The organism is Halomonas sp. C10-5 (assembly GCF_057169305.1).
In genome coordinates this window covers 846,504-901,478 of record NZ_CP175665.1, presented here as the reverse complement: position 1 = coordinate 901,478, position 54,975 = coordinate 846,504, and the positions used below count along the sequence as shown (strand labels likewise).

At 67.0% G+C, this 54,975-nt stretch carries 55 protein-coding genes (2 of these 55 running past the window's edge); 13 read left to right on the top strand and 42 right to left on the bottom strand.

Features of this window, described 5'->3' with window-relative positions; all coding sequences use genetic code 11:
• The 7 genes from ACJ7IV_RS04225 to ACJ7IV_RS04195 form a co-directional block, all read right to left on the bottom strand.
• On the bottom strand, positions 1-1,020 hold the 5' portion of the coding sequence (locus ACJ7IV_RS04225; protein WP_483865916.1) for an HlyD family type I secretion periplasmic adaptor subunit. It extends 369 nt beyond the left edge of the window; the window shows 1,020 of its 1,389 coding nt (coding positions 1-1,020); the start codon lies at positions 1,018-1,020; its stop codon lies off the left edge, out of view.
• Positions 1,017-2,810, bottom strand: a complete 1,794-nt coding sequence (locus ACJ7IV_RS04220) for a type I secretion system permease/ATPase (protein WP_483865915.1) — start codon at positions 2,808-2,810, stop codon at positions 1,017-1,019. Before ACJ7IV_RS04220 ends, ACJ7IV_RS04225 begins: the two co-directional genes overlap by 4 nt.
• 269 nt (positions 2,811-3,079) lie before the next feature.
• A complete protein-coding gene (gene glyA / locus ACJ7IV_RS04215; RefSeq protein ID WP_161431048.1) occupies positions 3,080-4,345 on the bottom strand; it encodes a serine hydroxymethyltransferase in 1,266 nt (421 codons plus the stop codon).
• A gap of 129 nt (positions 4,346-4,474) precedes the next feature.
• Complete coding sequence (locus ACJ7IV_RS04210) at positions 4,475-5,635, bottom strand: hypothetical protein (RefSeq protein WP_483865914.1); 1,161 nt, start codon at positions 5,633-5,635, stop codon at positions 4,475-4,477.
• A 58-nt stretch (positions 5,636-5,693) separates the two neighbouring features.
• Positions 5,694-7,121, bottom strand: coding sequence for a polyphosphate kinase (locus ACJ7IV_RS04205; protein ID WP_483865913.1), 1,428 nt, complete (start codon positions 7,119-7,121; stop codon positions 5,694-5,696).
• Between the two features lie 24 nt (positions 7,122-7,145).
• Positions 7,146-9,728, bottom strand: a complete 2,583-nt coding sequence (locus ACJ7IV_RS04200; protein WP_483865912.1) for an ABC transporter permease — start codon at positions 9,726-9,728, stop codon at positions 7,146-7,148.
• Positions 9,725-10,441, bottom strand: a complete 717-nt coding sequence (locus ACJ7IV_RS04195) for an ABC transporter ATP-binding protein (protein WP_483865911.1) — start codon at positions 10,439-10,441, stop codon at positions 9,725-9,727. Before ACJ7IV_RS04195 ends, ACJ7IV_RS04200 begins: the two co-directional genes overlap by 4 nt.
• On the opposite strand from ACJ7IV_RS04195, the gene ACJ7IV_RS04190 reads away from it, so the two are divergent.
• Genes ACJ7IV_RS04190 through ACJ7IV_RS04180 form a run of 3 tightly spaced genes read left to right on the top strand, consistent with a single transcriptional unit; the run spans position 10,440 to position 11,768 of the window.
• On the top strand, positions 10,440-11,120 hold the full coding sequence (locus ACJ7IV_RS04190; protein WP_483865910.1) for an arylesterase: 681 nt from the start codon (positions 10,440-10,442) through the stop codon (positions 11,118-11,120). The two genes, ACJ7IV_RS04195 and ACJ7IV_RS04190, sit on opposite strands and share 2 nt — an antisense overlap.
• A 40-nt stretch (positions 11,121-11,160) precedes the next feature.
• Positions 11,161-11,424, top strand: a complete 264-nt coding sequence (locus ACJ7IV_RS04185; RefSeq protein ID WP_213311368.1) for a type II toxin-antitoxin system Phd/YefM family antitoxin — start codon at positions 11,161-11,163, stop codon at positions 11,422-11,424.
• The gene (locus tag ACJ7IV_RS04180; protein WP_483865909.1) at positions 11,421-11,768 is read left to right on the top strand and encodes a type II toxin-antitoxin system RelE/ParE family toxin; all 348 of its coding nucleotides are present in this window, start codon (positions 11,421-11,423) and stop codon (positions 11,766-11,768) included. Before ACJ7IV_RS04185 ends, ACJ7IV_RS04180 begins: the two co-directional genes overlap by 4 nt.
• Here the strand turns inward: ACJ7IV_RS04180 and ACJ7IV_RS04175 are convergent.
• Positions 11,753-12,643, bottom strand: coding sequence for a DMT family transporter (locus ACJ7IV_RS04175; RefSeq protein WP_483865908.1), 891 nt, complete (start codon positions 12,641-12,643; stop codon positions 11,753-11,755). The genes ACJ7IV_RS04180 and ACJ7IV_RS04175 overlap by 16 nt on opposite strands.
• Positions 12,644-12,747: 104 nt before the next feature.
• Here ACJ7IV_RS04175 and ACJ7IV_RS04170 point away from each other — a divergent pair, with 104 nt between their 5' ends.
• From ACJ7IV_RS04170 to ettA, 4 genes are all read left to right on the top strand, one after another.
• Positions 12,748-14,061 carry an MFS transporter gene (locus tag ACJ7IV_RS04170; protein ID WP_483865907.1) on the top strand — a complete coding sequence of 438 codons (1,314 nt, stop codon included), beginning with the start codon at positions 12,748-12,750 and terminating at the stop codon, positions 14,059-14,061.
• A gap of 158 nt (positions 14,062-14,219) precedes the next feature.
• Entirely contained in the window at positions 14,220-14,654 is a 435-nt protein-coding gene (locus tag ACJ7IV_RS04165) for a PAS domain-containing protein (protein ID WP_483865906.1), read from the top strand.
• Positions 14,655-14,852: 198 nt separating this feature from the next.
• Positions 14,853-15,056, top strand: a complete 204-nt coding sequence (locus ACJ7IV_RS04160) for a PA3496 family putative envelope integrity protein (protein ID WP_161431032.1) — start codon at positions 14,853-14,855, stop codon at positions 15,054-15,056.
• Between the two features lie 89 nt (positions 15,057-15,145).
• Positions 15,146-16,807 carry an energy-dependent translational throttle protein EttA gene (gene ettA / locus ACJ7IV_RS04155; protein ID WP_213311372.1) on the top strand — a complete coding sequence of 554 codons (1,662 nt, stop codon included), beginning with the start codon at positions 15,146-15,148 and terminating at the stop codon, positions 16,805-16,807.
• 122 nt (positions 16,808-16,929) lie between these two features.
• On the opposite strand, the gene lpxL is transcribed toward ettA, so the two are convergent.
• From lpxL to ACJ7IV_RS04055, 20 genes are all read right to left on the bottom strand, one after another.
• The gene (lpxL, locus tag ACJ7IV_RS04150) at positions 16,930-17,847 is read right to left on the bottom strand and encodes an LpxL/LpxP family Kdo(2)-lipid IV(A) lauroyl/palmitoleoyl acyltransferase (RefSeq protein ID WP_483865905.1); all 918 of its coding nucleotides are present in this window, start codon (positions 17,845-17,847) and stop codon (positions 16,930-16,932) included.
• Between the two features lie 20 nt (positions 17,848-17,867).
• On the bottom strand, positions 17,868-18,971 hold the full coding sequence (gene alr / locus ACJ7IV_RS04145; protein ID WP_483865904.1) for an alanine racemase: 1,104 nt from the start codon (positions 18,969-18,971) through the stop codon (positions 17,868-17,870).
• Positions 18,972-19,134: 163 nt separating this feature from the next.
• Positions 19,135-20,121, bottom strand: a complete 987-nt coding sequence (gene rpoS / locus ACJ7IV_RS04140; protein WP_483865903.1) for an RNA polymerase sigma factor RpoS — start codon at positions 20,119-20,121, stop codon at positions 19,135-19,137.
• Positions 20,122-20,229: 108 nt separating this feature from the next.
• Positions 20,230-21,396: a peptidoglycan DD-metalloendopeptidase family protein gene (locus ACJ7IV_RS04135; protein ID WP_483865902.1), complete on the bottom strand. Its 1,167-nt coding sequence runs from the start codon at positions 21,394-21,396 to the stop codon at positions 20,230-20,232.
• Complete coding sequence (locus ACJ7IV_RS04130; protein WP_483866543.1) at positions 21,389-22,375, bottom strand: DUF368 domain-containing protein; 987 nt, start codon at positions 22,373-22,375, stop codon at positions 21,389-21,391. Before ACJ7IV_RS04130 ends, ACJ7IV_RS04135 begins: the two co-directional genes overlap by 8 nt.
• Before the next feature lie 52 nt (positions 22,376-22,427).
• Positions 22,428-23,108, bottom strand: a complete 681-nt coding sequence (locus tag ACJ7IV_RS04125) for a protein-L-isoaspartate(D-aspartate) O-methyltransferase (protein ID WP_161430957.1) — start codon at positions 23,106-23,108, stop codon at positions 22,428-22,430.
• Entirely contained in the window at positions 23,095-23,841 is a 747-nt protein-coding gene (surE, locus tag ACJ7IV_RS04120) for a 5'/3'-nucleotidase SurE (protein ID WP_483865901.1), read from the bottom strand. Before surE ends, ACJ7IV_RS04125 begins: the two co-directional genes overlap by 14 nt.
• 26 nt (positions 23,842-23,867) lie before the next feature.
• Positions 23,868-24,944 (bottom strand): tRNA pseudouridine(13) synthase TruD, encoded by a 1,077-nt coding sequence (truD, locus tag ACJ7IV_RS04115; protein WP_483865900.1) that lies wholly within the window; start codon positions 24,942-24,944, stop codon positions 23,868-23,870.
• Positions 24,937-25,452 (bottom strand): 2-C-methyl-D-erythritol 2,4-cyclodiphosphate synthase, encoded by a 516-nt coding sequence (gene ispF, locus ACJ7IV_RS04110; protein WP_483865899.1) that lies wholly within the window; start codon positions 25,450-25,452, stop codon positions 24,937-24,939. Before ispF ends, truD begins: the two co-directional genes overlap by 8 nt.
• Positions 25,452-26,186, bottom strand: coding sequence for a 2-C-methyl-D-erythritol 4-phosphate cytidylyltransferase (ispD, locus tag ACJ7IV_RS04105; protein WP_483865898.1), 735 nt, complete (start codon positions 26,184-26,186; stop codon positions 25,452-25,454). The genes ispF and ispD overlap by 1 nt, the downstream gene beginning before the upstream one ends.
• Positions 26,183-26,518, bottom strand: coding sequence for a cell division protein FtsB (gene ftsB, locus ACJ7IV_RS04100; RefSeq protein WP_483865897.1), 336 nt, complete (start codon positions 26,516-26,518; stop codon positions 26,183-26,185). The genes ispD and ftsB overlap by 4 nt, the downstream gene beginning before the upstream one ends.
• 141 nt (positions 26,519-26,659) lie before the next feature.
• Complete coding sequence (locus ACJ7IV_RS04095) at positions 26,660-27,688, bottom strand: transporter (RefSeq protein WP_483865896.1); 1,029 nt, start codon at positions 27,686-27,688, stop codon at positions 26,660-26,662.
• Positions 27,689-27,859: 171 nt separating this feature from the next.
• Entirely contained in the window at positions 27,860-28,561 is a 702-nt protein-coding gene (locus ACJ7IV_RS04090; RefSeq protein WP_483865895.1) for a hypothetical protein, read from the bottom strand.
• Positions 28,562-28,711: 150 nt separating this feature from the next.
• Positions 28,712-29,392, bottom strand: coding sequence for a C39 family peptidase (locus ACJ7IV_RS04085; RefSeq protein ID WP_483865894.1), 681 nt, complete (start codon positions 29,390-29,392; stop codon positions 28,712-28,714).
• A gap of 131 nt (positions 29,393-29,523) precedes the next feature.
• Positions 29,524-30,651 carry a hypothetical protein gene (locus ACJ7IV_RS04080; protein WP_483865893.1) on the bottom strand — a complete coding sequence of 376 codons (1,128 nt, stop codon included), beginning with the start codon at positions 30,649-30,651 and terminating at the stop codon, positions 29,524-29,526.
• A 63-nt stretch (positions 30,652-30,714) separates the two neighbouring features.
• Entirely contained in the window at positions 30,715-31,308 is a 594-nt protein-coding gene (locus ACJ7IV_RS04075; protein WP_483865892.1) for a hypothetical protein, read from the bottom strand.
• Positions 31,309-31,367: 59 nt separating this feature from the next.
• Positions 31,368-31,748: a hypothetical protein gene (locus ACJ7IV_RS04070; RefSeq protein ID WP_483865891.1), complete on the bottom strand. Its 381-nt coding sequence runs from the start codon at positions 31,746-31,748 to the stop codon at positions 31,368-31,370.
• 188 nt (positions 31,749-31,936) lie between these two features.
• Positions 31,937-32,302 carry a hypothetical protein gene (locus ACJ7IV_RS04065; RefSeq protein WP_483865890.1) on the bottom strand — a complete coding sequence of 122 codons (366 nt, stop codon included), beginning with the start codon at positions 32,300-32,302 and terminating at the stop codon, positions 31,937-31,939.
• A gap of 366 nt (positions 32,303-32,668) precedes the next feature.
• Positions 32,669-34,036, bottom strand: a complete 1,368-nt coding sequence (locus ACJ7IV_RS04060) for a sigma-54 interaction domain-containing protein (protein WP_483865889.1) — start codon at positions 34,034-34,036, stop codon at positions 32,669-32,671.
• A gap of 191 nt (positions 34,037-34,227) precedes the next feature.
• Entirely contained in the window at positions 34,228-35,361 is a 1,134-nt protein-coding gene (locus tag ACJ7IV_RS04055) for a GNAT family N-acetyltransferase (RefSeq protein ID WP_483865888.1), read from the bottom strand.
• A 111-nt stretch (positions 35,362-35,472) separates the two neighbouring features.
• Between ACJ7IV_RS04055 and ACJ7IV_RS04050 the strand changes: the two genes are divergently transcribed.
• The 3 genes from ACJ7IV_RS04050 to ACJ7IV_RS04040 all read left to right on the top strand — a co-directional run bounded on the left by ACJ7IV_RS04050 (position 35,473) and on the right by ACJ7IV_RS04040 (position 39,762).
• Positions 35,473-36,870 carry a coniferyl aldehyde dehydrogenase gene (locus tag ACJ7IV_RS04050; RefSeq protein ID WP_483865887.1) on the top strand — a complete coding sequence of 466 codons (1,398 nt, stop codon included), beginning with the start codon at positions 35,473-35,475 and terminating at the stop codon, positions 36,868-36,870.
• A gap of 24 nt (positions 36,871-36,894) precedes the next feature.
• Positions 36,895-38,772, top strand: coding sequence for a phosphogluconate dehydratase (gene edd / locus ACJ7IV_RS04045; RefSeq protein ID WP_483865886.1), 1,878 nt, complete (start codon positions 36,895-36,897; stop codon positions 38,770-38,772).
• 78 nt (positions 38,773-38,850) lie between these two features.
• Positions 38,851-39,762, top strand: coding sequence for a D-hexose-6-phosphate mutarotase (locus ACJ7IV_RS04040; RefSeq protein WP_483865885.1), 912 nt, complete (start codon positions 38,851-38,853; stop codon positions 39,760-39,762).
• Between the two features lie 76 nt (positions 39,763-39,838).
• Here ACJ7IV_RS04040 and ACJ7IV_RS04035 read toward each other — a convergent pair whose 3' ends face one another.
• The 3 genes from ACJ7IV_RS04035 to zwf all read right to left on the bottom strand — a co-directional run bounded on the left by ACJ7IV_RS04035 (position 39,839) and on the right by zwf (position 42,801).
• The gene (locus tag ACJ7IV_RS04035) at positions 39,839-40,513 is read right to left on the bottom strand and encodes a bifunctional 4-hydroxy-2-oxoglutarate aldolase/2-dehydro-3-deoxy-phosphogluconate aldolase (protein ID WP_483865884.1); all 675 of its coding nucleotides are present in this window, start codon (positions 40,511-40,513) and stop codon (positions 39,839-39,841) included.
• A gap of 18 nt (positions 40,514-40,531) precedes the next feature.
• The gene (gene pgl / locus ACJ7IV_RS04030) at positions 40,532-41,200 is read right to left on the bottom strand and encodes a 6-phosphogluconolactonase (RefSeq protein ID WP_483865883.1); all 669 of its coding nucleotides are present in this window, start codon (positions 41,198-41,200) and stop codon (positions 40,532-40,534) included.
• 107 nt (positions 41,201-41,307) lie between these two features.
• The gene (gene zwf, locus ACJ7IV_RS04025) at positions 41,308-42,801 is read right to left on the bottom strand and encodes a glucose-6-phosphate dehydrogenase (protein WP_483865882.1); all 1,494 of its coding nucleotides are present in this window, start codon (positions 42,799-42,801) and stop codon (positions 41,308-41,310) included.
• A 204-nt stretch (positions 42,802-43,005) separates the two neighbouring features.
• On the opposite strand from zwf, the gene ACJ7IV_RS04020 reads away from it, so the two are divergent.
• Positions 43,006-43,866, top strand: coding sequence for a MurR/RpiR family transcriptional regulator (locus ACJ7IV_RS04020; RefSeq protein ID WP_483865881.1), 861 nt, complete (start codon positions 43,006-43,008; stop codon positions 43,864-43,866).
• Positions 43,867-43,869: 3 nt separating this feature from the next.
• On the opposite strand, the gene ACJ7IV_RS04015 is transcribed toward ACJ7IV_RS04020, so the two are convergent.
• From ACJ7IV_RS04015 to ACJ7IV_RS03985, 7 genes are all read right to left on the bottom strand, one after another.
• Entirely contained in the window at positions 43,870-44,244 is a 375-nt protein-coding gene (locus tag ACJ7IV_RS04015) for a RidA family protein (protein WP_483865880.1), read from the bottom strand.
• Between the two features lie 156 nt (positions 44,245-44,400).
• A complete protein-coding gene (locus ACJ7IV_RS04010; RefSeq protein WP_483865879.1) occupies positions 44,401-45,255 on the bottom strand; it encodes a universal stress protein in 855 nt (284 codons plus the stop codon).
• 63 nt (positions 45,256-45,318) lie between these two features.
• Positions 45,319-46,809, bottom strand: a complete 1,491-nt coding sequence (locus ACJ7IV_RS04005; protein WP_483865878.1) for a SulP family inorganic anion transporter — start codon at positions 46,807-46,809, stop codon at positions 45,319-45,321.
• A 320-nt stretch (positions 46,810-47,129) separates the two neighbouring features.
• Positions 47,130-48,008, bottom strand: a complete 879-nt coding sequence (locus tag ACJ7IV_RS04000) for a DMT family transporter (RefSeq protein ID WP_483866542.1) — start codon at positions 48,006-48,008, stop codon at positions 47,130-47,132.
• Positions 48,009-48,116: 108 nt separating this feature from the next.
• Positions 48,117-48,920: a slipin family protein gene (locus ACJ7IV_RS03995; RefSeq protein WP_483865877.1), complete on the bottom strand. Its 804-nt coding sequence runs from the start codon at positions 48,918-48,920 to the stop codon at positions 48,117-48,119.
• Positions 48,921-48,974: 54 nt separating this feature from the next.
• Positions 48,975-50,423, bottom strand: coding sequence for an NfeD family protein (locus ACJ7IV_RS03990; protein ID WP_483866541.1), 1,449 nt, complete (start codon positions 50,421-50,423; stop codon positions 48,975-48,977).
• A gap of 238 nt (positions 50,424-50,661) precedes the next feature.
• On the bottom strand, positions 50,662-51,324 hold the full coding sequence (locus ACJ7IV_RS03985; protein WP_483865876.1) for a hypothetical protein: 663 nt from the start codon (positions 51,322-51,324) through the stop codon (positions 50,662-50,664).
• 225 nt (positions 51,325-51,549) lie between these two features.
• Between ACJ7IV_RS03985 and ACJ7IV_RS03980 the strand changes: the two genes are divergently transcribed.
• A complete protein-coding gene (locus ACJ7IV_RS03980) occupies positions 51,550-52,164 on the top strand; it encodes a sigma-70 family RNA polymerase sigma factor (protein WP_483865875.1) in 615 nt (204 codons plus the stop codon).
• Positions 52,161-52,358: a zf-HC2 domain-containing protein gene (locus ACJ7IV_RS03975; protein WP_483865874.1), complete on the top strand. Its 198-nt coding sequence runs from the start codon at positions 52,161-52,163 to the stop codon at positions 52,356-52,358. The genes ACJ7IV_RS03980 and ACJ7IV_RS03975 overlap by 4 nt, the downstream gene beginning before the upstream one ends.
• Before the next feature lie 30 nt (positions 52,359-52,388).
• Here the strand turns inward: ACJ7IV_RS03975 and ACJ7IV_RS03970 are convergent, their stop codons facing one another.
• From ACJ7IV_RS03970 to ACJ7IV_RS03955, 4 genes are all read right to left on the bottom strand, one after another.
• Positions 52,389-52,880 (bottom strand): DUF302 domain-containing protein, encoded by a 492-nt coding sequence (locus tag ACJ7IV_RS03970; protein ID WP_483865873.1) that lies wholly within the window; start codon positions 52,878-52,880, stop codon positions 52,389-52,391.
• Positions 52,877-53,455, bottom strand: coding sequence for a DinB family protein (locus tag ACJ7IV_RS03965; RefSeq protein ID WP_483865872.1), 579 nt, complete (start codon positions 53,453-53,455; stop codon positions 52,877-52,879). The genes ACJ7IV_RS03970 and ACJ7IV_RS03965 overlap by 4 nt, the downstream gene beginning before the upstream one ends.
• 66 nt (positions 53,456-53,521) lie before the next feature.
• Positions 53,522-53,854 carry a hypothetical protein gene (locus ACJ7IV_RS03960; protein WP_483865871.1) on the bottom strand — a complete coding sequence of 111 codons (333 nt, stop codon included), beginning with the start codon at positions 53,852-53,854 and terminating at the stop codon, positions 53,522-53,524.
• Between the two features lie 99 nt (positions 53,855-53,953).
• Positions 53,954-54,975: the 3' portion of an ATP-grasp domain-containing protein gene (locus tag ACJ7IV_RS03955; RefSeq protein ID WP_483865870.1), read on the bottom strand. Its footprint extends 1,327 nt past the window's final position; the window shows 1,022 of its 2,349 coding nt (coding positions 1,328-2,349); its start codon lies off the right edge, out of view — the gene reads right to left on this strand; the stop codon is at positions 53,954-53,956.

The following is a 54,975-nucleotide window of genomic DNA, read 5'->3' as shown; positions in this document are numbered from 1 at the left end:
GAGCAGTGAATCACCGGGGCGTACCACGTCGCCCACCGAGTGGACACGACGCTCGACCACGATGCCGGCCACCGGCGCCTTCAGGGTGGTGCGTGCCACCTGGTCGGCCAGGGCGCTAATGCGCTCCTCGGCCTCGGTGACCCCGACCTGGGCCTGGCGCAGCTGCTCGCCGATGTCGCTGTGGAACTCCTGCAGGCGGATCTCGCGCTGCATGCGGCTCTCGCTGATCTGGGAGCCGAGGCGGGCGATATCGGAACGGTACCCGGCGACCTCGCGGGAGAGCTCGAGACGGTCGCGCTCCACCTCGCGCAGGCGCTGGTTGCTGACCATGCCCTTCTTGAACAGGCCACGCAGGTCGCGCGCCTCGACGCTTAGCGAGGCGAGCTCCTGCTCACCGAAGGCCACCATCTCGGCGAGCCCCTCGACCTGCTGCTCGAGCTGGATGGCCTGCTCGTCGAGAGCCTCAAGGGTACCGCGCAGGGACTCGCGGCGGGCCCGGAACAGCGCCTGCTGGACATCCAGCATCGCCTGCACTCGGGGCTGGTCGCTCTCGAGCAGCGCGTCGGGGAAGGCCAGCGCCTCGTCGCCGCGCTGCTCGGCGAGCAGGCGCAGCTCGGTGGCTTTGCCCACCAGGTACTGGGCGCGCACGATCTGCAGCTGGGCGCGGGCACGAGTGTCGTCCAGCACCACCAGCGGCTGGCCGGCCGCCACGTGGTCACCATCCTCGACCAGGATCTCGCTCACCACGCCACCTTCCAGGTGTTGCACCGAACGCCGGAACGACTCGACGGTGACATGCCCCGGGGCCACCACGGCCACCGCCAGGTTGGCGGTGAAGGCCCAGCCGCCGAAGCCACCCAGTGCCAGCAGCAGCACCAGCATGCCCAGCCGCTGGTGGCGACGGCTGTCGACCGGCACCTGCACCGCGTACTCGCCCTCCAGGGTGCTGGGGCCCGATGCTTCGCCGCGCTCGGCCTGCAGGCTCTTGGCACCGGGCTCGAATGACTGTTCGCGGCTCATGGCGCTTCTCCTCCCGCCGGAGCAGATGGCGGCGAGGGCGCCTGGCCCGCGGCCACCGCCGCCATGCGTCCCCGCGCCACCTTGGCGGCATTCGCGGCGGGCGTGGGGCTCGTCTTGCCGGCGAGGCTGGCGATCACCTCGGCGGTGGGTGCGAACATCTGGACCTGGCCGTCGCGCAGCATCAGCAGTTTGTCCATGCCCTTGAGCAGGTGGGTGCGATGGCTGATCACGAACAGCGTGACCCCCTCGCGCTTGAGGGTGGCAATAGCGGCGCGCAGGGCGTATTCACCGCGGTCGTCGAGGCTGGCGTTGGGCTCGTCGAGCACCACCAGCACCGGGTTGCCGTAGAGCGCACGGGCCAGGGCGATGCGCTGCCGCTGACCGCCGGAGAGGCCGGCGCCGCCGGGGCCGATCAGGGTGTCGTAGCCCTCGGGCAGGGCCAGCACCATCTCGTGCACCCCGGCCTTGCGCGCGGCGGTCACCACGGCCTCGGTATCCACCTCGCCGAAGCGGGCGATGTTCTCGGCCACACTGCCCTCGAACAGCTCGATGTCCTGGGGCAGATAGCCGACGTGGGGGCCGAGCTCATCGCGGTTCCACAGCGCGATGTCGGCGCCATCGAGACGGGCGGTGCCGACAAGCGGCGGCCAGATGCCCAGCAGCACCCGGGCAAGCGACGACTTGCCGGCGGCGCTGGGGCCGATGATGCCGATATGCTCGCCGGGCGCCACCGCCAGCTGTATGCCACGCAGGGTCGGTGTGCGACTGCCGGGGGGCGCCGCGGCAACGCCCTCCACCACCATCTCGCCCCGCGGCGCCGGCAGCGACATCCGCTCCTGGTCGTCGGGGATCTTCCTGAGCAGGTTGTCCAGGCGATCGTACGCACCACGCGCCGAGACGAAACTCTTCCAGGAGCCGATCATGCGGTCGATGGGGGCCAGCGCCCGCCCCATGATGATGGAACCTGCGATCATCATGCCTGGCGTCAGCTCACCACGCAGCACCAGCCAGGCGCCCAGGCCCAGGATGAGGGACTGGGCCAGCAGGCGCAGCACGCGGGAAAGATTGGTCAGGGTGCCCGAGCGGTCGCTGGCCCGGGACGTGCCCGCCAGGTGGCGCTGGTGGCGGGTTGACCAGCGTGCCATGAGGCCCGGCAGCATACCCATGGCATGCAGCACCTCGGCGTTGCGCAGGTTGGCCACCAGCTGCTCGCGAGCCTTGATCTTCTCGCCCTGCGCCTCGCTCAGCAGCGGCTGGGTGGCCTTCTCGTTGGCCAGCGCCAGTGCCAGCAGCAGCAGGCCGGAGGCGGTGGCGAAGGCCCCCAGCCAAGGGTGGAAGAGGAACAGCACCGCCAGGAAGACGGGCACCCAGGGCATGTCGAAGATAGCCAGCAGGCCGTTGCCGGAGAAGAACTGGCGCAGGTTGGCGAGGTCGTCGAGGGGCTGGGCCGACCCGCTGCCCTCGCTGGCCAGACTGCGGCGGAACATGGCGCGGTAGAGCCGGTCGCTGAGCAGGGTGTCGAGGCGATTACCGGCACGCACCAGGATGCGCGAGCGCACCAGCTCGAGCAGCCCCATGATGACGAAGAGGAAGACCACCACCCCGGTGAGTACCAGCAGAGTGTCGGGACTGCGGGTCGAGAGGACCCGGTCGTATACCTGCAGCATGTAGATGGCCGGCACCAGCATCAGCAGGTTGACGAATAGGCTGAAGAAGCCAACAGAAGCGAAGGCTTCCCGACATAACCGCAAGGCACGTTGCAGGTCCGTTCTTTCGCCCTTGTTGTTCATTAGCGTTCACCGGGGCGAGCCTGGGCTCGAGTGACATGAGAAGACGTGCAACTTGAACCAGACAACTTTTCTTAACAGGACAGCTGTAACTAAAGGTAGTCGCGCCCAGGAAGACCCGCAATCAAACAAATCACGATATGTCAACACCAAGATTTTCAACGGCTTGAGCTACTCGCATACGAGAAGGCCCAGCCGGGCGGAGTACCTGGCTGGGCCTTGCGGGAGATTACTCGAACGTCAGACGGGCCGCGGCCGGCCCGCCGCCGCGATCAGCGATAGACCGGGAACTTGGTGCAGACGGTGGCGACCTTCGCCTTGACCTCAGCCTCGATGGCGGCGGAGTCCTCGCCCTTGGCCATCACGTCGAGGATGTCGCAGATCCAACCGGCCAGGTCCTTGCACTCACCTTCGCCGAAGCCGCGGGTGGTCACCGCCGGGGTGCCGATGCGCAGGCCGGAGGTAACGAAGGGGCTCTGCGGGTCGCCGGGCACGGCGTTCTTGTTGACGGTGATATGGGCGCGGCCCAGGGCGGCGTCTGCATCCTTGCCGGTCAGTTCCTGCTTGATCAGCGAAAGCAGGAAGAGGTGGTCCTCGGTGCCGCCGGAGACCACATCATAGCCGCGCTCGAGGAACACGCCGGCCATGGCCTGGGCGTTCTTGACCACCTGCTGCTGGTAGGCCTTGAACTCGGGGGCCATGGCCTCCTTGAAGCAGATCGCCTTGGCGGCAATGACGTGCTCCAGCGGGCCACCCTGGCTGCCCGGGAAGACGGCGGACTGCAGCTTCTTCTCGATCTGCTCGTCACCCTCACTGGAGAGGATCAGGCCGCCACGCGGACCGCGCAGGGTCTTGTGGGTGGTGGTGGTCACCACGTGAGCGTGGGGCAGCGGCGTCGGGTAGACGCCGGCGGCCACCAGGCCGGCCACATGGGCCATGTCAACCAGCAGGTAGGCGCCCACCTCGTCGGCGATCTCGCGGAACTTGGCCCAGTCGATGATCTGGGAGTAGGCGGAGAAGCCGGCGATGATCATCTTCGGCTGGTGCTCGCGGGCGAGCTTGGCCACTTCCTCGTAGTCGATGCGCCCGCTCTCGTCGATCCCGTACTGCACGGCGTGGTAGTGCTTGCCGGAGAAGTTGGGCTTGGCGCCGTGGGTGAGGTGGCCGCCGGCGTCGAGGCTCATGCCGAGCACGGTGTCGCCCGGCTTGACCAGCGCCTGGAAGACGGCGCCGTTGGCCTGGGAGCCGGAGTGGGGCTGGACGTTGGCGTAGGTGGCGCCGAACAGCTCCTTGGCATAGTCGATGGCCAGCTGCTCGACGATGTCGACATATTCACAGCCGCCGTAGTAACGCTTGCCGGGGTAGCCTTCCGCGTACTTGTTGGTCAGCTGGCTGCCCTGGGCCTCCATGACACGGGGGCTGGCGTAGTTCTCGGAAGCGATCAGCTCGATATGGGCCTCCTGGCGCTGCACTTCCTTCTGCATGGCGTCAAAGAGGGCATCATCGAAACCGGCAATCGTCATGTCACGGCTGAACATCGGCGGAAAACCTCATATCACGAGAGTAAGGTGAATCACGGCATGATACCCCAGCCCCCCGCCCCTTTCACTTGAATCGACGTCATCCCGGCCCGCAACGCATTCATCTTGCCTTGCCGGCTGCCGGGCTCAGCGTGTCTCCACCTGCATGGCGAAGCGTTCGGGCAGCGCCAGGGGATCCTCGGCGAAGCTCTCGAGGCGCTCCTCGGCGGGCAGATCTAGGGTGACCACCAGCTCCTCGGCGCCGCCGGCCATGAGGTCGACCAGGCCGTTGAGCAGGTCGCGCACCTGGGGACCGAACATCATTCCGAAACCCTCGGCCTGGGTACGCGCCTGCTCGAGATACTGGGCCTTGCTGATCCCCTCCATGGTGGCGCCCAGGGTCGCCAACCGGGCGAAGAGCCCCCGCTCGGCGAGACGCAGCTCGAACCGGCCGCCACCCAGGGCCACCTCCTCCAGCAGCGTCCCGTCGGCCAGAAGCGTGGCGACCTCCGCTCCTTCGGGCAGGGCCAGCAGACTCTCCAGGTCGATCGCCATGACCAGGGCATCGCGCAGGGTCAGCTCGCCGTCACTGAACAGCCGTCCCGTCTGCTCGGCCTGGGGCTCCCAGCGGGCATCGAAACCGGCATCCAGATGCAGCTGGCCGCTGCCGTCGGTGAGCACATTGCTGGCCATGCGCAGGCGGGTACGCTCCTCCTCGGGGGAGAGCGTGATCAGGCGGTCCAGGTCGACCGCCAGGGCCTCGAGGGCAAGCCCGCCCTGGCCGTCCTCGAAGTCGCCATCCAGGTCAAGACTGGCCAGGGAGGCGAGCATCCCCTCGGGGTGCTCCAGGCTGAGCTCGGTGAGGGTCATCACATCGAGCCACTCCTCCGCCAGCGCCTCGTCGTCTCGGGGCGGCACGGCACTGCCGGGATCATCCAGCACGATGCGCGCGACGCCCAGTACCAGGGAGGCCTCCAGTTCCTGCGGGGCGTCCTCCAGGCGAATGCCCTCCACGCGGATGCCCTCCAGCGTGACGGAGTCCGGGCGATCGTAGTCACCCTTCACCACGTAGCGGTCTATCCACAGCGTCTCGCCGTCGGGGCCCTCGAAACGCAGCTCCTCGGCGCGGGTCTCGCCACCCAGCAGCGAGGTGGAAAGACCGCCGATGACAAGCTCGCCTTGCTCGGCGACCAAGGCCCGCAGGTCGCTCTCGAGACGCTCGGTATCGGCGAATGCCGGGGCACTGGCCAGCAGGGCAAATGCCAGCGGCAGCGCCAGGCGCGGCGGGACAGGATTCGGAAAGGGCATGGGATCACCTCCGTGTGTGATCGAGCTGAGTGATCGTGGGGTCTGGCAGCACTCAAGCCTAGCAGGGCGACTGCAGGCGTGCCTCCAGGTGGGCGTTGACCGTGTCGATGACCGCCAGTCGGGCACGCCGCTTGTCATCGCAGCCGACCAGCGTCCATTCGGCGCCGTGGCGGTGGGTGGCGGCGAACATCTCGTCGATGGCCAATCGATAGTCGTCCCAGCGCTCGCGGTTGCGCCAGTCCTCGTCGGTCAGCTTGTGACGCTTGTGGGGGGTGGCGGCGCGCGCCTCGAAGCGGCGCAGCTGCTCCTCCTTGCTGATGGCAAGGAACAGCTTGATCACCACCCCGCCGTGTTCGAGCTGCTGCTGCTCGAACTGACGGATCTCGGCGAAGGCGCGCTGCCACTCATCGGGCCTGGCGAGCGCCTCGACCCGCTCCACCAGCACCCGGCCGTACCAGCTGCGATCGAAGATGGCGATGCGCCCGTCGGCGGGCAGACGCCGCCAGAAGCGCCAGGCCCAGGGACGCAGGGCCTCCTCGTCGCTGGGCGCGGCGATGCGATGCACCCGGTACTGCCGGGCATCCAGCGCCGCGGTCAGGCGGTGAATGCTTCCGCCCTTGCCCGCCGCATCCTGCCCCTCGAAGACGATGACCACCGGCAGGCGGCGCCGGGCGGCCTCCCGCGCGTTGATCGCCAGGCGCGCCTGAGCGGCGGCCAGACGCTCCCGGTAGCGGGACTTGTCGAGGCGCTGGGCGACCTCGGGGTCGGTATGGCGCAGCGCGGGGGACTCGGGCAGGGCCGCCAGCGACGAAGCCACCACCGGTCGCGGCGATGCGGCCGGCGCCTCGAGGGCACCCAGCAGCGCCTCGCCCACCCGTGGCAGCTGCTCGTCCGGGGCGCGCAGCGGCAACCGCTGCCAGCTGGCGTAGGGAGCCTCGGTGGCGTCGCGCAGGCGTCGTCCCAGCGCCTGGATAGCGGCATGCTGGACGTGGCGCTGCCACTCCACCGGCCCCACCTGCCAGGCAAGCGCGGGATCGGCCTGCAACGCCTGCAGGCGCTCGCGCTGGGCATGGCGACCGATATCCATCCACAGCTTGACCAGCACCACCCCGGCGGCGGCGAGTTCGGCCTCGAACTCGCGGATCCTGGCCAGGCGATCCTCGAAGAAGCCGGCGGAGAGGCGGCGCTCGGCGCGGGCGAACAGCGCGTCGCCATGCCAACCGTGGATGAAGATGCCGACCCGCCCGCGCTCCGGCACCCGCCGCCAGTAGCGCCACCAGTAGGGCCTGGCCTGCTCCTCGCTGCTGGGCGCGAGGGCATGCACCTCGGTATGGCGGTTGTCGAGCCAGTGGTTGAGGCGGTTGACCAGCTGGCCCTTGTGGGTCACCGCATGCCCGGTCAGCAGCAGCACCACCGCGCGATCGCCACGTCGGGCCAGCTCGAGTTGGGATTCCAGCAGCCGGTAGCGCAGGGTGTCCTGTTTCATCTGCTGCTCCGCATGTCGTTCATCTCAGGTCTCGCCCAGCAGGCCCAGGCTCGTCGCCGGGGCCTGGCGGCGCAGGTCCCGGGAGAGCAGGTGGCCGATGGCGCCGATCAGCAGCGCCCCACCCAGCGGCAGCGCCAGCCACAGCCACAGGTGCAGGCGCGGCGTCAGATCGAGCCAGGCCAGGTAGAGCGCGGCGCTGGCCAGTTCGGCGAGCAGTGCGCCCATCAAGCCACTGGCCAGGCCGAGAATAGCAAACTCGGCCCCCTGCACCCGGGAGAGCAGGCGATTGCCGGCACCGAAGACCCGCAGCAGGCCACTCTCGTGGGCGCGCACCGGGCGGCTGGCGGTCAGCGCCGCATACAGCACGCTGACGCCGGCCAGCAGCACGAAGGCGAGCACCACCTCCACAGCACGCGTCACCCGGGTGAGCAGGTCACGCACCTGGGCGAGGATGGCGTCGACGTTGAGCAGGGTGACGCCGGGGAAATCACGCACCAGGTTGCGCTGCACGTCGCGCTCCGCCTCGTCGAGGTGGAAAGCGGTAATATAGCTGTGGCCGAAGCGCTCCAGCACACCGGGCGGGAAGATCACGAAGAAGTTGGGGCGGAAGCTGTCCCAGTCGAGATCGCGCAGGCTGGTCACCTCACCGACCACATCGGCGGCGCCGATGGTGAAGGTCAGGGTATCCCCCAGCGCCAGGTCGAAGCGTTCGGCCAGGCCATCCTCCATGGAGATCGGCACCCGCTCGACCCCGGGCTCGGCGGCGACCTCGTCGTACCAGCCAGCGGACTCGACCTGCTGCTCCGCACCGAACCACTCCCCCGCCACCAGGCGATTGCCCTCGGGAAGCGTCTCACGCCAGGTAAGGTTGAGCTCGCGACGCAGGGCGTTGTCGCCGCGCGCCTCGGGGGGCACCGCCTCGCGCGGCGCCATGCCGTTGATGGCGGTGATGCGCCCGCGCACCATGGGGTAGAGGGCGCTGCGGGCGTCGGCAGCACCGCTGAGCGAGGCCTCGAAGGCCTCGCGCTCGTGGGGCTGGATATTGATGGCAAAGTAGTTGGGGGTGTCCGCGGGGAGCTGCGCCTCCCAGGTGGAGAGCAGGTCACCGCGCACCAGGGCGATCATCGCCATGGCGAAGAAGGTCACGGCGAAGGCCAGCAGCTGGCCGAGGCTGGCGGTGCGCCTGCGCGCCAGCTGGGCACCACCCAGGCGCAGCGCCTGGGTGAGGCCTGCCTCGGCCCCGTCGCGCGGCAGACGGGCGGCCAGGCGCAACACGCCGCCGAGCAGCAGCGAGCCCAGTCCCCACAGCACCACCAGCATCACCAGGCCTCCCAGCAGCAGTCCCAGCGCCAGTGCCGGGTCGCCGGAGTAGAGCCACAGCAGCCCGCCGAAGACGCCGCTGGCCACAGCCACCACCAGCCACGCCGATGCCGGCAGCGGGTCGAGCTCGCGGCGCAGCACCTTGAGGGCGCTGACCTTCTTGAGGCGCAGCAGCGTCGGCCCGGCGAAGCCCACCAGCACCGCCAGGGCAGTGAACACCCCGAGCCACAGCGGCAGCATGCCCGGGGCCGGCAGCTCCATGGGCAGCAAAGCCGTGAGCAACGCCAGCAGCGCGGCCTGGCCGGCCAGCCCCAGCAGCGCTCCCAGCACCGAGGCCGCCAGCGCCAGCCACAGCAGCTGCATGCCGAACAGCCGGGTCAGCTCACCCTGGGTGGCGCCGAAGCAGCGCAGTAGTGCGGCGGTATCCAGATGGCGGTCGACATAGCGCCGGGTGGACATCGCCACCGCCACCCCGGCCAGCAGCACCGCGGCGAGCCCGGCCAGGCTCAGGTAGCGCTCGGCGCGCTCCAGGGCGCTGCCCAGTCCCGGGCGGTCGCGGCGCACATCGCGGACCTCCATGCCGTCGCGACGCAGTCGCTCCAGCAGTGGCGCCAGTTCGTCGAGGATATCCGGCGGCCCGGCGCCGAGCAGCTCGAACTCCACCCGTGAGCCATCCTGGACCAGCTCGGTGGCCTCCATGTCGTCGCGATGCATCATCAGCCGCGGGTTGAAGCTGCCGAAGCCCGCGGACTGGTCGGGTTCGCGCTCCACCAGCCCGGCCACGACCAGCTCGCTCTCGCCCAGGCGCACACGGTCGCCGATCTCGGCCTCGAGAAGCAGCGCCAGGCGCGGCGCCAGCCACACCTCACCCGGGGAGGGCCCGCGGGCCACCACCTCGACGCCCTCCCCCAGGTCGACGTGCACCCCGCCGTAGAGTGGATAGCGACCATCCACCACCTTGAGGCTGGCGGGCTGGAAGGCGTCCCCCAGGCTGACCATGGAGACCATGTCCACCTGGTCGCTGAGCACCATGCCCGCCTCCTCGAGGGTGCCGCGCAGCTCGCTGTCGAAGGGCCGCCCCTGCTCCAGCACCAGGTCGCCGCCCAGCAGCTGGCTGGCCTGGCGGGTCAGGCCGCGGTCCAGGCGGTCGAGGAAGAAGCCGATCATGGTGGAGGCGGCCACCGCCAGGGCGAGTGCCACGAACAGCGCTCGCACGTCGGGCGCGCGCAGGTCGCGGACGAGTCCCCGAGCCGAGAAGCGCGCCAGACGCAGGACGGAGAGGCTCATGCGCTCACCTCATCGAGACGCATCTCCGCCAGGCGGCCATGCTCCAGGCGCAGGCAGCGATCGCAGCGCCGTGCCAGGGCGTGGTCATGGGTGACCAGCACCAGGGTGGTGCCCGCCTCGCGGTTGAGCGAGAACAGGGCGTCGATGATCCGCTCCCCGGTGTCGGGGTCGAGGTTGCCGGTGGGCTCGTCGGCGAACACCAGCTCGGCGCCGGTGACGAAGGCCCGCGCCAGGGCCACGCGCTGCTGCTCGCCGCCGGAGAGCTGCTTGGGCAGGTGGTCGAGGCGCTCGCCCAGGCCCACCCGCGTGAGCCACTCGCGGGCACGCTGCTCGCTGTCGGAGCGCGGCGAGAGCTCCAGCGGCAGCAGCACGTTCTCCAGGGCGGTGAGGGTCGGCAATAGCTGGAAATTCTGGAACACGAAGCCCACGCGGCCGGCGCGCAGTCGCGCCCGGCCATCCTCGTCGAGATCGGCGAGCCGGTGGCCGAACATCTCGAGCTCGCCGCCGGTGGGCAGGTCGAGCCCGGCCAGCAGCCCCAGCAGGGTCGACTTGCCAGCACCGCTCTGGCCGAGTATCGCCACCGTCTCGCCGGGGAACACCGAGATCGCCAGGTCACTCAGAATGGTGAGCCGCCGTTCGCCGCTGATAACCTGCTTGCTCAGCCGCTCGGCGTGTAGAATCGGCGTCATATCCGTGTGAGAGGTAGCGTTCATGAAGAAGGGACTCCCTGATGTTCCATTGCGTTGGACCCTGGGCTGGCTGCTGTCCCTGACGCTTGCGCTGGGCGCAGGCGCGCTGGCAGCCGATGAGCGCCCCACCCTGCTGGTGATGGGCGACAGCCTGAGCGCCGCCTACGGCATCGAATCCGACAGGGGCTGGGTCAGTCTGCTGCAGGCGAGGCTGGACGGGAAGGCGCGCGTGATCAACGCCAGCATCAGTGGCGAGACCTCCAGCGGCGGGGCCAGTCGTTTTCCTGAGCTTCTCGGACACCATGACCCCGACATCGTTCTGCTCGAGCTGGGCGGCAACGACGGCCTGCGCGGCCTGCCGCCCGGCCAGTTCGAGGCCAACATGCGGCGCATGATCGAGGCCAGCCACGCAGCCGATGCCGAGGTGCTGCTGCTGGGAATCGACATCCCGCCCAACTACGGCCGCGCCTACCGCAAGGCCTTCACCGGGGTCTACCGCCGCCTGGCGGACGAGTTCGACCTGGCACTGGTGCCCTTCCTGCTCGAGGGCGTGGCGCTTGATGACAACCTGATGCAGGACGACGGCATCCATCCCACCGCCGCCGCCCAGCCGATGATTCTCGACACCGTGTGGCCCGAACTCGCTCCCCTCCTCGAGGAGAATGGCCTGACACTCGCCAGCGGCTCGCAGGAAGACCATTGATGGACTAAAATTGGTCCACCATCCTCTGCGGGGAACCGTCATGCGCACGGAAACCATCAGCTATCTCAAGCAGAATGCCGCCACCCTGGATGTCCAGGAGCCCCTGGTCATCACCCAGAAGGGCAAGCCTACCTACGTGGTTGAGTCCTACGCCGCCCATGAGCGCCGCGAGCAGGCCATCGCTCTGCTCAAGCTGCTGAGCCTGGGCGAGAAGAGCCGCGAGGAAGGCAAAACCATGCGCGCCGACGAATTCATGGCCAAGCTTAAGGAAGATGAAAGGGACGAGCTGGGCGAAACGCTGTGACCCCTCCCCTGCCTGTCACCCTCGAGGATACTGCCCTTCGGTCGCTGCGCAGTTGTCGTCACTTCCTGATCGATCATCAGCAGTGGGCACCAGCGGAGGCGCACGCCTACACACAGCGACTCGTCGCTGGTGCCTTGCAACGACTCTCCGAGCAGCCTGGCATCTACCCGACTTGCCGGCTGGCTCTGGAACTCGGCATCAGCCAGTACCACGAGCTGCTGATCGAGGGCTATCGCGTCATCTATCGATACTGGCTCGAGCAGGGCCAGGTCTCGATCTACCTCTTCTGTCACCAGCGCCAGGACTTCAAGCAGTTGCTCTTCGAGTATCAGCTGCTCTCCTGAGGCACCGGTGCCTTCTGCCACTGCTGCAACCCGAGCCCGGCGAGGATCAGCACCAGGCCGACCAGCGTCGAGGCCAGGATCGGTTCACCCACCACCAGGTAGAGCAGCAGCAGGGACACCGGCGGCGAGAGGAAGATCAGGTTGGAGACCCTGGACGTGCGCGACACCCCGTGCACGGCCAGCTGCCACAGCACGAAGGCGATGCCCATCTCGAACAGCCCCACGTAGACCCCGGCGCCCAGCGCCGGCCAGCCGTGCCACTCAAGGCCGGGGCCGTCCAGCAGCAGCAGCGTGAGCACCGGCACCCCGACGCTGAAGTTCTGCCACTGGGCCACCAGCGGCGGGCGGTGGTCGCGGGCGTTGAGCAGCCAGTACAGCGCCCAGATCAGCGTCGAGGCCAGCGCCATGCCCACGCCGAGCGGGTCGGCGAAGGCCACGTCGAACACCGCGCCGCGGGTGGCGATTACCCACACCCCTGCATAGGCGATCAGCCCGGCCCCGACGTCCATGCGGGTCAGCCGCTGGCCAAGGATCGGCACGGCCAGGAAGGCCATGGCCAGCGCCCAGGTATAGTTGAGCGCCATGGCCTCCTGGCCCGGCAGGCGGTCGTAGGCGCCGAACAGCACCAGGTAGTAGGCCACCGGGTTCATCAGCCCCGCCCAGGCGGCGGTACGCCAGCCCTGCCTGAGGGCCTGGCCGACGAGCCCCTGGCGAGCCACGAGCACGCCGATCAGCGCCCAGGAGACCAGCGAGGCGAGCCACATCAGCTCGAGGGGTGACATGTAGCCCAGCGCCACCTTGAAGGCGGTGGCCACGGTGGACCACAGCGCCACGGCGCCGAGGCCGTAAAGCATCGCCTGGCCATCGCGGGTCATTAGGCCGGCCTCGGGTGGCGGGTGCAGTCGAGAAGTCTTATAGGTGACACGGCAGCCTCCCTGTCGCGACAATAGGGGACCCATCCTACCAGCGAGGAGCCCCCATGGCCGCACCCGATATCAGCCAGCGACGCCTCTACGAGTGGCTGACCGGCGACGAGGACAGCCGGATGTGCAAGGACATTCCCGACGAGGCCTGTGACGAGCAGCCGCGCAGCTTCTTCCTGCACCTGGTCGCCTCGCTGGGCAACAAGCTGGCCGACGAGCTATCCAGCGCCCGCCTGGTGCTGCCCTGGCTGCTGGGGGTGATCGGTGCACCGCTGTGGATGGTGGGCCTGCTGGTGCCGATCCGCGAATCCGGCGCCCTGCTGCCGCAGCTGTTCGTGGCCGGCTTCATCCGCCTCAAGCCCCAGCGCAAGTGGGTGTGGGTGGCCGGCGGGCTGCTCCAGTCTGCCGCCGCCGCGGTACTCGCCCTGCTCGCACTGTTGGGCGCAGGCGGCGTCGGCGGGGGCCTGGTACTCGTCGCCCTGGTGGCACTCTCGCTGGCCCGGGGGCTCTCCTCCATCGCCACCAAGGACGTGCTGGGCAAGACCATCGCCAAGCAGCGCCGCGGCACCCTGATGGGCTGGAGCGGCAGCGTGGCGGGAGCCGTGACCCTGGCCGCCGGCGGCGTGCTGATGCTCTTCGAGGATCGCCCCGGCGAGATCGCCCTGGCCGTTCTGCTCGGCGTGGCGGCGTTGGGCTGGGCGCTGAATGCGCTGTGCGCGGCGCGGATCCGCGAGGCTCCCGGAGCGGTGGAAGGCGGCGAGAACGCCTGGGACAGCGTCAAGCTGGGCTTGCGCCTGCTGCGCGAGGATCGCGCCTTCCTGCACTTCAACGTCTCCCGCACCCTGCTGCTGGCCAGCGCCCTGGCACTGCCCTGGGTAGCACTGCTCGGCCAGCAGCAGAGCGGCACCGAACTGGGTGGCCTGGGCGTGCTGATCGTGGTCTCGGGACTCGCCGGCATGCTGGCAAGCCCGGTATGGGGCAAGCGCGCCGACACCTCGAGCCGGCGGGTCATGCGCGATGCCGGCCTGGGGGCGGCGGCGTGCTGCCTGCTCGGCGCCAGCATCGCCTGGCTGCCGGGCGGCTGGACCCAGACGGTATGGCCCTATGCACTGGTCTATGCGCTGCTGGTGATCGTCCACGCCGGGGTGCGCCTGGGCCGCAAGACCTACGTGGTCGACATGGCCGGCGGCGATAAACGCGCCCTCTATGTGGCGCTCTCCAACACCATTACCGGGGTGCTTCTGCTGGTGGTGGGCGGCGCGGTCGGCGCCCTTGGCCAGTGGCTGGGCAGCCCCGCCCTGCTGGTGCTGCTCGCCGGCATGGCACTGGCCGCCGCCGCCAGCGCCAGCCGTCTGCCCGAGGTGGAGTGATCGACTGCGACGGCTACCGGCGACGAGCCGTGGGCCGCGTTGAAATCCCGCCGGCTACTGGCCATGCTATCTGGCACAATCGAGTGCAATACGCACGTCGTCACCCAGGCGGCCAGGACCGGATCCGCGACAGGAACGCCCATAATGGAACACCCGATATGAAACGATCCCCACTGATCAGCCCTGACCTACTCGAGCGCATCATCGACGCCTCGGAGGACGGCATCGTGGTCGCCGAACAGGAGGGCGACGAGAACATCCTGATCTACGTCAACCAGGGCTTCGAACGCCTGACCGGCTACAGCGCCGACGAGATCCTCTACCAGGATTGCCGCTTCCTGCAGAACGATGACCGTGATCAGGAGGGCCTGGTGGCCATCCGCAAGGCGCTGGCCGAGGGGCGTCCCTGCCGCACCGTGCTGCGCAACTACCGCAAGGACGGCACCCTGTTCTGGAACGAGCTCTCGATCACGCCGGTCCACGACGAAGACGACAACCTCACCTACTACATCGGCGTGCAGAAGGACGTCACCGAGCGGGTCGAGACCCAGCTGGAACTGGAGCGCCTCAAGGCCGAGCACGGCCTGGAGTAAGCCGTCCCGGGGCGATCACCCGGCGCGGTGCTGCAAAAAAACCGGCGGCGGGGCTTGTGCTCCCCTCGCGTTGCATATATATAGCGCCCAGGCAACCCCGTTGCCTGGGCGCTTCGGATTCCACAGCCGCACAGAGGAAGAGAAGCGATACGTGATCGGTCGACGCCCGTCGACCACTGGCCATGGGAGGAACACCACATGGGCCGTGAACACCTTCTCGATCCTGGATACGACGACGACCAGGAACTCTCCGACGCGATGAACGATGACGACTACGCGCGTCCCCGTGCCAGCAGCCGCGCTGACACCCTGCGCGCCCGACGCCGCGTGGAGGCCCTGCTCGAGGAGCGGCGCCTGCGACGTGCCATCGAGGACGACTGGGCCATCGACGAAGAGGAGTAGCCCCGCCGGAGCGGGACAGTGGCTGGCCTTTGCCTGTTGCGGGCTCTATCATCCGTGGGTCAGCCAATCCTTCAACCAAGTGGAACTCCATGGCGCAATACGTCTACACCATGAACCGGGTGGGCAAGGTCGTGCCCCCCAAGAAGCAGATCCTCAAGGATATCTCTCTCTCCTTCTTCCCGGGCGCGAAGATCGGTGTGCTGGGCCTCAATGGCGCGGGCAAGTCGACCCTGCTGCGTATCATGGCCGGCGTCGACACCGAGTTCGAGGGCGAGGCACGCCCCATGCCGGGCATCAATGTCGGCTACCTCCCTCAGGAGCCGCAGCTCGACGACGACAAGAACGTCCGCGAGACCGTGGAAGAGGCCCTCGGCGAGATCAAGGACGCCCAGGAGAAGCTCGACGCCGTCTACGCCGCCTATGCCGAGCCGGACGCCGACTTCGACGCCCTGGCCAGCGAGCAGGCGCGTCTCGAGAACATCATCGAGGCCTCCGACGCCCACAACCTGGACCGCAAGCTGGAGGTGGCCGCCGAGGCGCTGCGCCTGCCGCCCTGGGAGGCCCGCGTAGGCAACCTCTCCGGTGGCGAGCGGCGCCGCGTGGCACTCTGCCGCCTGCTGCTCTCCAGCCCCGACATGCTGCTGCTCGATGAGCCCACCAACCACCTGGATGCCGAGTCGGTGGCCTGGCTGGAGCGCTTCCTGCACGACTACAGCGGCACCGTGGTGGCGATCACCCACGACCGCTACTTCCTCGACAACGTGGCCGGCTGGATCCTCGAGCTCGACCGCGGCCAGGGCATCCCCTTCGAGGGCAACTACTCGGGCTGGCTGGAAGCCAAGGAGAAGCGCCTCGAGCAGGAGGCCAAGCAGGAGGCCTCCAGGAACAAGGCCATCAAGCACGAGCTGGAGTGGGTGCGCAGCAACGCCAAGGGCCGCCAGGCCAAGAGCAAGGCGCGCCTCAACCGCTTCGAGGAGATGCAGTCCGGCGACTTCCAGAAGCGCAACGAGACCAACGAGATCTACATTCCGCCCGGCCCGCGCCTGGGCGACAAGGTCATCGAGTTCCACGGCGTTTCCAAGGCCTTCGATGACAAGCTGCTCTACGAGGACCTGACCTTCACCGTGCCCAAGGGCGCCATCGTCGGCGTCGTCGGCGGCAACGGCGCGGGCAAGTCGACGCTGTTCAAGCTGATCACCGGCAAGGAGCAGCCCGACGGCGGCGAGGTGGTGGTCGGCGAGACCGTCGACATCGCCTACGTCGAGCAGCTGCGCGACGCCCTGGATGACAAGCAGACGGTGTGGGAGGCGGTCTCCGACGGCCAGGACATCCTCAACATCAATGGCTACGAGGTCTCCTCGCGGGCCTATGTGGGGCGTTTCAACTTCAAGGGCAACGACCAGCAGAAGCGCCTGAGCGACCTCTCCGGTGGCGAGCGCGGTCGCCTGCAGCTGGCCCAGACCCTCAAGCAGGGCGCCAACGTGCTGCTGCTCGACGAGCCCTCCAACGACCTCGACATCGAGACCCTGCGGGCACTGGAGGAGGCGTTGCTGGCCTTCCCCGGTTGCGCCCTGGTGATTTCCCACGATCGCTGGTTCCTCGACCGCATCGCCACCCATATCCTGGCGTTCGAGGGTGACTCCCACGTAGAGTTCTTCGAGGGCAACTACACCGAGTACGAGGCGGACCACAAGAAGCGCGTCGGCGACGACACTCCGCACCGCATGAAGTACAAGCGGATCGACGCTTAAGCTTAAAGCTTAAAGCCTGAAGCTGGAAGAAACCCCACGACCGCAAGGTCCGTGGGGTTTTTTACTTCCAGCTTCCAGCTCAAGCCCGCGAAGCGGGCGCTCTTCCAGCTTGACGCGAAGCGTCAGTAGAAACCGGGTTCGCCCTCGGGGCGAGTCTTGAAGCGCCGGTGCAGCCACAGGTACTGCTCGGGATGCTTGCGGATCGCCGCCTCGATCACGGCGTTGATGCGCGCGGCATCGGCCACCTCATCGCCGCTGGGGAAGTCCTCCAGCGGCGGCAGGTATTCGAGGGTATAGGTGCGGTCATCCGGGTTGCGGTGGAAGACCAGCGGTATCACCGCCGCCCCGGTCATGCGGGCGATGCGCGCGGTCATCTTCACCGTGGCGGCCTGGATGCCGAAGAAGGGGGCGAAGACGCTGGCGTCACGGCCGAAGTCCTGATCCGGCGAGTACCACACCGCATGGCCGGCCTTGATCCGGCGTACCACCCCACGCAGGTCGTGACGATCGAGTACCGCATCGAAGTAGGGAGCGCGGGCACGCCCCATGAAGCGGGCGAAGAGCGGGTTGTCGTGGGGGCGCTGCACGGCGTCGGCGCGGAAGTAGAGCGAATGCAGGGCGGCTCCCAGGTCCAAGGTCGAGAAGTGCACGCCGAGGATCAGCGCACCCTTGCCCGCCGCCTGCAGCCGGGCCCGGTGTTCCTGACCCTTGAACACCACCCGATGGCGAAGATGCTCCGGGTCACGACACCAGCCGGTCGCGGTCTCCAGCAGGCCGATACCGTTGGCGATAAAGGTCTTCCTGACCAGGCGTCGCTGCTCGTCGGCATCGAGCTCCGGGAAGCACAGCCCGATGTTGGTCTCGGTGATATGCCGGCGCCGCCCGGCGAAGCGCAGTGCCGCCAGCCCGATCAGCTTGCCGATCCACAGCTTGAGACGCCAGGGCAGCCAGGCCGCCGCATGCATGGACCCGATGGCCAGCCACACGTGCCAGTATCGGGGATGGGCGAAGTTGGGCCGGGTGTCAGCGTCCCTGGACATGCTCGGTTCCTGTCGGGCGTTCAAGACTGCCCATGATACCGTCTGGGCACCCTCGGCAGCACCCCGGTGAGCAGGGTGTAGCTGATGGTATCGCAGTGGCGAGCGACCTCGTCCACCGGGAGCACCTGGCCGTTGGCCGCCCTGCCCCACAGCACCACCTCACTGCCGATGTCGGCCTCGGGAATATCGGTGATATCCACAGTGAGCATGTCCATGGAGACCTTGCCGGCGATAGCGGTACGCTTGCCTGCCACCAGCACGGGGGTGCCGTCCACGGCGTGGCGATCATAGCCGTCGCCGTAGCCACAGGCCACCACACCGATGCGCGAGGGACGTGGGGTGATCCAGCGCCCGGCATAGCCCACCGGCTCGCCGGCGGGAAGCTCGCGCACGGCGATGATCGCCGAGCGCAAGGTCATCACTGGCGCCAGCCGGGAGGTAACGGCATTGGGCCTCTCGAGAGGGTCGCTGCCGTAGAGCATCACCCCGGGGCGATTCCAGGCACCGTGGGCCTCGGGACGCGCCAGGGTTGCCGGGGAGTTGGCCAGGCACACCGGCGCATGCAGGCGGTCGGCCAGGGCCCGGAGCTGCGCCATCTGGCGCATGAAATAGCCACTGTCGACGGAATCGGCGGTGGCGAAGTGGCTCATCAGCTGCAGGTCACAGGCGTGCTCGGGAGCAGCCGCCAGCTGACGCCACACCACCTCGGCGCGCTCCGGCGTGAAGCCCAGGCGGTGCATGCCGGAGTCCACCTTCAGCCACACCGGAATCGGCCGCGAGGGACACCGGCCGAGCAGCGCCTCCACCTGCCAGTCGCTGTGCACCGCCATCCACAGGCCCAGTTCGTCCACCTGGGCGAGTTCGTCGGCGCTGAAGATCCCCTCGAGCAGCACGATGGGTGCCGTGATGCCCGCCTCACGCAGGGTCAGCGCCTCCTCGATGCAGGCCACCGCGAAGGCCGGGGCGATACCCTCCAGGGCACGGGCGCAGGCCACCGCACCATGGCCGTAGGCGTCGGCCTTGATCACGGCGACACAGCGACTCTCGGGTGAGCACTCCCGGGCGAGACGGTAGTTGTGGCGCAGGGCGTCGAGGTCGATCTCGGCGATCAGCGGCCGGGCCATAGCGGACTCCTGAACTGGTATGGATGGGAAAACGAGAATTATCGTTGGAAGTGCCGGCCAGATCACGAAAAAAGCCACCATATGGCCGGTGGCTTCTCGAAAACTATCACTGAATACGGCAAGAAATCTGAAATATCTTGCTGGTCAATACGTCAAGCGGGAGTCAGGCGAAGATGGCATCCAGGCTGAGCCCCTGCTTTTCCAGCACCCGACGCAGCTTCTTCAGGGCCTCGACCTGGATCTGGCGCACCCGCTCCCGGGTCAGGCCGATCTCCTCCCCCACCTGCTCGAGGGTGGCCGCCTCGTGGCCGCGCAGGCCGAAGCGCCGCACCACGACCTCGCGCTGCTTTTCGGTGAGCTCGGAGAGCCACTCGTCCACATGCTGCTTGACGTCACCGTCGAGCAGGCTCGACTCGGGGCCATGTTCGTTGTCGTCGGCCAGGGTCTCGATCAGCGGCTTGTCGCTGTCGCCGCCCACCGGATAGTCCACCGAGGAGATGCGCTCGTTGAGCCCCATCATCTTCTTGACGGCTTCCACCGGCTTGTCGAGGTGGTCGGCGATCTCCTCCGCGGTGGCCTCGTGATCGAGCCTCTGGGTCAGCTCGCGGGCCGCGCGCAGGTAGATGTTGAGCTCCTTGACCACATGGATGGGCAGGCGAATGGTGCGGGTCTGGTTCATCAGCGCCCGCTCGATGGTCTGGCGGATCCACCAGGTGGCGTAGGTGGAGAAGCGGAAGCCGCGCTCGGGGTCGAACTTCTCCACGGCACGGATCAGCCCCAGGTTGCCCTCCTCGATCAGGTCGAGCAGCGAGAGGCCACGGTTGAGGTAGCGCCGGGCGATCTTCACCACCAGCCGCAGGTTGGACTCGATCATGCGTGAGCGGCCCAGCGGGTCGCCCTTCTGGGCCAGGCGGCCGTAGAAGACCTCCTCCTCGGGGGTGAGCAGCGGCGAGAAGCCGATTTCGTTGAGATAGATCTGGGTAGCGTCGAGGCTCTGGTGGCTGTAGCGATCCTCGCGATTCAACGCCTTCTCGAAGGCCGTCTCGTCCTCGGCCTCCGGTTCGTCGATGGCATCGACGATGGTGTCATCCTCCTTCTCCTCGAGCGTGTCCAGATCGACATCCTGAAGGTCCCGTTCAAGTATGCTCATCGATGGCTACCCCGTGCTTGCGTCCTGTCGCCGATACTCAAGAGCATCGGCGAAACCCATTATTATTGTGTGACATACCCGGTGGGGATTACCCACCGGGTAGCGGCATCAGCGCGAGGGCAGGTAATCCAGGGGATCCTGCGGCTGGCCATCCTTGCGCACCTCGAAATGCAGCCTGACATCCTCGGCATCGCTGTCGCCCATGGTGGCAATCACTTCGCCCGCCTCGACCACGTCGTTCTCGCTGACTCGCAACGTATCGTTGTGGGCGTAGGCGCTGAGGAACTGGTCGTTGTGCTTGAGCAGGATCAGCTTGCCGTAGCCTCTAACGCCGCTGCCCGCGTAGACCACGATCCCGGGCCCCGCCGCCTTGACAGGTTGCCCCTTTTGTCCGGCGATATCAATGCCGGCGGTAATGGCTCCGCCATCGCCGAACTGGCCTACCACCTCGCCCCCTGCGGGCCACTGCCAGGGCACCTCGGCCACCGGGGTATAGGTGCGCGAACCGCGATCCTCGGCCTGGGTACCTCCGGCCACCGCGGTACCGGCATCGGCTTCCGGGGCCTCTTCTTGGGCAGGCTCACTGGCCGCCTCCTCGGCGGGCTCTGGCTCTTCCGAGACATTGTTCTCGACCACTTCCTGGGTCTCGCTGCGCTCTTCAGCCGCCTCGCTCTCCTCAGCGGCCTGCTCGGCCTCGCTGGCGGCATCTCGCTCGCTGCGCTCGGCCAGGTCGCGTTCACTCAGGCTGCCATCGGCACCGGGGCTATCCGGCGAGTAGACCGGGCCCGGTCCGCTCTCTTCGTCGGAGGCCGCCTGAGCCGGGTCAACGTCGCCAGAGTCGGTGGCTCGATCGTCGCGGGAGACCGTCTCGGTCTCACCGCTGGGCAGCAGCCACTCCATGTCGCCGGAATCGGCATCGGCCTGGGCGCCGCCGAGGGGCGTGGCCACCGCCACGGCACTCCCGCCGTCATCATCGGGCTGCTGCGCCGCCGGCTGTCCCGCCGCCGCGTCGCCCTCGAGCACCAGGCGCTGGCCCGGCTGGATCGCATAGGGCGGGCCGATGCGATTGAGTCGCGCCAGGTCGCGATAGTCCATGTTGTGGCGCCAGGCGATGCCGTAGAGGGTATCGCCCTGCTCCACGGTATAGTGGCTGGCTGCGGTGTCCGAACGGCTCGCCGAGAGGTCGCGCACCGGCACCTGGCCCGGGGAATCCTGCTGGCTGGCACAGCCGGCCATCGCCAGGGCCAGGCCCGAAATCATCAATACCTTACGCATCAGAGCCTTCCTCCTTGTTTGCCCTATCAGAGCTTGGCCTATCAGAGCTTGCCCGATCAGAGCTAGCCCCATGTGATTCATTACCGCGCGTCGCTGCCGGACGCCGTCCCGTGCGGTCGAGCAGCAGAACGCCGGCCGCCCCGGCCAGCATCAGCGCCACCACGGCCATCAGCTGGGGAGCGTCACCGGTGAGCAGGGCGTAGTCACCGGGGGTCAGGTAGCGGTAGTCCAGTGGGATCATCTGTCCATCCGGGCCGAGCTGGTAGCGTACCAGTTCCCGCCACGGCCAGAGTACCGGCAAAGAGCCAATGATGAAGCCCACCAGCAGCTGCAGCGTCCCGGTATGGTAGCGGTCGAGGAGCCAGGAGAGCAGTCGCGAGAAGGCGAACAGTCCTGCCGCGCACCCCACCCCGAAGAGGCCGATCAGCCCCAGGTCGAAGCCGCGGATGCCGTCCATCACGGTGCCATAGAGGCCCATGGTCAGCAGCAGGAAGCTGCCCGAGACCCCGGGCAGGATCATCGCACTGATGGCGATGGCGCCACCCACCAGCAGCATCACCTCGCGGCTGCCCAGCTCGGTCACCAGCGGCATCAGCGAAGGCAGGCCGTGGGCCAGCAGCAGCCCGCCGACCAGCGGCAGGATATGCCACCAGCGCCAGTCGGCCGGATGCCGGCTGACTACCAGCGCCGAGGCCAGCACCAGCCCGAAGAAGAAGCCGTTGAGCAGCAGCGGGTGGTCCTCCATCAGCCACACCACCAGGTGGGCGACGCTGACCAGGCTGACGGCGATGCCCAGCAGCAGCGGCAGCAGGAAAGGCAGGTTGAGGTGGGCCACCAGGCCCGCCATCCCGCCACGACGCCAGGCACCGAAGGCGCTGGGGCCGAACTGCTTGATGGTATGGATCAGCTCCTCGTAGATGCCGGTGACAAAGGCGATGGTGCCCCCGGAAACGCCGGGTACCGCGTCGGCAGCTCCCATGCCGGCGCCCCTGAGGATGATGCCGAGGTATCGCTTCAACAGCGGACTCCTTTCAACGAATGACGCCTTCGAGCAGCGGCACGAAGCGCACCGGCTCCAGCCGCCGCTTCTCGAACTGGTTGTCCTGACGCTGGATCCGGGTCAGCCACTGGCGGCCCCGGGCGTCGGACAGCGGGGTGATCAGCACGCCGCCCTCGGCGAGCTGGGAGAGCAGCGCCGCCGGCAGCTCGCTGGCGCAGGCGGTCAGCAGGATGACATCGAAGGGGGCGGCCTCATCCCAGCCATGGCCGCCGTCGGCCAGGCGCAGGTGGGCATTATGTGCGCCCAGCAGACGCAGACGTTCGGCGGCGCGACGATGCAAGGCATTGATTCGCTCGATCGACCAGAGTTCCGGCACCAGCCTCGAGAGGATCAGCGTCTGGTATCCGGACCCGGTACCGATCTCCAGCACGCGCTGCGGCGACGCCTGCAGGACCAGTTCGGTCATGCGCGCCACCATCCACGGCTGGGAGAGGGTCTGTCCATGGCCGATGGGCAGCGAGGTGTCCTCGTAGGCACGGTGAGACAGCGCCTCGTCCAGGAACAGGTGGCGAGGCTCACGGCCCAGGGTCTCCAGCACCCGGGGATCACGGATACCCTGGGCGGCCAGGCGTTCCAGCATGCGGTCGCGGGTGCGCTGGGAGGTCATGCCCACCCCACGCACCAGCTCGGCGAGACGTTCAGGTGAGTGCATCCAGCCAGCCCTTTACGTCCGCGATGGCCGCATGCCGGGTGAGATCGGTCTGCAGCGGGGTGATGGAAACGAAGCCTGCCTCCACGGCGGCGAAGTCGGTATCGGGGCCATCATCGGCGTTCTCGCCCACGGCGGCGATCCACCAACGCACCCGGCCGCGCGGGTCTCGCACCTCCTGGGGCCGAGCCGCGGGACCGCGATAGCCCAGGCGAGTGACCCGGAAACCCTGGATCTCATCCCAGGGCAAGTCGGGCACATTGACGTTGAGCAGGCTGCGCGGCGGCAGCGAGAGCTGCTCGGCGGCGCCCACCAGGCTCGCCGCCACCCGGCCGGCGGTCTCGAAGTGGCGATGGCCCACCAGCGACATGGCGATGGCGGCCATGCCCAGGTTGCGCCCCTCCATGGCTGCGGCCACGGTGCCGGAGTAGAGCACGTCATCGCCCAGGTTACCGCCGTGGTTGATGCCCGAGATCACCAGGTCGGGCCTCTCGTCCCAGACACCGTTGACGCCCAGGTAGACGCAATCCGCCGGCGTGCCGTCCACGCTGTAGAAGCCGTTGTCCAGCGCCGACAGCGCCAGCGGGCGGGTCAGGGTCAGGGAGTTGCTGGCCCCGCTCTTGTCACGATCCGGTGCCACCACCCGCAGCTTGGCATGGGTCACCAGCGCGTCGTGGAGCGCACGCAGCCCGGGGGCATGCACGCCGTCGTCATTGGAGAGCAGCAGTCGACGCATCTCGAATCCTCTCGTAGGCGCACCCGTCACAGGGTCGGGTGCGCGATCAGTTCTCGAAGTACCGCGGTGGCGAAGGCGCCGCGGGGCAACGCGAAGGCAAGCCATAGCTCGCCGTCACCACGCGTAAGGCTCGCCTCGACCAGACGCAGGCGCAGCGGGCGACGCCCCAGGCGCACCCCGGCTTTCTCGAGGCCCGCGCACAGCACCGGGAAGCGGTTGGCCAGGAGTGCCTCGCGGGCCAGCGCCTCGTCACTCGCCACCGAGCCTCCGGTGCCCCACAGCACGCCGCTTGGGTGCAGGTCGAGGCGCGCCGCACGGGCCTCGAGGTCGGCGCCCGGCGCCTCGACGGTGAACTGGCTCGCCGTGCCGTCGAGGTTCGCCACCTCTCCCGGCAGCAGACGATCCCAGCTGCCCTCACGGATGCGCTCGGCGAGCAGTTCGTTGAACAGGAAGCTGCGTGCCGCCGAGAGCAGCATGCCATCGCGGTCATCGCGCTTGCGCCAGCCGCGGGCCAGCAGCGAACGGGCACGCAGCAGGTTGCGCCCATCCGGCCCGAAGCGCTGGGGACCGAAATAGTTGGCGACCCCGCGCTTGAGCAGACGCTCCCAGCGCGCCGCGAAGCCCTCGTCATCCACCGCCGGCCCAGTGAGGCGCAGCCGGAAGCGGTTGGCGCGGTGCACGCCGCGCTTGAGCTTGCGCGGATGGCGGGCCATCTCCAGCACCCTGACGCCGCGCTCGGCCAGGGAGTCGCCCAGGCCTTCCGGCGCCTCGCGACCAGGCAGTTGCACAGAGAGCCACTGGCGGGTCACGGCGACACGGTCCTTCATGCCCGAGTAGCCCACCACCCGCGGCGATACCTCGCACAACCGCGCCAGCTCCTTGACCACCATGGCGGTGGTCAGGTCGCGCTTCTCGATGTAGAGCCAGAGGTGCTCCCCCTCCCCTTCAGGAGCGAAATCGAGCACCTCCTCGACCATGAAATCCTCGGGGCGCGCCCGGTAGTCCCCGCCGAGCGGCGGACCGAACTCGGCGTCGAGCACCCGCGGCCAGGCCGGTGGCCAGTCGATAGCGTCGGCCTGGGGGCGTGCGGCGGCATCACTCACCGGCGCGCTCGCTCGTCTTTTTCGAAACCGGTCCCGAAATCGGCAACAGCAGTGCTACCGCCTCTGCAGCGATGCCCTCGCCGCGGCCGGTGAAGCCCAGGCGCTCGGTGGTGGTGGCCTTGACGTTGACCGCGCCAGGTTCGACACCCAGGTCCGCGGCCACATTGGCCGCCATGGCCTCCACATGGGGCGCCATCTTCGGCGCCTGGGCCATCAGGGTGGCATCCAGGTTGCCGACCCGGTAACCGGCCGCATGCACCAGGGCCACCACGTGGCGCAGCAGGTCACGGCTGTCGGCGCCCTTCCAGGCCAGGTCGGTATCCGGGAAGTGGCGACCGATATCGCCCAGCGCGCAGGCGCCCAGCAGTGCATCGCTGATGGCATGCAGCAGCACATCGCCGTCGGAGTGGGCGACGAAGCCGCGCTCGAAGGGGACGGCGACGCCGCCGATCATCAGGTGGTCGCCCTCGCCGAAGCGGTGGACGTCGAAGCCATGGCCGATTCGCATCATCTCTCCGCGACGCCCGCAGGCGCCGTCTCGCTGTGCGCCGAGGCCTGGGCGGCCAGGATCATGCCGGCCAGGGCCAGGTCCTCGGGATGGGTGATCTTGAGGTTGTCGCGGCGCCCGGTCACCAGCCGCGGGGAGTGGCCCAGAGCCTCCACCGCCGAGGCCTCGTCGGTGACCGTCACGCCCGCCGCGGCGGCATCACGCAGCGCCCGGGCCAGCACGCCATAGCGAAAGCCCTGAGGCGTATAGGCGTGCCAGAGGCCCGCGCGGGGTTCGGTAAGGGCGACCCGGCCGGCGCCGTCGTCGCGCTTCATGGTATCGGCCACCGGCGCGGCCAGCAGCCCGCCCACCGGGTCATCGACCAGCACCCGCAACAGCAGCCGCAGGTCATCGACGGCAACGCAGGGTCGCGCCACGTCGTGGACCAGCACCAGGTCGTCGCCATGGGCCTCGTCCGCGATGGCGGCCAGGGCATTGGCCACGGAGTCCGCGCGCTCGGAGCCCCCGGGCACCCGGCGCCAGTCGGTGAAGGGCACCCAGGCCGGGTCGAACCAGCTGTCGTCGGAGTCCAGGCAGAGGCAGAGCCTGGCCTCGGGAAAGGCGGCGTGAAGCCTTGCCAGCGTATGGGACAGTACCGGACGGCCCTCGAGCTCCAGGTACTGCTTGGGGCGATCGGCAGCCATGCGCCGCCCTTGCCCCGCCGCCGGCACTAGCAGCCAGAGCGGCGCGCTCATCGGCTCGCCTCCAGGCGCTTGGCGGGCAACGGGTTGACCACCGGCTCGGTCTCCACCGCCACGTCGGGCACCCAGAAGAATTGCTCGTCGGTGCGTACCATGCCGATATCGCTTCGCGCGCGCTCCTCAATGGCATCGAGGCCGGTCTTGAGGTCGAGCACCTCGGCGGCCAGGCGCGCATTGCGGTCGCGCAGCGGCTGGTTGGCCGCCTCGAGCGTCGCCACCCGCTGGCGCACCTCGCGCAGCTCCTCGATGCCTCCCTGGCCGAGCCACAGCCGATACTGCAGCAGCGCCAGCAGGACCGTCAGCGCCAGCGCCAACCCCTTGAGCATGGTGCCTTCCCGTTACGTGGTTACGATGCCGCGCATTATGCCATCACGGATAGCCGCACGGCGAGAAACGACCACCCCTGCTGCCCGCTCTCGCAGCGGGCAGCAGGGGTGGCAAGAGATCCTGTCCTGGAAGAGAGAATGCTAGAGCTGGAAAGGCATGCGGAAGGTCAGGCTGATATCGGAGGCATCGTCGGTCAAGCCGATGCCCAGGCTGGTCACCACCGAGGTGCTGTCACTCAGCGCATAGGTGCCGCCGATATTGAACACCCCCACGTTGGCATCGCTGCCAACCACCTTGTTGGTTGCTTGCCCTGGCTCAGTGGTCTCCGACTGCATGATATATTCATGGGAGTAGGAGAGTGAGAGGCTAAGCCGCTCGTTAAGGGCGAAGGCGGTACCGAAACCGGCGCGGATCGAGTCCCCCAGCTTGACATCACCCGGAGTCTTTCCCGAAGAAGCTGAGATATCGTCGAAGCTCTCCTCGACATTGTAGGTGTAGCCCAGATTGGCAAAAACGATGGCAGGATCGAGTGTCTTGAGGACCGAAGCCCCCGTGGTAACCGCCCATACACCGTTACCAGTAGGCAACTCTGTCGGCACGGTCAAGTTTGTATTTGTAGGATCATCACGAGTAGAGATGCCATAAGGATCCGAGCCTGTGGGTGCCCGTACACCGAAGTTCAAGACAACATCAGGGCGATTCTGGGTCTCCGGAAGAAGCCGATAGGATAGCGAAGCACTAACATCCCCAAGATCTGCCTCATCGACTGTTAGCTCACTTAGGCTTGGCCCACCATCAACACCGGTTGATCGATAAGTACTACTCCTATAAACAAAAGGAATATTAAGCCCAAACTCCAGCCGATCAGTAAGCCCATAACGGGTATTGATATCGAAGGTTGTGATATGGCTTTTTACATTATCAACGTTAATCTGGCCAAGAAATATTGCATCGAGGGCCAGAAACCCTCTCAGAGCCAACTGGGAGCGATCCGAATAGGAGTAGTTGATGCCCGGCTCGATGGTCAGGCGATCGGAGAACAGCGCATGCTCCTCACGAAATACGTTTTCCACACTCTGGCTGGGCCTCGCCTCCCGAACCACCTCCTCCGAGCCACTCGACACCTGGGCCAGGGCAAGCGGTGAGAAAGCCCCCAACGACACCAGCATGGCAATAGAACAGCTCCTGACCCTTACGAAACGCAATGGCATTGACGTCTCCACATGCTTCTCCTTGTGTGCTCACATTTGCCAGCCGAGGCCATGCTGCCGGCCAGTGGCCAGTCCTGCCGTTACCGCACAACCAGTGTAGAACAGCTGCGAGGTTCTTCCCTGATGGGTTCAACGCCTCAGTTGACGCACCGACTCGATGGCGCTGCGCACTCCCGGCGTGCCCCCATTGGCGCCCTGCTGTCCCATATAGAGCTGTAGGCGAGTGATGTTCTGGACCCGCTGGAAATCACTGGTCAGCTGGATCGACTGGCGCAGGCCGCGGCTGGGCACGATGGCCTGCTGGACGCGGCCCATGCCGGGCACATCGAGCGCCACGCCCATTCCCCCGGCCCCGTAGTTCACCGCGACACTGGTTCCGCTGGGAAGCCGCTGGGTGCCGCCACTCCCTGAGCTGCCGACCGGGCCACGATGGCCAGACGCATCCAGTACATCGATCTGCAGGTCGTTGGCGGCGGCGTTGAAGTCCCCGCCGGCCTGGATCGACTGCACTACCCCACGGGCATTGCCGGTACCGGCATCTCTGACGATGGCCCCGTTGCCGGACCGAGCCGCCTCGGAGATGTCGCTGGCAGACACCATGGTCAGGTGCGGTTCGAAGCTCACCCTCGGCGCCCTGCCTGTCAGGTCGCCATGCAGGGTGGCACCGGCCATCAGCTCTTCACCGGCCGAGGTGCGCCACGCACTGGACATCTGGATACCAAAGAACATGATGCGGCCCTTGTCGACGAAGCGCCCGCGTAGCTGGCCCAGTTCGGTATCACTCAGCTGACGTCCGTCGGAGAAGTCCGCGAAGCTGGAAGATGCGGCCATGGCCGCCGGTGCCAGCAAACCACTGGCTGTAATGGCCACCAGGGCCGTAAAGCCTCTCCTCCTGCAGTGTTGCTTGAACTCATGCATGAACATGATCGTTACCCTCTGAGCTGCAGCTCTCCTGGTTCAACAGCCATTCAGGCCGGCGACTCAGAAAAGGTCTGCATGACGAAAACCGAAATCGAGTAGCTTCTGCCGAGGAACCGGCGAGAAGACATCCTGTAGTCGATGCGCCGTGAGAGGTTGCCTGGGGCTGAGCAGCACCGTCTCGCGGTCGAAGCCCTCGCCCACCACGGCGAAGATGATATTGTTCCAGGAGGCCATGAAGTCATCGCGCTCCATCACGCGGTTCCCCAGGGCCGGATCGCCGACATAGACGCGGTCACCGCTGGCCTTCTTCATCACCACGAAATGCTTGTAGCCTTCGAGATCCAGCAGCACGATCACCGGGATCGATACCTCGTCCAGGGTTTCGGGTGCCACCTCGTAGCCACGCCCCCGATAGCCGAGGGTCTCCACGTAGTTCTTCAGATCCAGCAGGGAGAAGCCCCGCTCGAGCACCACCTGCGGATCGGAGACCTCGAGCATCCCGACCAGCACCGTCTCTTCGGTCACCTCGGGCTGCTGGTAGGCGTACTTGAGGATGGTCGCCAGCGATGCGGCACCACACGAAAAGTCGGTCCGCTGCTCGACGAGGTTCTCGTAACGCCGCTCGCGGATCGACTGCACATCCTTCTGCACCAGGGTGCCAGGCACCAGATTGCCCAGGCGCACGGTGGCGGCCTGGGCATCGAAATGGATGGGTAACAGCCCAAGAGCCAGAGCTGCCATTACGGCTATCCGCCTTGCTGTCATAAATCCCCCGGGCCGTATCATTGATGGCTTGGCAAAGCCCAGCCTGCCGAAGCAGGCCGGGCCGTTTCACGTTATCTCGCTTTTTCAGTCAAGACAGCGGCTGGAGGTTACATTTCATTACCACCACCATTTCCATTACCATTGCCATTACCTCCCATGGATGAGGCAATGGAGAGGGAGTTGCGCTGCAGGTTATTGGTACCGGCTGCTACGTTTACGCCGATGTTGCCGCTGGCACCCGCCAGAGCACTTCCGCCAAGGGTGGCGTCGTTGCTATGGAAGGTATAGACGGTACGATATGCCGGTACTTGACCGCTGATAGTCCCGCTCAGAGTGGAATCAGAAGTTGCCTGGAAGGCCAAGGCACCTCCATCCTCATTAAGGTCACTACCACCTTGAGTCGCGGTATCCAGGTCAACATGCCCGAACCTCGGGCCGGTGGTGGTGTGGCCAGCGTCTCCATTCTCATCCCAGATATCGGGATAGACGTCGCCGATCTGATCCATCTTCAGGCCACTGGCATTCACAGTAAAAGTGGCCTCGATGGGGGCAGCCCCTCTTACTTCACGGGTATGCGGTACATTAGCGGTGTAGTTATCGTAAGTCTGCTGGACACCGCCGGCAGTGGCATCGGCGGAGCCGGTGGCGGTATTGGAGGATGCCGCCAGCGAGTTCTGCTGGGAGTTGCCCACGCCGGCCACTACGTTAGCCGCGATATTGCCGGAGGCGCCGGAGAGTGCACTGCCACCCAGAGTGGCGGTGTTGGGGCTTCCGGCGTTCGTCACAGCATTACCGGTGGCGGTTTGTGCAGAGAAGGCAGCTGCCTGGCCCATCAAGCCAAAGACACGAGATGCATCCGATGCTGACAGGGCGGCATCGTTGGCCTGGTTGTTGCTGTCGCCGGCGGCCACGTTGGCACCAATATTGCCTGACGCACCACTCAGAGATGAGCCTCCCAACGTAGCATTGTTCTCGGAACGCTGATTATTGACCTCGTTGTTCGTTGAGAACTGCTTGCTGTCCACGGTGGCTCCGGAGTAATCAGTGGCCCACCCCATGGTCCAGATCTTGGTCTTGAAGTCCTTGTAGGAGTCGGAATCATGATTGATCTCGACATCGATCTCATTGTAGAAGCTCGATTCTACAGAGCTTTCACTGCTATTAGCCAGTGCATAAGGCGCTGCCATCAGCGCGGTGATTGCGAGTGCCAGCGGTGCTTTGTGGAACGTTTTCATGATCTTTCTCCTGAATGAACCGAATCGTTCTGTTGTTGCTGCCGTTACTTGCTTCGGGCAACGCTACTGCCCTGCCGCCATATTCATGCGGAAGCTGTTGCGAGTGGCGTTCCCCGTACCGGCTGATTGGTTGACCTGGATGATGCCCCGGGCACCCTCGAAGGAGGTCTTGTCCACCTCTATTCTTCGATTCGTGCTGCCGGAACCCCCATCGGTACCGCTCAGCCCCTGCTGATCGGCCATCACCGTCTGCAACGTGGCGTCGCTCAGGTTGCTGGCCGATATGCCCAGAGCCACTCCCATGGAGTTGCTCTGCACATTCCCTTGGCCCGCCGCCTGGTTGATCGACAGCCAGCCTTCTGACTGCCGAAAGGCTCGGTCCTTGATTCCTATTGTCTGCTCGCGATTGGCGATCCGCTGTTCGATCCTGGAACTCTGCATCAGGGTGTTGGCGGCATTGGCGGCATTGGCGGTATTGCCGATGGCCAGCACCCCGCTGTTGCTCTGCAGGTTGCCGTCGCCTGCCGCCATATTGGTGGTGCTCACCCCGGAGACGGCGCTCAGCGCACTGCCACCGAGAATGGTGCTGTTGCGAACCAGAGCACCCGACTCGGCCATCGCCACCTGCGCCAGGCCGGCCACCAGCCCCAGTGCCACTACACTCACCCTGAAAGAGCGCCTTGTGGCCGGGAACAGACAAGCTCGAATCGCCATCATCATTTCCGTCCTGTGAAGGGTGAGAGTGCATTGCCGACCGTGCCGGCGATGCCCGAGGTAGCCGATGTCACGCTTCCGGCAATTCCGCCACCGGCACCGCTGCCACCGCCCAACGAGCCGGCGACCCGATTGAAGTTGCTACCCACCCCCTGCCCCCCATTGCGAACCAGGGCATCGGAGCCGGGATTCAGCGCACGCCCCACGGTGCTCTGGACGCTGCTGCGCACCCCTGCCGCTCGATCATCCGAGAGGGCTACGATGCCGCCCCCGCCCAGCTGGCGCTGGATATCCACCCCGCTGTCGCGAACATTCACCCTCGAGGAGATCGGACCGGCATGGCGATCGACGGAGCCGATGGGGGCCGGGTCCACGCGCCGCATGATGACAACATCGCCGGGCCTGACACCTGGATTGAGGTTGTGATGAGTGGAGGGGTCAGCTGCGACTCCCGCGGATGCTTGAGCCAACATCCCCGCCGCGACCGCGGCGACCAGTGACGCCCTCAGGAGACTGTGCTTGCTCTCCCCTGCTCCCATCGCACTTATCGTTTGCCTGGTTGCCGCCATGACTATTGACTCCTCTGCGTGGTGACTCTGGTGGCCTGATGGTTATTGAATCCCTGTGCGCTGTTGCCGCCAGGACCACCGGCACCATTTCCACTCTGACCGGAACCGCCGGGACGCTCATCCCAGAGGATCACGGCGTCGGTGATCTCGGGCCCGCCTTCCACGAACTTGCCGCGGATGCCGGCCAGCCTGGCGTCCTCCAGCGACTCGACCGCCTGGCTGCCAAACAGCGCCAGTTCCAGGGCAGCTTCATCTGCTGCGGCTTGCTGGGTCATCGCCAGGGAGAGACCCCCGATGCCAGCCACCAGCAGGAGCACTCGACGCCCTGGTGCGCTCTGTCTGCGGTTGGCTGGCTGGTTCCCGTTCATTTCAGGCTCTCCGTGAATCACGACCCTCTACCGGGTCACTCACAACATCTCGACTCTTTCCCTTGTTACAGCAATCATCGTGCCAACATTGAAGGTCCTTTGTTTTCAGCAAGTTGAAGTAAAAGTGAATATTGCAAAGTGTTAATGCTACGTAACACGCACAGGACATTGCCGATAAGATGTCGAGGAATCCCGAGAACAATCGCGATAAAACAGCGAGTTACCGGCCGACGCTCGGCTGTAACGCCACTGATGCACTGGCCGTCGAGATGACTGGACGAAAAAAATCCACGCCTGGAGAGGCGTGGATTCAGGAAGGGAAATCGCTGGCGGGAATACGAGGCAAGAGCGAGGCGCCGGGCCGGCTCAGGCCAACTTGCGGGCGATACCGTGCTTTTCCATCAGCCGATAGATGGTGACGCGAGAGACTCCGAGCTCCTTGGAGGTCGGCTGTACCTGGTTGTGGTTACGGCCGAGTGCCGCCAGCAGGGTATCGCGCTCGGCCGCATCTCGCGCCTGCTCCAGGGTCATCTTGCAGCGAGGCAGGCTACGTCGCTCGATGCCCAGGTCCTCGGGCTGGATGAGGCGGTTGTCACACATGACCATGGCGCGTCGCACCCGGTTGATCAGCTCCCTGACGTTGCCGGGCCAGCGATACTGGCGCATCACCAGCAGGGCCTCGCTGGAGAAACCCTTCAACTGGCTGGGCTTCTCATGGCTGAATCGTTCGAAGAAGTAGCGCGCCAGGATCTCGATATCCTCGGGATGCTCCCGCAGCGGGGGCACCTTGACCTGCAGCACATTCAGCCGATGGAAGAGGTCTTCCCGGAAGCGCTGCTCGGCCACGGCCCGTTCGAGATCCACATGGGTGGCGGCGAGGATTCGCACATCCACCGGTATCTCCTCTAGCCCTCCGACCCGCTGGATGCGCCGGGTCTCGAGGAAACGCAGCAGGTTGACCTGCAGCTCCAGCGGCAGGTCACCGATCTCGTCCAGGAACAGGGTGCCTCCATCCGCGGCCTCGATCCTGCCGATCTTGCGCTGTACCGCACCGGTAAAGGCCCCCTTCTCGTGACCGAAGAGCTCCGACTGGATCAGGTGGTCAGGCAAGGCACCGCAGTTGATCGCATGGAAGGGCTGCTTGGCGCGCTGGGAGCGCTCATGGATCGCCTGGGCGGTCAGCTCCTTGCCCGTGCCGGACTCACCGCTGATGCATACCGAGGCATCCACCGCCGCCACCTTGCGGATCGTCTTGAAGAGCTTCCACATGGCGGGGGTCGACCCCACCATTTCGTACTCGCCGGGGGTGGTCTCCACCACCTCGCCGTTGCATGGGCCATCCGCCACCTCCTTCTGGAGCTTGCCGAGCCGGGCGGCATGGCGCAGCAGGCAGTCCAGGTGTTCCAGTTCATGCGGCTCGACCACGAAACCGTGACAGAGGTTGGCGATGACGTTGCGTACCTCATCGTCAGCCAGGCAGTCGGGAGAGATGACCCCCACACAGGGGATTCCGGAGGAGATGATCAGTGACTCGACGTGCCTGAGCCCCTGCCTGGTGAGGTCCGGGAAATGAACCACGCCGGCGTGACACGCCTGCTGACGCACCTCTTCTACCGAGTAAGGAGGAGCCAGGCCACTAACTTCCCAGCCAAGCCGACCCAGTTCCTGCTCCATCCGCTTCTGGACCGGCGGCCGCTGAGCGACCATCCAGCAGCGTTGCTGCAACATATCCATTGTTACGCATCCTTCCTGCCGGCTTCACCTTGCCGGGCAGGCTTCCTGGGGCATAAAGGCAATCCACAGCGGAACACGCCCGCTGCATACCTTGTGCGTGCCGGATCAGCCTCCACCGGCCAATCCGCTGCGACGCCAGAGAGTATAGCAATGCGGCACAGTTCTGCTTCGCTGTTCTGCCTTTCAGCGGCTCAACTCCTGAACGGCAGCGCCTGCTCGGCGGCCCGGCAGTAGGCACGCACCTGGACGCGCTCCTCGGCACAGAAGCGCGCCACGGCGTCGCGCAGGCGTGGGTCGGCAATATGATGCAGCGAGGTGAGCAGCCGCGGCTCGAACCCGCGCGTCAGCTTGTGCTCACCCTGGGTACCGGGGTCGAAGACGGTCAGGCCGCGTTCCAGGCAGTGCACGATACCCTGGTAGTAGCAAGCCTCGAAGTGCAGGCAGTCGGCGACCACCTCGCTGCCCCAGTAGCGCCCGTAGAGGGTACGCGCGCCCTGCAGGCAGAGTGCTGCCGCCACCGGCTTGCCGTCGAGGCGCGCCTGCACCAGCAAGAGCGATTCCGGCAGGCTGGCGCGCAGGCGCCGAAAGAACTCGAGGTTCAGGTAGCCATGGCGTCCACGCTCCAGGTAGGTGATCTCGTAGCAGCGGTAGAAGTGCTCGAGGGCCGCTGCGTCGACCGCCTCGCCCTCCAGGCGGTGCAGGGTGAGTCCCTGATCGGCGACGATCCGCCGTTCGCGGCGGATCGCCTTGCGGCGCTTGGAGGTCATGGCGGCCAGGAAGCCCGTGAAGTCGCCATAGCCGCGATCGCGCCACTGGAACTGCACCCCGTGGCGCGCCAGCAGCTCCGGGCGTGCCGCCTGCCACCCGGCCACCTCGGCCTCCTCGGCAAACAGCAGGTGCCAGCTCGAGAGGTTGCCCATCTCCCAGACGTCGGCCAGCACCTCGCGAGCCGCGCGCGGATCGATCCCCGCCGCCAGGGCCAGGCGCGGGCCCGGCGCCGGGGTGTAGGGAATCGCCGTCAGCGCCTTGGGGTAGTAACGTCCACCGGCGCGCTCCCAGGCATCGGCCCAGGCCCAGTCGAAGACGTATTCGCCGAAGGAGTGGTGCTTGTGATATAGCGGCATGACGCCGACCAGCGATTCGCCCTGCCACAGGGTCTGGTGATGCGGCACCCAGCCGGTGGCCGGCCCTACCGAGCCGCTGGCCTCCAGGGCATGCAGGAACTCGTGGCGCAGGAACGGATAATCATCACCGACCAGGGCATTCCAGTCGGTGGCGGAGACCGCCTCCATGGCGGGTAAAGTCTGACGCGTCAGCATGGACATGCGGTCACTCCATTCACGGGGCGTCCTGGCACCTTTCCCTGGCGGCGAGATGGCGCCACCATTGTGCCCAGACCCCGACCGACCTTCCATCACCGTGAACAGGATCCCAGCATGAGTCATGCCCGTGATCTACAGGCCCAGCTCGATGCCCAGCGCCGCGCCTTCACTGCGGAGCCCTATCCGAGCCTTGCCACCCGTCGCGATCGACTGACACGGCTGGCCACCCTGACCCGCCGCCACCGCGACGAGATCGCCGCGGCCATCAGCACCGACTTCGGCCAGCGTGCCGAGGTGGAGACCCGCCTGGCCGAGGTGGCCACCATACTCCAGGGCGCAGGCTTCGCCCGCCGCCGGCTGCGCCGCTGGATGCGACCCAACCGTCAGCCGGTCGGCTGGCGACTGCAGCCGGCCCGTGCCCGGGTGCACACCCAGCCGCTGGGGGTGGTGGGCATCATCTCCCCCTCCAACTATCCCTGGAGCCTCGCCTGGCTGCCCGCCATCGATGCCCTGGCCGCCGGTAACCGGGTGATGATCAAGCCCAGCGAGCACACTCCGGCCACCTCGGCACTGATGGCGCGCCTGGCGGCTCGCTACTTCGCCCCGGAGGAGCTCTGCGTGATGGAGGGTGATGCCGAGGTGGCCCGCGCCTTCGCCGCCCTGCCCTTCGACCACCTGCTGTTTACCGGCAGCGCCGCCATCGGTCGCGAGGTAGCGCGCGCCGCGGCGGCCAACCTCACGCCGATCACCCTCGAACTGGGCGGCAAGACCCCGGTCCTGATAGCCGGCGATGCCGATCTGGAGAAGGCCGCCGAACGCATCGCCTTCGGCAAGTGGCTCAACGCCGGGCGCACCTGCATCGCGCCCGACCACGTGCTGGTGGTGGCCCCGCGGCTGGAGGAGTTCCTCAAGGCGATGCAGCGCCAGGTGTCACGCTTCTACCCCGAGGGCACCGCCAGCCGCGACTACAGTTCGGTGCCAGGCGCCGAACATCGCGCGCGACTCGAGAGCATGCTCCACGAGGCCCGGGACCATGGCTGCCGGGCGATCGAGCTCGGCGAGAGGCTCGAGCTGGCCGATGGCGGCGTCAAGCTGCCTCCAACCCTGGTGGTCGACCCCGCCGATAACCTGGCCATCATGCGTGAGGAGGTCTTCGGCCCATGGCTGCCGGTGATCGGGGTGCCCGATATGGAGAGCGCCATTGCCCGTGTCCAGCGCGCCCCCCGCCCACTGGCGCTCTATGCCTTTACCGACGACAGTGACCTGCGCCGCCGGCTGCTCGAGGAGACCCACTCCGGCGGCGTGGTGTTCAATGACACCCTGTGGCACAACGCCGTACCGGCACTGCCCTTCGGCGGCGTAGGCGAGAGCGGTATCGGCAGCTACCAGGGCGAGGCGGGCTTCCGGCGATTCAGCCATGCCCGCGCCGTCTTCCTTCAGTCGCCACGCAGCCCGGTAGGCTGGCTCAATCCCCCCTATCGGCGCTGGCTGCTCAGACTGCTGGGCCTCTAGCGCACCAACCCAATGGAGCTCGACATGCTGCCCTCGCTCAATCCCACCGTCGCCGATGTCACCCGTCGCATCCGCGAGCGCTCCGCCGAGCGCCGCACCCTCTACGAGGCCCGCATGGCCGACCAGCACCGCCACGGCGTGCACCGGGGCGAGCTCTCCTGCGGCAACCTGGCCCACGGCTTCGCCGCCTGCGGCGAGACGGACAAGAATTCGCTCAAGCTGATGAATTCGGCCAACCTCGGCATCATCTCGGCCTACAACGACATGCTCTCGGCCCACCAGCCGCTTGCGACCTTCCCGGAGACCATCAAGGCTGCCGCCCGCGCCATGGGCTCCACCGCCCAGTTCGCCGGGGGCGTGCCGGCGATGTGCGATGGCGTCACCCAGGGCCAACCAGGCATGGAGCTGTCGCTGTTCTCCCGCGATGTCATCGCCATGGCCGCCGCCGTGGGCCTCTCCCACAACATGTTCGACGCCGCGCTCTACCTCGGCGTGTGCGACAAGATCGTGCCGGGGCTGTTTATCGCCGCGGCGCGCTTCGGCCACCTGCCGGCGATGTTCGTGCCGGCGGGCCCCATGCCCAGCGGGCTGCCCAACAAGGAGAAGGCGCGTATCCGCCAGCTGTTCGCCGAGGGCAAGGCGAGCCGCGAGGAGCTGCTCGAAGCGGAGTCGCAGTCCTACCACAGCCCGGGGACCTGCACCTTCTACGGCACCGCCAACTCCAACCAGCTGATGATGGAGATGATGGGCCTGCACCTGCCGGGCACCTCCTTCGTCAACCCGGGCACCGAGATGCGCGAGGCGCTGACCCGCTTCGCCACCGAACAGGCGGTCCGCAACAGCGAGCCCGGCGGCGACTACCGCCCCTTCTACAAGCAGATCGACGAGCGCGCCATCGTCAACGCCATCGTCGGCCTGCTCGCCTCCGGCGGCTCCACCAACCACACCCTGCACCTGGTGGCCATGGCCGCCGCCGCGGGCATCACCATCACCTGGGAGGACTTCACCGACCTCTCCGCGGTCACGCCGAGCCTGATGCAGGTCTATCCCAACGGACAGGCCGATATTAACCACTTCCAGGCTGCCGGCGGCATGAGCTTCCTGTTCCGCGAGCTGCTCGCCGCGGGGCTGATCCACAGCGACATCCCCACGGTATTTGGCACCGATCTCACTGCTTACACCCGAGAGCCCTTCCTGGAGGAGGGCAAGCTCACCTGGCGCGAGGGCCCCGAGAAGAGCCTCGACGAGAAGGTGCTGCGTGGCGCGGCCGCGCCCTTCGCCCCCACCGGCGGGCTCACCGTGGTGGACGGCAACCTGGGTCGCGGGGTGATCAAGGTCTCGGCGGTGGCCGAGGAGCACCGCGTGGTGGAGGCCCCGGTCAGGATCTTCGAGGACCAGAACGCGCTCAAGGCGGCCTTCGAAGCCGGCGAGCTGGACCGCGACGTGATCGCCGTTGTGCGCTTCCAGGGCCCCAAGGCCAACGGCATGCCGGAGCTGCACAAGCTGACCCCCTACCTGGGCGTACTCCAGGACCGCGGCCACAAGGTGGCGCTGGTCACCGACGGGCGCATGTCCGGTGCCTCCGGCAAGGTGCCGGCCGCCATCCATATCAGCCCCGAGGCACTGGACGGAGGCCCGCTAGCAAAGCTCAAGGATGGCGACATCGTGCGCCTGGATGCCAACGCCGGCACCCTCGACGCGAAGGTGGACGCCCACACCTGGGCCGAGCGCGAGTGCCATGTCGCCGAACTGGCTCCCCGCCACGTGGGCCTGGGCCGCGAGCTGTTCGGCGGCTTCCGCCATCTGGCCAGCGCCGCCGACCTGGGCGCCTCGGTATTCGGCGGCTTCGAGGCCGACGACCTGGCCCGCCAGGCCGGGCAGATCCATGCAGAAGATGCCTGAGATAAGCCGCGCCATCGTGCTAGGCTGCGCGATTGCTTTTCCGCCACGACGATGTCGGCATCACAACCCGGAGGCCCCATGATCCCCGCTTCGCTCAGAACCCTGCTCGACGAGACCACCGGCCAGCGCCGCGCCGAATGGGCCGGCCGTGAGGTCTGGCTGGCCAACGAGGCCTGGGGTGAGCTCGCCCTTTCGCTGCAGGGAGGTCAACTCCTTCACTATCTCCCGTCGCCCGACGCCGCGACCGCTGAGGGCTCTCGCCCAGCAGGCGATGACAGCGACGGCTGGCTGTGGGTGACGCCCACGCCCCAGGAGCAACCCGGCACGATCCGCGGCGGCATCCCGCTCTGCTGGCCGTGGTTTGCCGATGACCGCTATGCCGACGAGTCGGAGGATCACAACGGCCCCTTCCACGGCACCGCACGCAACGCACAGTGGCGTCTGGACGCCGTGGATGAGCATGAGGAAGGCGTGGAGCTGCATCTCTCCCCCGAGCAGCGTCTGCATCAACAGCTCGCCCCCCGGCTGGTGGTTCAGGCCAATGCCAACCGCCTGCACGTGGAGTTGATCACCGAACACACCGGCGAGACCCCGGTGAAGATGAGCGGTGCCCTGCACACCTACCTGGCGGTGGCCGATACCTTCGCCTGTCGTCTGGAAGGGCTCCCCGGCGCCCGCTACCTGGACAAGCTGGCCGGCTTCGCCGAGAGCGAACAGCAGGGCGAACTCGGCGTGCGAGGCGGCATCGACCGAATCTACCACAGCAATGCCGAGCTGGTGCTGGACGACGGCGAGCGCCGCCTGCGGATCGCGCGCCAGGGCAGCGACTCCGCGGTGGTCTGGCACCCGGGCGAGACCCTGCCCGAGGACACCCCCGGCGAGGCCGCCCGCCGCTTCCTCTGCGTGGAAGCCGCCAATACCCGCCTCGACCCGGTGTGGCTGGTCCCCGGCGCCCAGCACCTGCTGGGCACGACGCTTTCTCGCGGCTGAGACCCCTTGGCCGGTAACCGGGGTCTCATCGATTCAGGGCCCGGTCCGATGACACGGGCCTCGCGACTCGCCACCGCTAGTGGTGGAAACGCTCCGCCACCCCGTGGGCCAGCTGGCGGATGCCGTTCCAGTCCTCCGCCTCGACCAGCGACGCCGGTGTCAGCCAGGAGCCGGCCACGCACATCACATTCTTGAGAGCCAGGTAATCCTCGGCATTCTCCAGGTTGATGCCCCCGGTGGGACAGAAGCGCGCCTCGGGCAGCGGCCCGGCGAAGGCCTTGAGCGCCTTGACGCCGCCGCTGGCCTCGGCGGGAAAGAACTTGAAGCGGCGGTAGCCGTACTGCCAACCGGCCATCAGCTCGGAGACGGTGGACACGCCGGGCAGCATGGGTACCGGACTGCTTACGCCGTAGCGATAGAGCGCCTCGGTGGTGCCGGGGGTAACCACGAAGTCGGCGCCGGCCTGCTCGGCCTGGCGATACTGGGCCGGCGTCAGCACGGTGCCCACGCCGATGCTGGCCTGGGGCAGCGCCTCCTTGATGCGGCGGATCGCCTCCAGCGCACAGTCGGTACGCAGGGTGACCTCCAGCACGGTCAGGCCGCCGTCATGGAGGGCACGGGCCAGGGGCACGGCGTCCTCGACGCGCTGGATAGCCAGCACCGGGATCACCTCGGCCTTGAGGCAGATGCTGTCCAGTTCGGTGGTGCGGGTCGAGGGGAGCTGCTTGTCGATGCTGTTCTGAAAGGTCATGGATGTCTCTCCGTGAGATCAGGGGGCCCAATAGGTGGCCAGCGGGCAGGCGAGGAAGGCCCGGATCGGCAGCTCGCGAACGTCGTCGCCGGCCAGCGCCCGGGCCAGCACGGCGCGCTTGTCGCCGCCGGTGATGTGCAGGAAGTGCCGCCGCGCCTGGTGCAGGCGGTCGGCGGAGAGGGTGATGCGTGGCTGGGGCTGGCTCGGCGTGCGCACCGCCACCGCCGCGGCCTCGGTGGTCAGCGCCAGGGCGAGCTCGCGGCTGTCGGGGAACAGCGAGGCGGTGTGGCCGTCGCCGCCCATGCCGAGGATCACGGCGCTGGCCGGCCAGGCCAGCGCCTCAAGGCGCTCGGCCACGGGGGCCGCTCCCTGCTCGGGGGTGGCATCGGCGGTGGTCAGCGGCACGAAGGTGGCGGCGGCGGCATGGCCCTGGAGCAGGTGCTCGCGCACCAGGCGGGCGTTGCTGTCGGCGGCGTCCTCCGCCACCCAGCGCTCGTCGGCGAGGGTCACCTGGACGCGCTCCCAGGGCAGGTCGCAACCCGCCAGGGCCTCGAGGAAAGGCAGCGGGGTGGAGCCCCCCGAGAGCACCAGCAGGGCCTTGTCTTGACTCGCCAGGTCGGCGCGCAGCGCCTCGGCCACCGCCTCCGCCAACTGGACCGCCAGGCGCTTGCGGGAATCGTCGCTCATCTCAGCTCCCTCATGCTCAATAATCCTCGTACCAGCTGCGTCCATACTGGGTGATCATGGCGGTCTTGAGAGAGGCGCCACGGGCCCCGGGGGCCGGTCGCCATACTCTAGTAATCTTCATACCAGCTGCGTCCGTCCTGGGTGATCATGGCAATGGACGCGACGGGCCCCCAGGAGCCGGCGGGATAGCGGCGCGGCGGCTCGTCGCGATCCTTCCAGGCGGCAATCAGGTTATCGCACCACTGCCAGGCGTGTTCCACCTCGTCGCGGCGCACGAAGAGGTACTGCTGGCCCTTCATCACCTCGAGCAGCAGGCGCTCGTAGGCGTCGGGGATGCGGGTCTTGGGGAAGGCGCTGTTGAATTCGAGGTGCAGCGGGCCGCGGCGCAGTCGCATGCCCTTGTCCAGGCCGCTGTCCTTGGTCAGCACCTCCAGGGCGATGCCCTCCTCCGGCTGCAGGCGGATCACCAGCTTGTTGGCGGCCAGACCGCGCTGATCCGGATCGAAGATGTAGTGAGGCTGCTGGCGGAAGTGAATGACGATCTGCGAGAGCTTCTCGGGCATGCGCTTGCCGGTGCGCAGGTAGAAGGGCACCCCGGCCCAGCGCCAGTTGGCCACGCCGGTCTTCATGGCCACGAAGGACTCGGTGTGACTCTCGGTATTGGCCCCCTCCTCCTCCAGATAGCCCGGCACCGACCTGCCTTCGATGGTGCCGGCGGTGTACTGGCCGCGCACCACGTCGCGCCCCAGCATGTCGTCGGTGAAGGGCTTGAGCGCCTTGAGCACCTTGACCTTCTCGTCGCGGATGGCGTCGGCGTCGAGGTTGGCGGGCGGGTCCATGGCGATCAGACAGACCAGCTGCAGCAGGTGGTTCTGCACCATGTCGCGCAACTGGCCGGCATCGTCGAAGTAGCCCCAGCGCCCCTCGATGCCGACCTGTTCGGCCACGGTGATCTCCACGTGGGAGATGTGATTCTGGTTCCACTGGGTGCCGAACAGCGGGTTGGCGAAGCGCAGCGCGATCAGGTTCTGCACCGTCTCCTTGCCCAGGTAGTGGTCGATGCGATAGATCCGCGACTCGGGGAAGACGGCGCCGATGGCGTCGTTGATCTCCGCCGACGACGCCAGGTCGTAGCCGATCGGCTTCTCCACCACCACCCGACTCTCGTCGTCCAGGCAGCCCCCGGCCTCGAGGTGGCGACAGATGTCACCGTAGAGCTTCGCCGCCACCGACAAGTAGACCACCATGGGGCGGCCGGCGTCCCGGCGCCACTCGCGGATGGCGGCGTAGCCCTCGGGCTGGGTGAAGTCGAGCCGGAGGAAGTCGAGTCGGGCGAGGAATCGTGCCAGCGCTTCCCGCTCCAGCTCCTCGGTCTTGACGTAGGTCCTGAGCGCCTTATCGATGCGCGCCCGGAAGGCGTCGGCATCGAGCGCCTGGCGCGCCAGGCCAAGCAGGCGGGTGGCGGGGTCGAGGAGCCCTTCGCGCTCCAGATGGAAGAGCGCCGGAAACAGCTTGCGCTGGGCCAGATCACCGAGCGCCCCGAACAGCGCCAGGTCGATCTGGGTACCGGCTGTCTGACCGATGCGGTTGCTTTGGCTCATCTTCGCCCCATATTGTTAACTTAGCAAAAAAATGGCGCCTACGACCTGATACCGCAAGCTATATCGGTAAACCAACCAAAATCACAGCCTATAGGCAGCACTACGTTGGTCTCGGCAGCTGGCTCGAGCTAGGATAGCCTTCACAATGTAGTTAAATCACCACATCAACCCTCAACACCCCACTCCTGGAGATCACGCCTCATCATGGCCCGTCACGACCTGCTCGACCGCATCCGCCAGCGCCTGGACGATCTCAATCGCTCGGAGCGCAAGGTCGCCGACGTCATACTGGCCAACCCGGCCGCTGCCACCGGCATGAGCATCGCCACCCTGGCACAGGCCGCCTCGGTGAGCGAACCCACCGTCAACCGCTTCTGCCGCAGCTTCGAGGCCAAGGGCTATCCTGACTTCAAGATCAAGCTGGCCCAGAGCCTGGCTGGCGGCACGCCCTATGTCAGCCAGGCGGTGGAACCCGACGACAATGCCACTGAATATACCCAGAAGATCTTCGGTGCCACCATCGCCGCGCTAGACGAGGCGCGCCGAGAGACCGACCCCAAGCGCATCGAGCGGGTGGTGGACTACCTGATCCAGGCCAAGCAGATCCACTTCTTCGGACTGGGCGCCTCCGGCGCCGTGGCTCAGGATGCCCAGCACAAGTTCTTCCGCTTCAACCTACCGGTGACCGCCTACGTCGACGTGCTGATGCAGCGCATGGTGGCCTCCACCTGCCACACCGGCGACGTGGTGGTGATCATCTCCTGGACCGGACGCACCCGGGAACTGGTCGATATCGCCCGGCTGGCCCGCGAGACCGGTGCCGTGGTGCTGGGCATCACCGCGCCGGACTCGCCGCTGGCCCGGGAGTGCAGCGAGACCCTGGAGGTTGCCACCCACGAGGACACCGACCACTTCATGCCGATGACCTCGCGGATGATCCAGCTGGCGCTGGTGGACGTGCTGGCCACCGGGGTGACCCTGCGCCGCGGCGAGGACTTCCTCGGCCATCTCAAGAAGATCAAGGACAGCCTCAAGGAGACGCGCTACCCCAGCGGCTCACGCTAGCCTTCAGAAGCTGTATTCACTGCTGCGCGTGGCGGCGGTGACGGTGATCTCGACCTTGAGCTCGTCGGCAGGCATGGGGGCACAGACACAGGTGCGCGCCGGGGCATGGCCGGTGGGCACCCAGGCGTCCCACACCGCATTCATGGCGGCGAAGTCGTGGCCATCCTTGAGGTAGATGGTGGCAGTGAGCAGGTTCTCGCGGTCGCTGCCGATCTCCTTGAGCAGGGCATCGAGGCGCGACAGCATGCTCTCGGTCTGAGCAGTAATATCGCCGTGGCGCGCTTCGGGGCCGGCCACCTGGCCGCACAGGTAGGCGATGCCGTTGTGGATCACGGCGCGGCTCATGCGCGCCTTGGTGTCGTAGCGGTTGATGGTCATGTGCGCTCTCCTGATGAGGATGGAAGACGCCAGCGATTATCTCCGCTTCGCCGCGATGCGTCGATATACGTCGCGCCGCCCCGGGAATGCGAGTAACGACGACGCCCCGGGCCATAGCGGCAACGGGGCGTCGTGGCGAAAGTGGCCGTACCTGAATCAACGCAGCAGCAGCACCGGTCCCTTGGCCTTGCGCAGCATGGCGGTGGTGGTGCTGCCCACCAGCAGGTGGCGAATGCGCGAGTGACCGTAGGCCCCCATCACCAGCAGGTCGATCTGCTGCTCCTCCTGGTAGGCGCGCAGGGTGGCCTCGACCTCGCCGGCGCGGATGGTGCCCTCGGCCTCATGACCGGCGTCGCGCAGGGTCTTGAGTGCCCAGTCGAGCTGGGAGCGATTGTCGCCGGTCTCGGCACCGACGATCACCACATGCACCGGCACACCCTCGAACAGCGGACTCTTCGCCAGCATCTCCACACCCTTGCGGGTGGTCTTGCTACCGTCGAAGGCCAACATCACCTTCTCGGGCGCCTTGAAGGCGTGGGGCACCATCAGGATCGGGCGATGCAGGCTACGCACCACCCGCTCCAGGTTGGAGCCCAGGTGGCCACTGTCCTGGTGGGCGGTCTCGCCGCGCTTGCCTACCACCAGCAGGCGGATTTCCTCCTGCAGCTCCTCGAGGGTCTCGACCAGGGTGCCGTTGCGCTGGCGGCCGGCGGCTTCGCTCGCCCCTTTCTCGACCGCCCGCTCCCGGGCAGCCTTGAGCATCAACCGGCCCTGCTCCTGGGCCACCTTGGCACGCCTCTCCTCCAGCTGGGAGAGTTCCTCGAGCAGGTGCTCCCGGGAGCCCAGGCCGATGTTGCCCGAGAGGTCGGTCTCGGCGGTCTGGGGGTGGTTGTCGTTCACGTGCAGGAAGGTCAGCGGAGCACCCAGCGCCAGGCTGGCCCAGGCGGCGTAGTCGCACACTCCTTCCGAGAACTTCGAGCCGTCGATGGCGGCCATTACCTGTTCGGTCATTGTCTTGTCCTGATACTGGCGTATTGGGTCATGGTGTCACGTTCTCCCTCATCGAGACGGGCGTCAATGGCCGCCCATCAGCTTCTCGACGGCCTCGGGATCGTCATGCACCGCATAGCGGTCGACGATGGTGGCGCTCGCCTCGTTGAGACCGATCAGCTCCACCTCGGTGCCTTCGCGACGGAACTTGATCACGATTCGATCCAGTGCCTGGACGGCGGTGATGTCCCAGAAATGGGCGCGTGACAGGTCGATGGTGACCTTCTCCACCGTCTCCTTGAAATCGAAGGCGTTACCAAAGCGCTCGGAGGAGGCGAAGAACACCTGGCCCACCACCGTGTAGACCCGCGTGCTGCCCTCGGCGTCTTCCTCGCTGCAGATATAGAGGATATTGCCCACCTTGTTGGCGAAGTTCATGGCCGCGAGCAGCACGCCGACGAAGACGCCGATGGCCAGGTTATGGGTGCCCACGGTCACGGCCACGGTGGCCAACATGACGACGTTGGTGCTCATCGGGTGCTTCTTGAGGTCGCGGATCGACTCCCAGCTGAAGGTGCCGATGGAGACCATGATCATCACCGCTACCAGCGCCGCCATGGGGATCTGCGAGACCCAGTCGGAGAGGAACACGACCATCAGCAGCAGCGCCACGCCGGCAACGAGGGTGGAAAACCGGGTCCGGCCTCCCGACTTGATGTTGATCACCGACTGACCAATCATCGCGCAGCCCGCCATGCCACCAAGCAACCCGGTACCCATGTTGGCAAGGCCCTGCCCCTTGCACTCGCGGTTCTTGTCGCTCTGTGTGTCAGTCAGGTCATCAACGATGGTGGCGGTCATCATCGACTCCAGCAGACCCACCACGGCCAGCATTACCGAGTAGGGCAGGATGATCATCAGCGTCTCGAGGTTGAGCGGCACCTCGGGCCACAGGAACACCGGCAGGCTGTCCGGCAGTTCGCCCATGTCACCGACGCTTCTGATTTCCATGCCTGTCAGCAGATAGACGGCAGTGAGTACCAGGATGCAGACCAGCGGCGAAGGCAGCGACTTGCCGACCACAGGGAGGTAGGGGAAGCCATAGATGATCGCCAGGCCGGCCAGGGTCATGGCGTAGACATGCCAGGTCACCCCGGTCAATTCCGGCAGCTGGGCCATGAAGATCAGGATCGCCAGGGCGTTGACGAAGCCGGTGACCACCGACCGCGACACGAAGCGCATCAGGTCGGCCAGTTTCAGGTACCCCGCAACGATCTGCAGCACCCCGGTAAGCAGGGTAGCCGCCAGCAGGTACTCCAGGCCGTGCTCCTTGACCAGGGTAACCATCAGCAGCGCCATGGCGCCGGTGGCCGCCGAGATCATGCCCGGTCGACCACCGGCGAATGCGATGATCACTGCCATGGAGAAGGAGGCGTAGAGGCCCACCTTGGGATCGACACCGGCGATGATGGAGAAGGCGATGGCCTCGGGTATCAGCGCTAGGGCGACGACGATACCCGCCAGGGTGTCGCCCTTGAGGTTGGAGAACCAACTCAGTTTCATCTTTTCGTACATGCTGCGGTCCAGTCAGGGGAATGGATGGGCCGTGAGGCGTCGAAGTCCTGTCGTCCACATGCCCTCGCCGGCACCTGTCAGGAGGGTGCTGTCGCCTCAGAAGGACGGCGGCGAGGGCGTGAATCACGAACAGTGAGGCGCACAGGGGCGCACGTGACATCATGATGATGTCGAACGATGACGCACCGAAGACGGCGGCATCGCCGGGAGATAGGAGGGGTGCGCTAGGGCGGAGTGGCCAGCCCTGCCAGGGGAGTCATCATGTGCTCGGAGTTCATCAGACGAAGATCCAGGGGTTGGCGCGAAAGGAGCGCGGCATTCTAGCAGAGCTCGTGCTGCACTGCATCCGGCGCCCGCCGACGCCGCTCGATCCGCCTGTCGACGAGCCCCTTGGCCAGTAGGCTGCCCAGCACCAGGGCACCGCCCAGGAATGCCGCGGGGGCTGGCCGCTCGCCGAGCAGCCACCACACCCAGAGGGTGCCCACCACGACCTCCAGCAGCATCAGCAGCCCCACCTCCGCGGCAGGCAGGTAGAGGGGGCCACGCTGGATCAGGGTGAACCCCAGCGGCAGCAGCACTAGGCAGAGCACCACCAGCCACAGCAGTGAAGGGCCGGAAGGCAACTCGACACCGGGACCAAGCAGGCCATAGAACCCCGCGGCGACCGCCACGATCAGCCCGGCCAGGGTGAGCATGGGGCTCATGTCGACCCCCGGCCGGGTGCGCGCCAGGGTGAAGTTGGCGGCCAGCGCCGTGGCCGCCAGCAGGGCGAAGCCATTGCCGAGCCAGGAGCCCGATCCGGCATCATCCAGGGCGATCAGCGCGATACCCAGCAGACAGCCGAAGATGGCCAGCCAGGTGCGCCGCGGCAGTCTCTCGTGCAGGAAGACCCGGGAGAGGAGCGCAGCGATCAGCGGGGCACCTGCCAGGATCATCAGCACGTTGCCGCCGCGGGTGTACTGGTTGCCGAGCACGAAGCCGAAGGTGGAGAAACTGAAGAGCACGGCCACGCCGATGCCGGTCCAGCCGCAGCGCCGGTAGGCCAACGGCGCCGCTCGCCCATGTCGGGCAACCACGATGGCAATGAAACCGAGTGCGGTGAGCAGGCCGCGCCAGATCAGGATCTCGGCATCGGGCAGGCCGATCACCTTGATCAGCAGGGCGTCGGGGGAAATGATCAGGGCGCCGCCGCCGGTCATCAGCAGGCCCTGCTGGCGGAGAGAAAGGGGAGCAGGGCTCAAGGCAACCTCGATTATCACGATGGGCCCCTCAGCATGCCACGGCCAGCCGGCCGTGGCATCAGCGGGTTACGAGGCGCTGCCGTCCTCAGGCGCTTGGCCTCCCGTGCGTGCCTGGGCGGCCGGAGAGGCCTTGAGGTGGCGGAAGGCCTCCATGATATCCATGGGCAGCGGGAAGACGATGGTGGAAGCGTTCTTGTTGCTCATGTCGCTCATGGTCTGCAGGTAGCGTAGCTGCAGCGCCGCCGAGTTCTCGGCCATGACGTTGGCGGCCTCGACCAGCTTGCGGGAGGCCTGCAGCTCGCCCTCGGCGTGGATCACCTTGGCGCGCCGTTCACGCTCGGCCTCGGCCTGGCGGGCGATGGCGCGGATCATGCTCTCGTCGAGATCGACGTGCTTGATCTCGACATTAGCCACCTTGATGCCCCAGCTCTCGGCGGAGCTGTCGATGATCTCCTGGATATCGTCGTTGAGCTTATCGCGCTCGGAGAGCATCTCGTCGAGATCATGCTTGCCAAGCACCGAGCGCAGCGTGGTCTGGGCCAGCTGGCTGGTCGCCTGGGTGAAGTTCTCGACCTGGATGATCGCCTTCTCGGGATCCACCACCCGGAAGTAGAGCACCGCGTTGACCTTCACGGTGACGTTGTCACGGGAGATCACGTCCTGCTCGGGCACGTCCATGGTGACCACCCGCAGGTCCACCACTTCCATCTTCTGGATGCCGGGTATGATGATGATCAGGCCCGGCCCCTTCACCGACTGGAAGCGCCCCAGGAAGAAGACCACGCCGCGCTTGTACTCCGGCAGGATACGGATCGACGCTGCCAGCAGCATCACCACCAGCACGACGGGAACGAGATAGGAAATCAGCATGGTTGCCACTCCTTGAACGATCGGGCGACGGCGGATGCCATCTCCCGGCTTGCTTTACCCGGATGACTCAAGCGGCGCCACCTCCAGGGTCAGGCCATCCACCGCGGTGACCCGCACCGTCTGACCATACGCGATGGCCACCCGGCTGCGTGCATTCCAGCGCTCGCCCATCAGGCGCACATGACCGCTGTCGGTGAAGTCCTCCAGGGCCTCGGCCTCATGGCCGATCAGTTCTTCCTGGCCGGTGAGCACGGGGCGACGGCGCAGGCCCACGAAGCGCAGCATGATCCACAGCATCAGCGCCGAGGAGATAAGGGCCACGCCACCGATCAACGGCAGCGAGAGCCGCAGGTTTTCTGCATCCATCAGGATCACCGACCCAATCACGAAGGCGACTATGCCGCCGAATCCGAGGATGCCGAAGCTGGGCATCAGCGCCTCGCCCACGATCAACGCCAACCCCACCAGGATCAGCGCCAGACCCGCATAGTTGACCGACAGCACCTGGAAGGCGAACAGCGCCAGCAGCAGGCAGATGATGCCGATGGTACCCGGTACCAGGCTGCCCGGGTTGGAGAGTTCGAAGATCAGCCCGTAGAAGCCGATGATCATCAGGAAGTAGGCGACGTTGGGGTCGGTGATCACCGAGAGCAGCTGAGTGCGCCAGTCCGGATCGAAACGCTCGATGGCCAGGTCCACGCTGGCCAGGGTGCGCTCACCGTCATCCATCACCACCGTGCGCCCGTCGATCTGGGCCAGCAGGTCGTCGAGGTCCCGGGCCACCACGTCAATGACGTTCTCCTCGAGAGCCTCCTCGGCGGTAAGGTTGACCGCCTCACGCACCGCCGCCTCGGCCCAGTCGGCATTGCGGCCGTGGCGCTCGGCCAGGCTGCGGATATAGGCCACGGCATCCTCGAGCACCTTGCGCTCCATGGCGGTCTCGCCGCGGCGGGGCTCGTCGCTCGCCTCGCCTTCGGGGGCCTGCGACGGGTCCTCGGCCGCCTCCCCCTCCTCGCCTGTGCCTTCCTCCTCGCCCTCGCCGCCGAGGCCCGGCAGGCCACCGCCGCCCAGTTGCACCGGCGTTGCCGAGCCCAGATGAGTGGCCGGGGCCATGGCAGCGACGTGGCTGGCGTAGAGCAGGTAGGTGCCGGCGCTGGCCGCCCGGGCACCGGCCGGGGTGACATGGATCGCCACCGGCACCTGGGAAGCGAGCATGTCGCGGATCATGTCGCGCATGGCAGCGTCGAGCCCGCCCGGGGTATCCATCTCCACCACCACCAGTTCCGCGTCCGCTTCGGCGGCACGGGCCAGGCCGCGGCGGAAGTAGTCGGCGGTAGCGGGACCGATGGCACCCTCGAGACGCATCACCAGTGCACTGCGTCCCTCGCCCTGCTGGGCCTGCACCGCGGCCTGGCCAACCAGCAGCAAGGCGCCCAACGCCAGGCAGGCGAGACTGAACAGCAACAGGCGGCGCCCGGTGAGGGCGCGATGGCGTGGCGTCATGGTGGTCATCCCTGCGACTCCCCTCGGCGAGTGGAGGTCTCCTGATGTGTGAGTCTCGGCGTGCCCGCCGGGTTCAGTGCGCGGCACGCCGACGGATGTCTTCAGCGTAGGCGGCGAGCGAGCGGGCTGGCAAACCCGCAACGCCGGGCGCGACAGGCTGTCGCGCCCGGCGACGCCCCCATGAGCGGCGAATCGCCGGAGCGGCGAATCGCCGGAGCGGGGCTTGAGGTCGAGAGGGTCAGAGGTCGTGGGGCTTGCCGACGAAGCGGCGCTGCACCTCGACCATGTAGGCGGCCAGCGAGGTCAGCTCCTCGCTGCCCCAGGCCAGCGGCTCGGCCTCCATGGGGGCCACCATGCAGATCTGCACCATCTCGTCGGCATGGACCTCGGGCATGCCGAACTGCGCCTCGGCCATGGCCACCCGATGGGGGAAGGGCTGCTCGAAGGTGGCCTGGTAGCCGATATCGTTGCCGTCGCTGCCGTGGCAGCTGGCGCAGGCCAGGCCATTGCCGCTCAGCGAGGTGTCGTTGTAGAGCGCCTGGCCACGGGTCAGCAGTTCGGCGGGGTTGGCACTGCTCTCGCTGTAGGCCGGCGCATAACCCTCGGGACGACGCACGGCCGCGGCGCTGGCGGCCTCGCCCTCGGCTTCACCTTCCGCTTCACCTTCACCCTCCGCCTCCCCTTCGGCTTCTCCCTCGGCTTCCGCTTCTGCCTGGACCTCGGCGCTTCCCTCGGCATGGGCACTGGACAGGAACCAGGCTCCCTCACGGGCCTCGGGGGTCGCCTCGTCATTCACCAGCGACACGCCACCCGCGGCCAGGGCGAGGATCGGGACGGTACCGGCCAGGCCGCGGCCCAGCCGGCTCAGCAGGCGACGGCGTTTGTCGTTGTCGTATGTCATCTCCTTTCTCCTTCATGACTACCCAAGGGACCAGCAACCTGTTCGAATCGGGGCGAGATGCCCTCCTCGTCCGCCATGCTGTGGCGGTAACTCTTGGTAGGAATGCAGGGCGAGTCCTTACACCCCTGGTACCAACACCCGTGTAAGGTGGTAGCGACCTTCGCCGACCCAGTGACCATGACGGGGCTCTCTTTCAACGCGCTTTCCCCATACCCCGGAGTGACTATGCAGGACGGCCAGCTTCCCGAAGCCACAGCATTTACGGACATCACGGCCGCCCATGCCGAACGGCTGGCGGCGCTGCGCCCTCGCCTGCTCTCCTTCGCCCGGCTTCACCTCAGGGACAACGCCTTGGCCGAGGATGCGGTTCAGGAAGCGCTGATGGCGGCCATCGAGAAGGAGACCAGCTTCGCCGGCCGCTCCGGCTACGAGACCTGGGTCTTCGGCATCCTCAAGTACAAGATCCTCGATCTGATGCGCCTGCAGAAGAAGCAGGGGCGCTTCAAGCCCCTCGAGGAGGAGGGCGAGGACGATGCCATCGATCGCCAATTCCAGGCGAACGGCCGCTGGCGCGAGGAGACTCGACCTTCCAGCTGGGGTGATCCGGATCGTGCCTTCGAGACGGAACATTTCTGGCGGGTCTTCGATGCCTGCATGCTCGCCCTGCCGGACGGCGCCGCCAGGGTCTTCTCGCTCCGTGAGCTGATGGGGCTCTCCACCGCCGATATCTGCAAGGAGGTAGGTATCCGGGAAAGCAACTGCTGGGTGATCCTGCACCGCGCCCGCCTTCGTCTTCGCGCCTGTCTGGAGCAGGGCTGGCTTTCGGAGGAAACACCATGATGATGTGCAAGGCAGCGACCCGCCTGATGTCGCTCAAGCAGGATCGCAGGCTGACATTCCGGGAGAAGGTATCGCTACGGCTTCATCTGTCGATGTGTGGCGCCTGCCGGGAGTGCGACAGGCAGTTCACGCTCCTTCATGAAGCGGGCGGGCGGCTTTCCTCGAGACTTGACCAACCGCCGGAGGAGCGCTGAAAGCCGACCATGGATCAATTGTGGTTAACGCTATTGCGCCTCCAGGGCGCTTTGAGCAATGGCCGCGAAGACCTCATCCAGCTCCTCGGCGATCGCCCCCAGTTCCTTTCCATCTTCCCCGATGTAGGGGGCGAGCACATGGCTAGGCGTCTTCCACGAGAGGGTGGCGCTGCCATCGTCCTTCTCGGTGACATAGAAGCGCATTGGCGCCTCGATCATCGCCGGTACGCTGAGACGCAGGATCTCCACCGCGTAGTCGTTGCGAAACACCCCGATGACCCTGTTGCCAGGGATGGTGACGCCGCGGCTGGCAGCAGCCTCGGTGGGGCCGGCCTCGGTGACGACAAACATCCCCTCCGCCTCGACGGCGGCCTTGAGCTCATCGAGCAGCGCCGGGTAGGACATCGAGGTGTCATGGACTTCCCAGCCCTGCTCTGGCCACGCCGTCTGGGCAGCCAACGGGGTCACGAGAAGTGCTGCGGTCATGCCGATAACCGCCGTGATGCAGGATAGTGTCTTCATGCGGTCTGCCTCCTTGGGGTGATTGCTGGGCTAATTACCTCATCGCGCTGCCGACGCCAGTGTCGGAGCGTGGAGGGGTGCACACCGAACGCATCGGGCAGTTCCACCCCGAGTTGTTGCGCCAGTAGCCCCAGCAGGGCCATATGGTGCACGGTATGACTGGTCATAAAGGTCAGTTCACGAGCCAGGCTGGTGGTCAATGACAGGCTGATACCGCCCTCCTCTACCGGGTAGGTCAGCTGCAGCTGCGTCGAGGAGTGCTCGGTCAGGCGCGCAAGCCCGTCGCGGATCTCGGACAGCCGCTCGAGGGCACGCGCCGGTTCCCTCTCGAGGTCGGGGTCCCGGTCACGCGTTTCGTAGTCGATGCGGCCCGAACCGCCGCCCTCCAGCAGGGCCTGGTAGTGATCGAGGATATGGCGCAGGTGGCGTCCCAGGGTCTGCTTCCCCTCGGCGTCGAAGGCGTGTCGGTACTGCGCCGGGGAGAGCACCGCCAGGAACGCCTCCAGCTGCTGCAGGCTCTGGCGATTCTCCTCGACCAGGGTATCGAGACAGGATGGCGCTTGGGTCTTGGTCATGGGCGTTCCCTCCGCTGAGCGAGACGCCGCACCGGCCCCGGGGACCGGCACGACGCGTGGATGGCATCAGTAGGCGCCTTCGCCTTCAGCCTCACCTTCTGCCTCCGCTGCACCCTCGGCCTCCGCTTCGGCTTCGGCTTCGCCCGGAGCCTCTTCCTCGTCATGGGTGCCGGCCTCGGCACCCCCTTCCGCACCAGCTACCGCTCCGCCCTCGGCATGGGCTTCGGCTAACATCAGCGGGGCCTCCTGGCCGCTGGTGTAGGTGGGCTCGGTGGGCTCATCGGCCACCGCCTGCATCGCCGCACCGCTGGCCACCAGCGCCAGAGCGGGTGCCGCATGTCCCAATCGACGGCCGAGCCGCTCGATCAGGGTCCGGCGTTTCTCGTCTGTTTCCGTCATGACATGACCTCCGTCAGGGTATCGCGGGCAGGGTCACTCCCTGCCCTCGGACGAGAAGGCGGCACGCCTCCTCGACAGGGGAGCCGAGGCTCCCGCTGTTCAGGCATCGACCGAGGCATCGGTCGTTTCTTCAAGGGGGGCGCCGCCGCGGGCGACCAGCCAGGCGGCCAGGTGCTCCGGTGGCGCCTGGGTATCGATGCGATGGCGCACCACGCCCTCCAGCCAGGCGTCGAGACGCGCCATCGTCTCGGCCGACGGCGCCGTCCCATCAGGGGCATATGCCAGCGGCAGCAGCGCCGCGAGGGCGTCGAGCCGGGCGAGTGGCCGAGGCGCGTCGGCGTCCTCGCCATCCCCCTGCATCACCACCAGCGGCACGTCGCTGGCTGCGAGTGGGGACGGCGTCCCGACCCGACGACCCGCCAGGGGCAGACCCAGCGGCTCCAGGCGCACCTGCGCTCCCTCGAACACCAGCCGCACGCCGCGGCTGACCTCTCCAGGCAAGGCGCCGAGTGCCTCGCCTCCCGTGGCCTTGTCGTACGCCAAAAGCACCGCCTGGCCGGAACTCGTCTGCCACCAGGCGAGGTCAAGCACCGGCTGTCCGGGGCTCGCGGCGAGTCGCAGCAGACGCGTGCCCAGCGCCGGTACCAGTTCGGCCAGGGTGAGCCGGCTGGCCACCAGACGCCCGCCCTCTGCCAGGGCGTAACCGGTCGGCGAGGCGAGTACTGACAGGTGCACCGATGTCGCAGCGGCCGCCGACTCCGACGACGCGGGAGAGAGCCGCTCGCCGAAGGCATGGCACAGACGTCGCTCTACCGCCGCATCGGGCAGCATCAGGGCCCAGTCACGCGCGTCGAAGCGTAGCCGCCATCGGGAAGGGCACGCCTCGGCGTCACGCTCGACCTCGCTATCGTCTTCCCCCTGGATCGGGTGCTGGCCCTGACAGAGCAGTCCCTCGCGACACCACTCCCCCAGGGTCGACCACACCGTATCGCGCAGATCCTCCAGCGACGCCGGCGGCTCGCTCGCCTCGGCGAGGGCCGCGGCGATGGCGTCGGGATCCAGCCCCTCGGTGGCCAGCAGCCAGATCAGTGCGGCGGCGGCGTTGGGGCGATAGAGGCGCC

What these genes read in the sequence shown, in the direction of transcription:
- ACJ7IV_RS04220 (WP_483865915.1), bottom strand. Translation starts at nt 2,810, where the DNA reads ATGAACAACAAGGGCGAAAGAACGGACCTGCAACGTGCCTTGCGGTTA.
- glyA (WP_161431048.1), bottom strand. Translation starts at nt 4,345, where the DNA reads ATGTTCAGCCGTGACATGACGATTGCCGGTTTCGATGATGCCCTCTTT.
- ACJ7IV_RS04210 (WP_483865914.1), bottom strand. Translation starts at nt 5,635, where the DNA reads ATGCCCTTTCCGAATCCTGTCCCGCCGCGCCTGGCGCTGCCGCTGGCA.
- ACJ7IV_RS04205 (WP_483865913.1), bottom strand. Translation starts at nt 7,121, where the DNA reads ATGAAACAGGACACCCTGCGCTACCGGCTGCTGGAATCCCAACTCGAG.
- ACJ7IV_RS04200 (WP_483865912.1), bottom strand. Translation starts at nt 9,728, where the DNA reads ATGAGCCTCTCCGTCCTGCGTCTGGCGCGCTTCTCGGCTCGGGGACTC.
- ACJ7IV_RS04190 (WP_483865910.1), top strand. Translation starts at nt 10,440, where the DNA reads ATGAAGAAGGGACTCCCTGATGTTCCATTGCGTTGGACCCTGGGCTGG.
- ACJ7IV_RS04195 (WP_483865911.1), bottom strand. Translation starts at nt 10,441, where the DNA reads ATGAACGCTACCTCTCACACGGATATGACGCCGATTCTACACGCCGAG.
- ACJ7IV_RS04185 (WP_213311368.1), top strand. Translation starts at nt 11,161, where the DNA reads ATGCGCACGGAAACCATCAGCTATCTCAAGCAGAATGCCGCCACCCTG.
- ACJ7IV_RS04175 (WP_483865908.1), bottom strand. Translation starts at nt 12,643, where the DNA reads ATGACCCGCGATGGCCAGGCGATGCTTTACGGCCTCGGCGCCGTGGCG.
- ACJ7IV_RS04170 (WP_483865907.1), top strand. Translation starts at nt 12,748, where the DNA reads ATGGCCGCACCCGATATCAGCCAGCGACGCCTCTACGAGTGGCTGACC.
- ACJ7IV_RS04165 (WP_483865906.1), top strand. Translation starts at nt 14,220, where the DNA reads ATGAAACGATCCCCACTGATCAGCCCTGACCTACTCGAGCGCATCATC.
- ACJ7IV_RS04160 (WP_161431032.1), top strand. Translation starts at nt 14,853, where the DNA reads ATGGGCCGTGAACACCTTCTCGATCCTGGATACGACGACGACCAGGAA.
- ettA (WP_213311372.1), top strand. Translation starts at nt 15,146, where the DNA reads ATGGCGCAATACGTCTACACCATGAACCGGGTGGGCAAGGTCGTGCCC.
- lpxL (WP_483865905.1), bottom strand. Translation starts at nt 17,847, where the DNA reads ATGTCCAGGGACGCTGACACCCGGCCCAACTTCGCCCATCCCCGATAC.
- alr (WP_483865904.1), bottom strand. Translation starts at nt 18,971, where the DNA reads ATGGCCCGGCCGCTGATCGCCGAGATCGACCTCGACGCCCTGCGCCAC.
- rpoS (WP_483865903.1), bottom strand. Translation starts at nt 20,121, where the DNA reads ATGAGCATACTTGAACGGGACCTTCAGGATGTCGATCTGGACACGCTC.
- ACJ7IV_RS04135 (WP_483865902.1), bottom strand. Translation starts at nt 21,396, where the DNA reads ATGCGTAAGGTATTGATGATTTCGGGCCTGGCCCTGGCGATGGCCGGC.
- ACJ7IV_RS04130 (WP_483866543.1), bottom strand. Translation starts at nt 22,375, where the DNA reads ATGGGAGCTGCCGACGCGGTACCCGGCGTTTCCGGGGGCACCATCGCC.
- ACJ7IV_RS04125 (WP_161430957.1), bottom strand. Translation starts at nt 23,108, where the DNA reads ATGCACTCACCTGAACGTCTCGCCGAGCTGGTGCGTGGGGTGGGCATG.
- surE (WP_483865901.1), bottom strand. Translation starts at nt 23,841, where the DNA reads ATGCGTCGACTGCTGCTCTCCAATGACGACGGCGTGCATGCCCCCGGG.
- ispF (WP_483865899.1), bottom strand. Translation starts at nt 25,452, where the DNA reads ATGCGAATCGGCCATGGCTTCGACGTCCACCGCTTCGGCGAGGGCGAC.
- ispD (WP_483865898.1), bottom strand. Translation starts at nt 26,186, where the DNA reads ATGAGCGCGCCGCTCTGGCTGCTAGTGCCGGCGGCGGGGCAAGGGCGG.
- ftsB (WP_483865897.1), bottom strand. Translation starts at nt 26,518, where the DNA reads ATGCTCAAGGGGTTGGCGCTGGCGCTGACGGTCCTGCTGGCGCTGCTG.
- ACJ7IV_RS04095 (WP_483865896.1), bottom strand. Translation starts at nt 27,688, where the DNA reads ATGCTGGTGTCGTTGGGGGCTTTCTCACCGCTTGCCCTGGCCCAGGTG.
- ACJ7IV_RS04090 (WP_483865895.1), bottom strand. Translation starts at nt 28,561, where the DNA reads ATGGCCGCATCTTCCAGCTTCGCGGACTTCTCCGACGGACGTCAGCTG.
- ACJ7IV_RS04085 (WP_483865894.1), bottom strand. Translation starts at nt 29,392, where the DNA reads ATGGCAGCTCTGGCTCTTGGGCTGTTACCCATCCATTTCGATGCCCAG.
- ACJ7IV_RS04080 (WP_483865893.1), bottom strand. Translation starts at nt 30,651, where the DNA reads ATGAAAACGTTCCACAAAGCACCGCTGGCACTCGCAATCACCGCGCTG.
- ACJ7IV_RS04070 (WP_483865891.1), bottom strand. Translation starts at nt 31,748, where the DNA reads ATGCGGCGCGTGGACCCGGCCCCCATCGGCTCCGTCGATCGCCATGCC.
- ACJ7IV_RS04065 (WP_483865890.1), bottom strand. Translation starts at nt 32,302, where the DNA reads ATGAACGGGAACCAGCCAGCCAACCGCAGACAGAGCGCACCAGGGCGT.
- ACJ7IV_RS04060 (WP_483865889.1), bottom strand. Translation starts at nt 34,036, where the DNA reads ATGGATATGTTGCAGCAACGCTGCTGGATGGTCGCTCAGCGGCCGCCG.
- ACJ7IV_RS04055 (WP_483865888.1), bottom strand. Translation starts at nt 35,361, where the DNA reads ATGTCCATGCTGACGCGTCAGACTTTACCCGCCATGGAGGCGGTCTCC.
- ACJ7IV_RS04050 (WP_483865887.1), top strand. Translation starts at nt 35,473, where the DNA reads ATGAGTCATGCCCGTGATCTACAGGCCCAGCTCGATGCCCAGCGCCGC.
- edd (WP_483865886.1), top strand. Translation starts at nt 36,895, where the DNA reads ATGCTGCCCTCGCTCAATCCCACCGTCGCCGATGTCACCCGTCGCATC.
- ACJ7IV_RS04040 (WP_483865885.1), top strand. Translation starts at nt 38,851, where the DNA reads ATGATCCCCGCTTCGCTCAGAACCCTGCTCGACGAGACCACCGGCCAG.
- ACJ7IV_RS04035 (WP_483865884.1), bottom strand. Translation starts at nt 40,513, where the DNA reads ATGACCTTTCAGAACAGCATCGACAAGCAGCTCCCCTCGACCCGCACC.
- pgl (WP_483865883.1), bottom strand. Translation starts at nt 41,200, where the DNA reads ATGAGCGACGATTCCCGCAAGCGCCTGGCGGTCCAGTTGGCGGAGGCG.
- zwf (WP_483865882.1), bottom strand. Translation starts at nt 42,801, where the DNA reads ATGAGCCAAAGCAACCGCATCGGTCAGACAGCCGGTACCCAGATCGAC.
- ACJ7IV_RS04020 (WP_483865881.1), top strand. Translation starts at nt 43,006, where the DNA reads ATGGCCCGTCACGACCTGCTCGACCGCATCCGCCAGCGCCTGGACGAT.
- ACJ7IV_RS04015 (WP_483865880.1), bottom strand. Translation starts at nt 44,244, where the DNA reads ATGACCATCAACCGCTACGACACCAAGGCGCGCATGAGCCGCGCCGTG.
- ACJ7IV_RS04010 (WP_483865879.1), bottom strand. Translation starts at nt 45,255, where the DNA reads ATGACCGAACAGGTAATGGCCGCCATCGACGGCTCGAAGTTCTCGGAA.
- ACJ7IV_RS04005 (WP_483865878.1), bottom strand. Translation starts at nt 46,809, where the DNA reads ATGTACGAAAAGATGAAACTGAGTTGGTTCTCCAACCTCAAGGGCGAC.
- ACJ7IV_RS04000 (WP_483866542.1), bottom strand. Translation starts at nt 48,008, where the DNA reads ATGACCGGCGGCGGCGCCCTGATCATTTCCCCCGACGCCCTGCTGATC.
- ACJ7IV_RS03995 (WP_483865877.1), bottom strand. Translation starts at nt 48,920, where the DNA reads ATGCTGATTTCCTATCTCGTTCCCGTCGTGCTGGTGGTGATGCTGCTG.
- ACJ7IV_RS03990 (WP_483866541.1), bottom strand. Translation starts at nt 50,423, where the DNA reads ATGACGCCACGCCATCGCGCCCTCACCGGGCGCCGCCTGTTGCTGTTC.
- ACJ7IV_RS03985 (WP_483865876.1), bottom strand. Translation starts at nt 51,324, where the DNA reads ATGACATACGACAACGACAAACGCCGTCGCCTGCTGAGCCGGCTGGGC.
- ACJ7IV_RS03980 (WP_483865875.1), top strand. Translation starts at nt 51,550, where the DNA reads ATGCAGGACGGCCAGCTTCCCGAAGCCACAGCATTTACGGACATCACG.
- ACJ7IV_RS03975 (WP_483865874.1), top strand. Translation starts at nt 52,161, where the DNA reads ATGATGATGTGCAAGGCAGCGACCCGCCTGATGTCGCTCAAGCAGGAT.
- ACJ7IV_RS03970 (WP_483865873.1), bottom strand. Translation starts at nt 52,880, where the DNA reads ATGAAGACACTATCCTGCATCACGGCGGTTATCGGCATGACCGCAGCA.
- ACJ7IV_RS03965 (WP_483865872.1), bottom strand. Translation starts at nt 53,455, where the DNA reads ATGACCAAGACCCAAGCGCCATCCTGTCTCGATACCCTGGTCGAGGAG.
- ACJ7IV_RS03960 (WP_483865871.1), bottom strand. Translation starts at nt 53,854, where the DNA reads ATGACGGAAACAGACGAGAAACGCCGGACCCTGATCGAGCGGCTCGGC.